A 56577-nucleotide genomic window follows, 5' to 3' on the forward strand; every position below is an offset into this window, starting at 1 on the left:
GCTTCGGCTTCGGCTTCGGCTTCGGCTTCGGCTTCGGCTTCGGCTTCGGCTTCGGCTTCGGCTTCGGCTTCGGCTTCGGCTTCGGCTTCGGCTTCGGAAGTCAGGTCTTCGCCAGAGGCGTCTTGGTCAAGCGGTGCATCATCCAAAGGCTCAGCCATTTCGATAACACTTTCGTCCACCAGATCGTCCGATTTCGGGGTTTCCGCCGGTTTCTGATCGGTTTTCTTTTTGCCCGCCACCGTCACATTCCCCTTATCGATTCTAAAATCACCAGAACTACAGACTGGTCCAAGTTAATCTGCACCCGGCTCGCCCTCAACCCGCATCGCGTGTTTCACAAGCTTTTTAACGGCTTTACGCATATGCTTGGGTGTGGGTTCTTTGGCAATCTTCAATCGCTGGAACCCCAAGGTTTTAAGGGGCTCTGCGGTCGCCTCGCTGATTGCAGCCAGCCACAAAGGAGCAGTTCCGACCCAAACATCGGCAAATTGTCGCGCGGTCCGAGGCGAAAACAAAGGCGCGATGACCGGCCTTTCACCGATTGAGGCTGCTGCGGCCTCATCGCTCAGCGGCAACAAAAGCTGCTGATAGACGGGCTGTTCTTGGGTGGTCAGGCCCAGTGCCGTCAACCGATCGGCCACGTTGCCCCGGCTATGTTCCCCACGTAGATGTAACAATGGGCTTGTCGGTCGGACACGCAACAGCGTCGCCACCAGCTCCTCGGCGGTGGCCCCCATCATCTGCGCGTCCCATCCGGCACCCTTTGCGGTGCCGGTGGTCGTAGGGCCCACGCAGAAGGCCGGCAGATCGCGCCTGACCCCTAAGGAGACCGCCGCGTTCACCGCATTGGTCGAGGAAAAAACCAACCCCTGGATATCGTCGGTCTGCACCTGAACGGGCAGCGGCTTAATTTCAAGAATAGGGGAATAAATGACCTCGACCCGTGATCTGGTGCGGGTTGGCAGCTGCGCCACAAACCTCTCCGAGGCAGCACGCGGGCGGGTCATCAACAAATACAACGATCTGCGCCTTTGGCCATGGGATTGTTTGCATCCGCGCAGGGTGATACCCCGCATGCCAATTATGATGCAACGGAACGGGCCAATGGTGCAAACACTAACCATCCTTGGGTTAGAAAGCAGCTGTGATGACACAGCCGCAGCCGTGGTGCGGCAAACCGATGGTACACCGGCTGAAATCTTGTCTTCGGTCGTGCATGGTCAAACCGATTTGCACAGCGCTTATGGCGGTGTCGTGCCCGAGATTGCGGCGCGCGCTCATGCTGAGAAGCTGGATATCTGCGTGATGCAGGCGCTGGATGAAGCCGCATTGGCCCTTAGCGATATTGATGCCATCGCCGTGACCGCCGGGCCTGGGTTGATCGGCGGTGTCATGTCGGGCGTGATGTGCGCCAAGGGGATCAGCGCCGCGACCGGGCTGCCGCTGATCGGCGTCAACCATCTGGCGGGCCACGCCCTGACACCGCGCCTGACTGACGGGGTATCATTTCCCTATCTGATGTTGCTGGTCTCGGGCGGTCACTGCCAATACCTGATCGCGCATGGGCCCGAGGATTTCACACGTCTGGGGGGCACAATCGATGACGCGCCAGGGGAAGCCTTCGACAAAACCGCACGGTTGCTGGGCTTGCCCCAACCCGGTGGCCCTTCGGTTGAGGCCGAGGCTCGGTCAGGCGATCCCAAGCGGTTCCGGTTTCCGCGCCCGCTGCTGGATCGACCCGGCTGTGATCTGTCCTTTTCCGGTTTGAAAACAGCCCTGATGCGCATGCGGGATCAGATCGTAGCCGAGAAAGGGGGGCTGACCCGTCAGGACCGCGCCGACCTTTGCGCCGGATTTCAACAAGCAGTCGTGGACACGCTGGCTGAAAAAACACGCCGCGCCATTGGACTGTATCTTGAACATACCCCCGCAGAGCCGGTGATCGCTGTGGCGGGCGGGGTTGCTGCTAACTCCTCTATTCGTGCAGCATTAGAGTCTGTTTCCGATGAAATGGGTGCCAGGTTTACTGCCCCTCCCTTGGCCCTTTGCACCGACAACGCAGCCATGATTGCCTATGCCGGATTGGAACGCTTTCGCGCCGGTGCGCGGGACGGTCTGGACCTGACAGCCCGCCCGCGCTGGCCCCTGGATCAAACTAGCCCGGCCATGTTGGGCAGCGGCAAGAAAGGGGCGAAGGCATGAGTGTTTCTGTTCTGGGTTCCGGCGCATTTGGAACCGCCTTGGCCATATCGCTAGCGGGTAACGGGCCAGTGACCTTGTGGTCCCGCGACGCGGCGCAGGCGAGAGCGATGCAAGAAACGGCCGAAAACACGCAACGCCTGCCCGGCGTGACTTTGCCGCCCCAGATTAGCGTGACAACGCAAATCGATCAGGCATGTCAAACCAATGTGCTGCTGGTCTCGGTGCCAATGCAACAGCTGCGTACGGCCTTGGAGCAGTACAAATCGGCCGTGGCAGGCAAAACGCTGGTTGCCTGCTGCAAAGGGATTGAACTGTCCACCGGTCTTGGTCCGGTGGCGGTGATCCGCGAAACCGTCCCGGACGCGCAACCTGCGCTGCTAACCGGGCCCAGTTTTGCGGACGACATCGCACGCGGTTTGCCAACTGCGCTTACACTGGCCTGCGCGGATGCGGATTTAGGCAAAGACCTGCAAGCCCGGCTAACCACCACCAACCTGCGCCTGTATCGTACAACTGATACCACTGGCGCCGAACTGGGTGGAGCACTGAAAAACGTTATGGCGATTGGATGCGGAGCCGCCATCGGCGCGGGTTTGGGTGACAGCGCACGGGCTGCCCTGATTACGCGCGGCTTTGCCGAGATGCAGCGTTTTGCCACCCAGCGCGGTGCGCAGGCAGAGACATTGATGGGTTTGTCCGGGCTGGGGGATCTGGTCCTGACCTGCTCGTCCGAATTGTCCCGAAACTATCGTTTTGGCCAAAGTTTGGGTCTAAATCAGCCTTTTGATACAGGCACCACAGTTGAAGGTGTCGCTACTGCACGTGCCGTGGCTGCGATTGCCAATGCCGAAGGGCTTGATATGCCCATCAGCACAACGGTGGCGGAACTCAGCGACGGTGCCTACAGTGTTGCACAAGCGATTCAGTCATTGCTGGGTCGACCCCTGAAGGAGGAATAGAATGCTCATCGCCCTGATCGCCAAAGACAAAGACGGCGCCCTGCAAACGCGGCTGGACAACCGATCGGCCCACCTTGCCTATATCGAGGAAACCGGCGTTGTCTCACAGGCCGGTCCTCTGTTGGACGGGGACGCCATGATCGGATCGCTGATCATTCTGGATGTCGAAGACCTCGCCGCCGCGCGGGCTTGGGCAGATAATGACCCTTATGCCAAAGCTGGGCTGTTTGCCTCGGTCGAGTTGATCCCCTGGAAACGGGTGATTGGCTGATGGCATATTGGCTGTTCAAATCGGAACCTTCGACCTGGAGCTGGGACCAGCAGGTCGCCAAGGGCGATGCGGGCGAAGAATGGGATGGCGTGCGCAACTATCAGGCGCGCAATTTCATGCGGCAGATGGCCGTCGGTGATCGCGGGTTCTTCTATCATTCGCAGAAAGACAAGGCGATTGTTGGGATCGTCGAGGTCTGCGCCGAGGCCCATCCAGACAGCACCACCGATGACGCGCGCTGGGAATGCGTAGACATCAAAGCAGTGCGCCCGTTTTCGCAGGCGGTTACATTAGATCAGATCAAAGCTGATGAACGATTGGCAGAGATGGTGTTGGTACGAAACTCACGCCTGTCCGTTCAACCCGTCAGCGATGCCGAATGGGATGTGATCTGCGCATTGGGGAATACGCTGGCGGATTAGGGATAGATAAAAGGGAAGGTCCTGAACGATGCAGAACCTTCCCTACCCCGCGTGCTCCCTACTCACCACACGCATCTGGAAATATCTGGTTCTGACCGTCCTGGTCACTGAGCTATCTATAGACCGGTCAAGACCCCGGTTTCAAACGGCAAGTCCTTAAACTCTGTCTCAAATGCAAAACGCCCGCCTTGGGGACAGGCAGGCGTTTGTATCTTTGGCTGGATCGGATCAGCCGTAAACGGATTCTTTTCCGAAATGCTTGGTCAGCATGTAGTAGACAACAGCGCGGTATTTGTTGCGTTCGGACATGCCATAGGTTTCCAGGGCTTTGTTGATCGCCTCCATCAGTTCCGGACCATCGGACAGACCCAGCTTTTTGATCAGGAAGTTGTTTTTGACAGTCTCAATTTCACCGTCTTGGCTGGCGGCAACAGTCGATGCATCCGCATCATAAATCGCAGGGCCACAACCGATTGTGACCTTGGTCAGCAGGTCCATATCCGGATCCATGCCACATTTGTTCTTCAGGTCATCGGCATATTTGGCGATCAAGTCGTCGCGTTTTCCCATTAAACAGTCTCCCTATCAGCAGTCCTGGCTGCGGTTACTCAAATCCTTGAAACAGGTGCGGGAAGGTTAATCACAAGTGTTTTCAACACAAAGGGAAAAATTCCAAGCTTTCCCCCTAAGCGGAGAGACGCTTTCGCGAAGCCGAACGAAACGCTTGATCCGCTAAGTCAGAAAAAGCCCGAACCTTGCGGCCGGGCGTGTTACTGCCTGCGTGAACGAATGAAATCGGAGCCGCGGGAGATTTCAGTAACCCCGGCAAAACTTCAACCAGCGCACCCTCTTCCAATTCCCGCTGAACGGCCAACCGTGATTTGACCGCAAGACCCAAGCCCTGCACAGCGGCATCTGTCAGCATATCTGAATTCGACACCGCAATGCGCCGGGCTACAGATAGCTGTCCCTCATAGGTGTCGAAACGGGTTTGCCAAGGCAAACAAGCCCAGCGCATTTGACGTAAATCCTCGACAGATGTTGGGGTGCCATGACGGACAAAAAATTCTGGGGAAGCGCAGATTATTCGGTCATTTTCGCATAGCTTGCGCGCCCTCAGGTTACTGTCGGACAGTTTTCCGACACGAATGGCGCAATCTATGCCTTCATCCACCAATGATACATAGCGGTCCACTGCCAGAAACTCGATCGTCAGGTCGGGATGCTCGGTCTGGAACCCGTCTAACAAAGGCATGATAAAGCGGGATAAAATCCACGGGGATAGGGTTACACGCAGGTGCCCGCGAAGGGCGCCTTTGCCACTCCCGGCCTCCAGCTCGGCCTCGCGCAGATCCGACAGGAGGGGTTCGATCCGGTCCAGAAAAATCAACCCCTCGTTGGTTAGCTGAACCCTGCGACTGTTGCGGTGAAAGAGTTTGAGGTTCAGAACCTCCTCCAGCTTCGCAATTCTGTGGCTGACAGTCGCCGCTGAGATACCCAGCGCCTGCGCCGCTGACCCAACGCCACCGGTTTTGGCGACCGAGACGAAAGTCAGCAGATCATTCACATGGTACATTCGAAATTTCCAAACGCTGGTTTCATAATTCAGGCAGTTATCTAAGAAAAAATCAAATGATATCTGCTCTGTCACGATCAGAGGAGGTCCCGATGAAATCACTTTATGCGGCGGTCTGCGCGATGACGCTGGCAACTCCGACCCTAGCGAACGGGCTGGAGACGTATCTGGAATTCGACAAATCGATCCCACCCGGAAATCTGGCCATCGGGCCGGATGGGCGGATGTTCATGTCGGTGCATGAATTCTACGGGCCTGAACTGCGTATTGTCGAAGTGATGCCCGATGGGTCGACCAAACCCTACCCGACAGAAACATGGGCCCGCGCACCACAGGATGATGCGGACGGGCTGAACGGCGTTCTGGGTCTGCGGGCAGATCGGGAGGGTATTCTTTGGATGCTGGATGGTCAGGGCGAGAACCAGACCGGTCGGATCGTGGGATGGGATACCAATACCGAAAACTTGCATGCGATCCATTACATCGGTGCGCCAGTGGCGCGGCCTACCTCGTTCCTGAACGATCTGGCCGTGGATCGGGATCATGAGGCGATCTATATCTCGGACACGGGCGACGGCCAGAACTCGGCCATTATCGTGGTCGATCTGGAAACCGGTCGCGCGCGACGCGTGCTTGAAGGATCAAAATACACGATCCCAGAAGATACACCGATGGTGATCGACGGGCGTGAGATCACGCTGGGAGGCAACCCTGCAAAAATAGGCATCAACCCGATCACGGTCGATCCGACCAATACATGGGTTTATTTCGCCCCGATGACTGCAAGCGCCATGTATCGCATCCGCACCACCGACCTGTTAGATAAAAGCTTGTCCGATGCTGACCTGGAAGCGCGGGTGGAACGCTATGGAGACAAGCCGATCTCGGATGGGTCCACTGTGGACACGGGCGGCAATGTCTACATCACAGCAATGACCGACAACGCGCTGGGCGTGACGAAACCCGACGGCAGCTATGAGGTGCTGTACCAGTCAGACGACGAATTGCCCTGGCCCGACGGGTTCTCGATCGGAGCGGATGGCTATGTCTATGCCACCATCAACGAACTGCACCGCTCGCCCGTCTTGAACAGGGGCGAGGATGCCTCGCAAGGTATCTACAAGATCGTTCGGTTCAAAGCGTTGGCTGACGCTGTCAGTGGGCGCTGATCACGCTCTAACCCAGCAAGGCCTCGGCAAGCTATCGGCAAAATCCCCAGCCGGGGCCCTGCAGATGAAAATGATCCGCATGCAGGCGGTTGTATTCTGGGCCCAGAACCACGCGGAACCAATCACAGGCCCCCTGCCCGATCTGTCTTAGAAACGCGGCCTCTGGCCCAGCGGCACTCCAATCTGACAACAGCGAAAGCGTCCGCCCATCGGCCAGTTCGACCCCTACGATATCAATCGAGTCGGCGGTGGCATGGCTGCTCCATCGGCTGGATTGACCTTGCGCAGTGCGCATACGGCGGCAGTTGTAACTGCCAGCGTGGCGCAGCCTTTGTACACCCGTGCCCAGGAAATCACGCGCCGCAGGCTGTACGACATGGTGTTCCCACATCGCCAATCGAAGGGTTGTCCGGCAACTGGCCTCAACCGCGTCGATCCGCGAGGTCACCAGCTGTGACAACAGCCCCCGCCCGGTGATCCCGCAGTTTTGATCGACCACCAGATCATCCATCGCCTCAAATCGGGCGCCTGCATCCGACAGCGCGGACCTGCACCGCATCTCATTCGCAAGGGCGCGGTTCAGTTGGTATTTGGTAACTGGTGTGACCGGAGCCTTTACCCTGAGATCGCGCAAAGGGTTCCAATGTGACGGCACGGGCGTTTTGGGATGCGCCAACAGGGCCCATCCACCGCCACCCAAAAGGGTTGCAACGACGGCTATTCTAAAAACGAAAGACGCCGCCAGATACAAGTATCGGCGGCGTCCAGAATTCTGTGTCATCGTCAGACGACAATCAGTAGCGGTAGTGTTCCGGCTTGTAAGGACCTTCCGGTTTCACGCCGATATAGGCCGCTTGCTCATTGTCCATCTTGGTCAGCTTCACGCCGATGCGATCCAGATGCAGGCGGGCGACTTTCTCGTCCAGATGCTTGGGCAGGATGTAGACATCGTTTTCGTACTCATCACCCTTGGTGAATAGTTCGATCTGCGCCAGAACTTGGTTGGTGAAGGACGCCGACATGACAAACGAAGGGTGGCCGGTGGCGTTACCAAGGTTCAGCAGACGACCTTCGGACAGCAAGATGATGCGGTTGCCCGAAGGCATCTCGATCATGTCCACTTGTTCCTTGATGTTGGTCCATTTGTGGTTCTTAAGGCTGGCCACCTGGATTTCGTTGTCGAAGTGACCGATGTTGCCAACGATGGCCATGTCCTTCATCGCACGCATATGCTCGATACGGATCACGTCCTTATTGCCAGTGGTGGTAATGAACACATCTGCAGTTTCGACTTCGTCTTCCAGAAGAGTCACTTCGTAACCATCCATTGCAGCCTGCAGGGCGCAAATCGGGTCAACTTCGGTGACTTTAACGCGGGCACCCGCGCCGGACAGTGACGCAGCCGAGCCTTTGCCCACGTCGCCATACCCGCAAACCACGGCAACTTTACCGGCCAGCATGGTGTCGGTGGCGCGGCGGATGCCGTCAACCAGCGATTCCTTACAGCCATATTTGTTGTCGAACTTCGACTTGGTCACCGAATCGTTCACGTTGATCGCCGGGAACGGGAGGTGTCCTTCTTTGACCAGCTGATACAGACGGTTCACACCTGTGGTGGTTTCCTCGGATACGCCTTTGATCTGGTCGCGCATCTTGGTGAACCAGCCCGGGCTTGCCGCCATACGCTTCGCAATCTGCTTCTTGATCACCTCTTCCTCTTCCGAACCCGGAACCGGAATGATGTCCTCACCCGCTTCTGCACGAGCGCCCAGCAGGATGTAGAGCGTCGCATCGCCGCCATCATCCAGGATCATGTTCGGGCCATCTTGGAACAGGAAGGATTTGTCGAGATAGTCCCAGTGCTCTTCCAGGGTCTGACCTTTGATTGCAAAGACCGGAATGCCCGCCTCGGCAATCGCAGCGGCTGCATGGTCCTGGGTTGAGAAGATGTTGCACGACGCCCAGCGCACATCAGCGCCCAGGGCAACCAGCGTTTCAATCAGAACCCCGGTCTGGATGGTCATGTGCAGCGAACCCACGATCCGCGCGCCTTTCAGAGGCTTGCTTTCACCATACTCGGCACGCAGGGACATCAGCCCCGGCATTTCGGTTTCGGCGATGTCCAGTTCCTTGCGGCCAAACCCGGCAAGCGAAATGTCTTTAACGATATAGTCCCCGGCCATCTGGCGCTCCATTTTTCCGGTCAATCACACTGTGGCTGCCCCTAGCATCCCTTGGGGCAGGTGGCAATGTAGATGTCCGAAAACGGGATGTTACGCCACTGATACTAGCTTGGCGTGCCGTCAACTTTGACTTTCGGGATCGCTTCGAAAAAATCGGTGCCAACGGCGACAATACAGGAAATGCCGTTCGCCTGGGTCACCAAAACGGTGTAACTGCCCGTTTCCTTTGAGGTCCAGACCTCCATGACCGACTGCGCGCCGCGTGTTTTCTGCAAACCACCAAAGGCCAGCTCTTCCGAGTAGCTTTTCTGCAGCTTAGCAATCACATGCGCGCGCTCTGCACAGGTTTGGGCAAAGGCGGGCGGGGCTGTGGCGGCCATGCCAAAGGTCAGGGTAAGGGCGAATAAACGCTTAAACATAGCAAACTCCTTTCGTTTCGCGTTTCGCTGTGTGAGAGGAGCACACCGGGAGAAGCATGCGCCCCCCTCGGTTTTTATGTCGGGATCGCATCGTTTCATTTCAAAGCACGAATGCTCAAGAAAACGTTGGCAGCTGGTGATCCTGACAGGTACATCATAGCAGAAAATCGTGATTTTAATGTGTCCCACTTCACAAGGCATGGCAGAATGGCAACACAACCTCGCGCTTGGCAACGGATGCTATCGGGTCGCAGGCTGGACCTGCTGGATCCGACCCCGGTGGATATCGAGATTGAAGATATCGCCCATGGGCTGGCATTTGTTGCGCGATGGAACGGGCAAACACACGGTGATTTTGCCTATTCCGTGGCCGAACATTCCCTTTTGGTTGAAGAGCTCTATGGCCGCATCGCGCCCGATACCCCGGCGAAATGGAAGCTCGCCGCACTGCTACACGACGCGCCGGAATATGTGATTGGTGATATGATCTCGCCCGTCAAATCCGCCGTCGGCGCGGGCTACGGCGCGCTGGATGACCGTCTGATGGCAGCGATCCACATCCGGTTCGGGCTACCCGCCGAGGTTCCAAAGACGATAAAACGACAGATCAAGAAGGCCGACAAGATCAGTGCGTGGATGGAAGCGACGCAGATCGCAGGATTTTCCGAATCTGAAGCGACGAAGTTCTTTGGGCGACCGGATAAAGCCATTATGGACGGTTTGAAGATTACACTGCGCCCACCGGTTGAGGTGCGACTGGCATATACTCAGCGGCATCAACAGCTGCTGAGCAATCTTTGAACGCAGCGTTCGAACTAATCCACCCGCTGTTCAACCCTCTGAATGATGCGTCCTTCAGACTCATGGGCAGACCATCGGACAGGTGTGGCGGTCACACTTGTGAGTGTCGTTTTGCCTCCGGCCTTTTGAACTTCCGCCTGCAGTATCACACTACTTGCGATATCTTCATGGGCGAACCCCCACAGCAAGCTGCCCAGCGAATAGGCAATAGGTACTGTCTTGTCTGTGTCGGACTTTAGCCGATAAAGCTGAATTGGCTGAGGCACATGCGGGTGGTGACAGACGATGATATCTGCTCCAAATTCCGCCAGCTCTTCCGCTGCTTCTTGTTGTGCCCGTCGCGGGAACAGCTCGAATTCGTGACCCCAATGAAGAACCGCAATGATCAAATCGCATTCGGCGGCCTTTGCGTTTGATATCTGCGTTTTCAGCAGCTCGACATCGGGCGGCTGATGCTTGGAGGTCAGCTTGGCCAGATTGACATAATAGCCGTGTCCATCAGGCAGAGTTTGACCATTGGTTCCAAACGCGCAGGACGCAAAACCGATCTTGATCCCGTTTCGTTCGATGATGTTAGCCGCGTCAGGGTCAGCCGGGGCTTCACTCACTCCAATCGGCAGGATGTTCCGCTTGGCCAGTGTGGCCAGTGTCGTTTCCACGCCTTCGATGCCCATATCGAAGATATGATTGTTTGCCAGATTCAAGACATCAATCGCCCGACCCTGATGGCTGGTCAATGCATCGAACTGATCTTCTGACGCACATTCAACAGGAGGGCCGGCATCGCCGATTACTTCATCCACCAGAGGTTGGGTTGTAACAGGCGATTCATAGTTGGCGATGACGATATCGTTTTTGAACAACAAGTCTTCGATCTGTGCATAAACCTGATCCTGCGCGGGCTCAGCCCGATGCGTGCGCAGGATATCCCCGGCAAAACCCAGCGTGAGAGTCTCGACCTTTTCACCCTGTGCCCGCGGCGCAAGCTGAGCATGCTTTACTTTCATAAACTCAGACGTTTGCAGCTCGGGTTCGGGGAATTGCACTGGATTTTTACTTTTGTAGACCCAGTACAGATTATCCAACAAATTCATCTCCGAGACTTCGCCCGCCGCCCCCTTGCGCGGGCGCGCCCAAAACCCAAATATTTCAGCCGATTTTGTCACCAGCGCGACAATCCCTTTCAAAACGGGATTCGAGATTTTCAGCGCCTCATACGGCGTGTTTGGCAATAGGGACACTGGGGTTTCTCACTTATCATTTCCGAACCTTTAGTACGCATGCAGATCACCAACATGCATAGGTCCTCGCGGTAGCATAAATAGGGTTAACAAAACGATACTCAGAATAATATGACGCTGTAAATCCGTCGCAAAACTAGGCCAAAAACGCGACCAGAACGGGCGCGCGGTCAATGTTCAAAGGTTGACAGGAGGGGGTCAACCAGACGACAGCCTGGCCATGTGAACCCGTCAGCGCGGGCTGCGCTTGGCCAAAATGCGCTGCAATGTCCGGCGGTGCATGTTCAGACGCCGCGCAGTTTCAGACACGTTGCGATCACACAGCTCATAGACTCTCTGGATATGCTCCCATCGCACGCGATCTGCGCTCATGGGGTTTTCCGGCGGCGGAGGCAGCTCGTCGCCCTTGGCCAACAACGCGTTGGTAATGTCTGTGGCATCCGCGGGTTTGGAAAGGTAGTCTGTCGCCCCGATCTTGACCGCAGCCACTGCGGTGGCAATCGCACCATAGCCCGTCAGAACCACTACCCGACTATCGGGACGTTTTTCGCGCAGCACTTCGACAACATCGAGCCCATTGCCATCCTCAAGCCTGAGATCGACAACCGCATAGGCAGGTGGACGGGCAGTGGAAATGGCGCGACCGGCGGCAACGGAACCGGCGGTTTCAACCTCGAACCCGCGCTTTTCCATGGCCTTTGCCAGACGCCTCAGAAACGGCTCATCATCATCCACCAGAAGCAAGGTTTTGTCCGGGCCGATATCAAGCTGAGAAGAGTCTGCCATTCTTGGGTCTTTCGGTTATTTCATGCCTTTGGCTTGAACATGAGTAATAGCAGCGCCGCACTAAAGGTCAAACCGGCTTGTCCTCAGGATGCCTGATCGAGAAAGCAACCAATCTTGTCGGCCATTTGTTCGGCCGTGTCGTCGCGTTTGAAAAACTCCAGAAATCCATCCTCGGGTGTGACCAGATAAGTAAAGGTCGAATGGTCAACAAGATAGTATTCGTCGCTTTTATCGTGGGCCTTGTAGTAAGTCTTGTAGGCCTGGCTGGCTGCTTTGACCTGTTCGGGCGATCCGGTCAGGGCAATCAACCGCTCGTGCAGGTTGAATGCATAGTCGGCCACCACTTCGGGCGTATCCCGATCCGGATCGATGGAGATGAACACGGGCGTCACCGATTGCCCGCGCTCGGCCAGAATGTCCACCGCATCGGCATTGCGGGACATATCGAAAGGACAGACATCGGGGCAAAAGGTATAGCCAAAATAGACCAGCGTTGGCTCGGTAATCACATCCGCGTCAGTGACCGTCTCGCCCTTACCGTTGACCAGTTCGAACGGTCCACCAATCGCAGCGGTCCCGCCTGCGATCTGGCTGGACCGGCATTGGGCGTATTTGTCATCCGACCCTGATCCTTGTGTCAAAAGCCACATCGCCCCAAGGCCAACAGCCAGGACAACAGTTGCGAGAATTGCATAGAGGCGGGTCATGACAAATATCCATACGCAAGGGATTGTTGATCGTTTCGGCCGGGACACCTATCAAGATGAACAGCTGATGCAACAGGACATAATCGACCCATGGCAGATTCCAATCAGACGTTTTGGCGCGGCCAGGAGCGCAGCAGCTGGATCCGGCTGCGCACACTAATCCTGTTGCGCTGGGTGGCCATCGTCGGCCAGATCACCGCCATCACGGTTGCCCAGCAAACCTATCATGTGCAGCTTGAACTCGGGCTTTGCTATCTGGCCGTTGGAGTTTCGGTCCTCGGCAACCTGACGGCGATCTTCCTGTTTCCGCAGAACAAACGCCTGTCCGAGTTCGAAAACTTCCTGATGGTGCTGTTTGACCTGCTGCAACTGGCGTTTCTGCTGTATCTGACCGGTGGTTTGAACAACCCGTTCACCCTGCTGCTGTTGGGGCCCGTCACGATATCGGCCAATGTTATGAGCACGCGCTCTACCCTGATCGTTGGCGGTGTGGCCATCATCCTTGCCACCCTACTGGCTGAATTTCACCTGCCCTTGCGCACCGATATCGGGTTCATTCTGCGCATCCCCGATATTCTTCTGTTCGGCAACTGGGCGGCTATCATCATTGCGATCGTCTTCATCGGGGCCTATTCGCATCGTGTCAGTTCCGAAGTGCAATCCATGTCCGAGGCGCTGTCTGCCGCGCATATGGCCCTGGCGCGTGAACAAAAACTGACCGATCTGGGCGGAGTTGTCGCCGCCGCCGCGCATGAACTGGGGACGCCGCTGGCCACGATCAAACTGACCAGCTCGGAACTGATCGAAGAGCTGGAAGATCGCCCCGATCTGAAAGATGACGCCGCCCTGATCCGCGAGCAAGCGGATCGCTGCCGCGATATCCTGCGTGATATGGGGCGGGCAGGTAAGGACGATTTGCATTTGCGCCAGGCCCCGATCTCGACCGTTATCCACGAGGCCGCGGAACCGCATATCGAACGCGGCAAGCTGGTGCATTTCATCGAAGGCCCGGCGCTGGATGGGGATGTGCAGCAGCCCTCGATCCTGCGAAAGCCCGAAATCATTCACGGGCTGCGCAACCTGATCCAGAACGCGGTGGATTTTTCGCGCGCCAATGTCTGGGTCGAGGCGCATTGGACCACGGATCAGATCACCGTCAGCATCATGGATGACGGGCGTGGATATCCCTCGCACCTGATGGGCCGGATCGGTGATCCGTTCATGCGCCGAAGGCGGGCCGAGACAGACCAACGCGCGCGCCCCGAATACGAAGGGATGGGGTTGGGCCTGTTTATCGCCAAAACCCTACTGGAACGCAGTGGAGCCGAGCTTGAATTTGCCAATGGCTCAGACCCCTATCAGCATTTGTCAGATAATCCGGCACATCGGGGGGCCATCGTGCGCGTTTCATGGCCACGCAAAATGATTGACGCGCAAAAAGGCGACACGCCAGTGCCATCCGGCAGCAACCAGCGCATTCGGGCGTGAGTTAACAGTGCGTTAACCAATCGGAGCAATAGTCTGATCCCAGCACGTAATCTGACATGGGGTTTCCTATGGCTGACTGGATCATCCTGGCCTCAATCAGTTTGGTTTCATGTTGTCTGGCCGTTCAATGGCTACTGCCGCGGCGCTCGCGGCGGGATGACAGCTATGGACTGTTTTCAAACGCGTCCTTGTTTGACGCCGTCTTCCTGTTCGATGGGGCTCGGTTGATCAGCCATTCGGACATTGCTCTGGCCGGATTTGACGATGTCAAAAACTGGAGCGGTCTGCGCCGCCTGTTGCAAAGGGATTTTCCCACCTTCCCTGAAACGCCTGACTTGGTGCGCGATCAAGGCAATCTGGTTGTCTCGGCCATCGACTGCACGGTCGAGCGTGAGGTTCTGTGCGAATGGATCGACGGAATTGTCCGGGTGCAACTGCACGAACCAACCCGACCAACCGAAACACATATGCGCAACCCCAACGACCCGACCCGTCATGCGATGGATCAGGCCCCATATCCGGTCTGGTTGCTGGATCACAATGGGCATGTCAGGTGGTGCAACACCGCCTATATTGCTGTCGCGCGCAAGGCACGTGGCCCGGACGTGGACCTGACCGCGCCCCTGTTTTCCAACGCGGACGACAAACCGGGGCCCAGTGGCAAAGCCCGTGTCGCGGTCAAGGTTGATGATTGCGACAGTCAGCTTTGGTTCGATTTGACTCAGGTTGAGGACGAACAAGGGTGCCTGTGCTACGCGGTCGACATCAACGCCATTGTCGAGGCTGAAACCGCCCAGCGCAAATTCGTTCAAACGATGACAAAAACCTTTGCGCAGCTGTCAATTGGTCTGGCCATCTTCGACCGCAACCGCCAACTGGCCCTGTTCAATCCGGCACTGATCGATCTGACGACGTTACCGCCTGACTTTCTCAGCTGTCGCCCCAGCCTCTCCAGCTTTTTTGACATGCTGCGCGAACAACACATGATGCCAGAGCCAAAGAACTACCGCTCGTGGCGCAATCAGATGAACGATCTGCTCGAAGCGGCAGAGGACGGAAACTACCAGGAAACCTGGTCTTTGCCCTCAGGGTCGGTCTATTCGGTCAGCGGACGGCCACACCCCGATGGCGCGGTGGCCTTTTTGTTCGAAGACATCACCGCCGAGATCACGTTGACCCGCCGTTTCCGGTCAGAAATGGACCTGATGCAATCCATCTTTGACAAGCTGGCAGATGCGATCGCGGTGTTTGCCGATGACGGCACGTTGGCCTTTACAAACTACGCTTATCAACAGCTATGGGGCGATCCGGCGGATGCGGGATTTCAGGTGGAAACAGCCATGGATGTCACCCGGAAATGGCAGGAGCACTGTGTCGCAACACCTGTTTTGGGTGAGATTCGCGATTTCATCGAAATGCGGGATAACCGGGCCGAGTGGACGGCCGAGATTGGCATGCGCGACGGCACGAAATTGGACTGTACCGTAACCCCAATGCAGAACGGAGCGACCATTGTCCGATTTGGTCATGAGGCTCTGATCAGCAGGCGGCCTTCAATCGAACAAATCAGCGCCTGAACCGGGTTGCAGCCACCCGGGCGTGGGGCCATTGTGGCGGCATGACGATACCGCCCCATTCCATGACCCTGGTTTCACCAGAAAACACGCTTGCTTTGGCGGCCCGATTGGGGACGGAACTGGCCGCTGGCGATGTTCTACTACTGGAAGGTCCGATTGGCAGTGGCAAGACCCATTTCGCACGCAGCCTGATCCAATCTCTGATGCAGGTGCCCGAGGACGTGCCTTCACCTACATTCACGCTGGTGCAGGCCTATGACACTGCGGCAGGCGAAATATGGCACTGCGATCTCTACCGGATCAGCACGGTCGATGAGGTTGAGGAACTGGGCCTGATCGATGCCTTTGATGGGGCAATCTGCCTTGTCGAATGGCCCGATAAGCTAGGTCCTTTAGCTCCACAATCCGCGCTGACCATGACCTTTGAGACAGATCCGAATGAAACCGAAACACGGCATCTGACACTTACGTGGTCTGACCCGAAATGGACGCATAAGCTGGAGGCGATCACATGACAAACCGTGCCATATTGGCCGAGGCCCTGATCGCGCAGACGCCATGGGCTGGTGCCCAACGCGCGCACCTGGCAGGGGATGCCTCGAACCGACAATATGAACGGCTGACCGACCCGGCGACCGGTCGGACTGCCGTTCTGATGGATGCACCACCTGAGAAAGGTGAGGATGTCGACGCTTTTGTGCGTGTCGCCAACTATCTGCGCTCGGCCGGGTTGAATGCGCCAGAGATCTACGCGGAAGATTCCGAGTTCGGCTTTCTGCTGCTAGAGGATTTTGGCGACGATCTGTTTGCGCGTGTTCTGGATCATGATCCGAATAAAGAGCGACAGCTTTATGAGGCCGCGACCGATGTTCTGGTTCATTTGCATCAGGCGCCACTACTCTCGTTACCGTCGTATGACCCTGCCCTGATGACCGACCTTTCGGCCCTGTCGTTCACCAAATATGCCCAAGGCATTCAGGGCAGTTATGACCAAGCAGCGATGGACCGGTTTCAAACCCGGTTTTCTGACCTGTTGCATCAAGAAACTTCGGGTCAGAAAGTTGTTATCCAGCGGGATTATCATGCCGAGAATCTGGTCTGGTTGCCGGACCGGGACGGCGTGCAACGTGTCGGATTGCTGGACTTTCAACTCGCGATGCTGGGGCACCCGGCCTATGATCTGGTGTCGCTGTTGCAGGATGTGCGCCGCTCGGTTTCCGCAGGAACCGAAATGCAGATGATCAATCGCTACATCGCCGCCTCTGGTGCAAACGATCACGACTTTAGAACTGCCTATGCGGTGCTTGGAGCACAGCGAAATCTGCGCATTTTGGGCGGTTTCTCTCGTCTGGCCGTGGATTACGGCAAGCCGAAATACATCGACCTGATCCCGGCCACCTGGTCTCATCTGATGCGCGATCTGGAACACCCTGCCCTGATCCCGGTGGCCCAATTGCTGCGAGACGCCTTGCCCGAACCCACGCCCGACAATCTGGCCAAGCTGAGGGCCGCATGACCGACACTCCAACCGCTGTCATGATGTTTGCTGCCGGGTTTGGCACCCGGATGGGCGCGCTGACGAAGGACCGCCCCAAACCGCTGATCGAAGTGGCTGGCCGCGCCTTGATCGATCACGCGCTGGATCATGTTGAAGCGCTGGGCCCGAAGCGGATTGTGACCAATCTGCACTACCGCGCCGATCAACTGGACGCGCACCTGACACCCAAGGGTGTGCTCCTGTCGCGGGAAGAGCCCGAGATATTGGAGACCGGCGGCGGGTTACGTGCCGCCTTGCCCCTGCTGCGCTCGAACCCGGTTTTCACGATGAACACAGATGCCATCTGGGCCGGTCCGAACCCTTTGACATTGCTGCAACAAGCGTGGGATCCCGAGCGCATGGATGCGCTGCTGATGTGTATCCCGATTGGACGCACGATTGGTCACGGCGGTGACGGGGATTTCACCGCCGATGCAGACGGTCGGATCACACGCGGGCCAGGGCTGGTCTATGGCGGGGCGCAGATCATCAAGACCGATGGGTTGCAGGATTTCGCTGAACCTGCCTTTTCGCTGAACCTGCTTTGGAACCGGATGCACGCGCAAGGCCGCCTGTTTGCGGTCGAGTATCCCGGCCGCTGGTGCGACGTTGGGCGACCCGAAGGGATCGCGCTGGCCGAGGGGCTGCTGGCCGATGTTTGACGCCAGCCCCCTGCCCCGTGTCTTTGCCGTTCCACCCGGCGCGGATTTTCCCAAAGCGCTGGTTGACGGGCTACGCCAACGCAGCGCTGGCCCGCCCGAGGCGCTGGCCCGGTTGCAACTGGTGGTCAATACCCGCCGGATGGCACGCCGCGTGCGGGACCTGTTCGATCAGGGGCCGCCTTGCCTGCTGCCCCGGCTGTCTTTGGTCACAGATCTAGGCGAAAGCGCTGATCTGGCACAAATTCCACCCGCCATCCCGCCGCTGCGACGGCGGCTGGAACTGACACATCTGGTCGCCAAACTGCTGGATCAACAACCGGATCTGGCAGCGCGGGCTTCGCTGTTCGATCTGTCCGACAGCCTGGCCGCATTGATTGATGAGATGCAGGGCGAAGGCGTGCATCCCGATGCGATACGTCAGCTGGATGTCAGTGATTTGTCCGGGCATTGGGCGCGCGCACAGGCCTTTATCGGGATCGCCGATCACTTTGTTGATGCGGGCGATCGGGCGATGGACGCGCAAGCCCGGCAACGCCGGGTGGTTGAGGCGCTGATCGCGCGATGGGCAGAGGCCCCTCCTCAGCACCCGGTCATTCTGGCGGGCTCAACCGGGTCGCGGGGCACCACTTTGATGCTGATGCAAGCCATCGCGCGACTGCCGCAGGGGGCACTGATCCTGCCGGGGTTTGATTTCGACCAGCCGCGAGCGGTCTGGGATCGGTTGGATGAGGCGCTGATTTCGGAAGACCATCCGCAGTTCCGGTTCCGAAAGTTGATGCGAGAGCTGGGCTTGACCCCAGATCAAGTCCAGTCTTGGACAGGATGCGAGCCCCCCTCACCCGCGCGTAACAGATTGGTATCATTGGCGTTACGCCCGGCACCCATCACTGATGCGTGGATGTCCGAAGGGCCACAACTGACAGATCTGGATCAGGCAACCAAAGACCTGACATTGGTCGAGGCGGATTCACCCCGATCCGAAGCACTGGCCATCGCGTTGCGCCTGCGTGAGGCCGCCGAAACTGGCCAGACAGCAGCGCTGATCACCCCCGACAGGATGCTGACCCGGCAAGTCAGCGCAGCGCTGGACCGGTGGAACATTTTGCCCGATGACAGCGCGGGTCTGCCCTTGCAGTTGTCACCTCCGGGTCGGTTCCTGCGCCATGTTGCGGGCCTGTTTGCCCGGCGACTGGACGGTGAGGCGCTGTTGACCCTTCTGAAACACCCCCTCTGCCATGATGGCGCAGATCGGGGTGCCCATCTGCTACAGACCCGCGATCTGGAACTAGACCTGCGGCGCCATGGGCCCCCGTTTCCGGATCATGCCAGCCTAACGGCTTCGGCCATCCGCACCGAAGCATCTGCAGACTGGATTGGCTGGGTTGCTCAGCATTTCTGTGATCAGCAGATTTCAGGCACGCATCCGCTTTCCGATTGGGTCAGGCGGCTACGGGATCTGGCCGAGGCGATCTCGGCTGGTTCTGCCGGAGAACAAGGTACGCTCTGGGACAAAAACGCAGGCCAAAAGGCGCTGGACGTCCTGACCGCCCTGCAAGATGAGGCGCAGCATGGCGGCCCGATGACCGCACATGATTTCGCCGACCTTTTGGGGGCTTTGCTGGCCGGGGAAGAGGTGCGCGACCGCGACGCACCGCATCCCCATATCATGATCTGGGGAACGCTTGAGGCGCGGGTGCAAGGGGCTGATCTGCTGATTCTGGGCGGCCTGAACGAAGGCAGCTGGCCCGAGGCCCCGGCTCCAGACCCCTGGCTGAACCGTCAGATGCGCGATAAGGCAGGCCTGTTGCTGCCAGAACGTCGGATCGGCCTTTCGGCGCATGATTTTCAACAGGCCATCGGCGCGCCCGAAGTTTGGCTGACCCGCGCAACCCGCTCGGATGATGCAGAAACCGTTCCGTCCCGCTGGTTGAACCGCCTGACCAATCTGCTGAATGGCCTGCCAGATCAGAGGGGCCAAGCGGCACTGTCTGACATGAAGGGGCGGGGGAAAATCTACCTGAGTTGGGCCAAGACACTGGAACACGCGCCCAGGATCGACCCTGCACACCGGCCATCGCCGCGCCCTCCGGTTGCTGCGCGACCACGCCGGTTGTCGGTGACCGAGATCAAGCGGCTGATCCGCGACCCTTACGCAATCTACGCCAAACATGTGCTGCGCCTAAGGCCGCTTGACCCTTTGGTGCAAGCGCCAGATGCCCTGCTGCGGGGGATCGTTGTGCATGAAATCCTTGAGCATTTTGTCAAGGAAAGCGTGTTGGACACCGCCTTGCTGACACGCGAGAATTTCCTGAAACGCGCCCATGATTTGCTGGAAAAGCACGTCGCATGGCCCACCGCCCGCAAGCTTTGGCTGGCGCGGTTGCACCGAATTGCCGACGATTTTCTGCGTGCCGAGACCGCCCGACGCGGTGATGGCGGACCGGTAGCATTTGAAGCGGTAATGAAACTGGCGCTGACTCCACTAGATTTCACCATTGCCGGGCGCGCCGATCGGATTGATCGCAACAGCCGGGGTGTATTGCGGATCATCGACTACAAAACCGGTATGCCGCCGAGCGAAAGCCAACAGGCCAAATTCGACAAACAATTGCTGATCGAAGCGGCGATGGCCGAACAAGGTGCCATTGAAGGGATCGACCCAACAGACGTGGCCCAGGCGATCTTTATCGGCATGGGTGGCAGCTACAAAGAGGTCGCAGCCCCCCTAGTCAAAGAACCGACCGAGAAGGTCCTCACCGAGCTAAAACAGCTCATTTCCGCCTATTTAGAGCCTGATCAAGGGTTTTCATCTCGCCGGATGCTGCACAAGGACACCGATATTGGCGACTATGATCATCTGGCGCGGTTCGGTGAATGGGACCGTTCTGCCGAAACCCGGCCAGAGGACCTGACATGACCGCGCGCAACGATGCGACCGAGCGGCAAGTACAGGCCGCGCGCCCCGACGCCTCGACCTGGTTGGCCGCCAATGCGGGCTCGGGCAAGACACGGGTTCTGACCGACCGCGTGGCACGGCTTTTGCTGGATGGAGTGCAGCCGCAGCATATTCTATGCCTGACCTACACCAAGGCTGCGGCCAGCGAGATGCAAAACCGGTTGTTCAAACGCCTCGGCGAATGGGCAATGCTGGACAACCGCAGCCTTGAAGGCGAACTGGTCGATTTGGGAGTAACAGGGGCGATTGATCCGGATCGGCTGGCGCAGGCGCGGACCCTGTTTGCCCGTGCGATCGAAACGCCGGGTGGGCTGAAAATTCAGACGATCCATTCATTTTGCGCCTCACTTTTACGTCGTTTTCCGTTGGAAGCGGGCGTCAGCCCGCAATTTGCGGAAATGGAAGACCGCGCCGCAGCCTTGTTGCGTGAGGAAATCATCGAAGATTTCGCCGGGAGCCCTCAGGCGTCTCTGATCGAAGACGTCGCGCGGTTCATCACCGATACCGGATTTGACAGGCTGACAGCGGCAGTGACCCAAAGGCGGAGCTTGTTTGATCAGCCTTTGCAATGGCCTGACCTTTTGGGTCGCTTTGGTCTGCCGAATGGGTTTGATGAAAATAGCCTGCTGTCCCAGGTATTTATGGGCGGTGAGGTTGAGTTGATTCAATCGCTCCTGCCTGCGCTAATGGAAAGCGGCGGCAACAATGCCAAGGCAGCAACAAGGCTGGCCGGATTCACCGAGGCGCGATTGACGCAACTGCCGGTGCTCGAAGGGGTTTTGCTGACGGGTAGGGCTGCAAAAGACCCGTTTTCTGCCAAGATCGGCGCTTTCCCGACGAAAGCGCTACGCGAAGGCGCTCTAGCCGACCAAATGCCCCAGCTTGAGGCGCTGATGTTGCGGGTCGAAGCCACACGGGAACAACGCCTGGCGCTGGTTGCCGCGCAGAAAACCACCGTTCTGCATCGCTTTGCCGCCGCCTTCCTGCCGGAATACGAGCGCCGCAAACAACTGCGCGGCTGGCTGGATTTTGACGATCTGATCCTGCGCGCGCGGCAGGTGCTAAACGACCCCGCAGTGGCAGAATGGGTGCTGTATCGTCTGGATGGCGGCATCGATCATATACTGGTGGACGAGGCGCAAGACACCAGCCCGGATCAATGGGATGTGATCGAAAAACTGGCACAGGAATTCACCAGCGGGGAAGGGGCCCGGTCGGGGGTCGAGCGCACGATTTTCGTGGTTGGCGACAAGAAGCAATCGATCTATTCGTTCCAGGGCGCAGACCCGCAAGCCTTTGATCGAATGCGGGCAGAGTTTGGGCGGAAACTGGCGGAATCAGGCTCTAAATTGGAAAATTCTGAGCTTGCTTATTCCTTTCGTTCCTCAAGCGCGATCCTTTCTTTAGTCAATATTCTGTTTGAAGAGCACGCTGAAGCGGGTTTTCAGGACGAGGCGCTTCACGTTGCTTTCAAAGAAAGCCTGCCAGGGCGTGTCGATCTTTGGCCAGCAATTGAGAAGGTTGAGGATGATGAAGACGGCGACTGGACCGACCCGGTAGATCGGCCCGGATCGCGCCATCACACGGTTCTTCTCGCCGACCAGATTGCATCATCGATCCAGGAAATGATCGATGGCGATGTAACGATCCCCGAGGACGGTCAGGAGCCCGGCACTTTCGTGCGCCGCAAAATACAGCCGGGTGATTTTCTTATCCTTGTTCAGCGCCGCTCGGACCTGTTTGCCGAGATCATACGCGCATGTAAGGCCAAAAGGTTGCCCATCGCAGGGGCGGATCGATTGAAAGTGGGCGCAGAACTGGCGGTCAAAGACCTTGCGGCATTGCTGAGCTTTCTCGCCACGCCTGAGGATAGCCTGGCGCTGGCCACTGTTTTAAAATCCCCGCTGTTCGGCTGGACCGAACAGGCTTTGTTTGATCTGGCCCATCGACGGCAGGAAGCCTATCTTTGGGCCGCGCTGCGTAACCGGGCGGAAGAATTCCCTGAAACGCTCGCCATGCTCAACGATTTGCGCAGCCAAATCGACTTTCTGCGCCCCTACGACCTGATCGAGCGCATTCTGACCCGCCACGACGGGCGGCGAAAGCTGCTCGGGCGGCTTGGGGCAGAAGCCGAGGATGGGATCAATGCCCTGCTATCGCAGGCCTTGGCCTATGAACGCACCGATATTCCCAGCCTGACCGGCTTTCTGGTCTGGATGCAGACCGATGATCTGGAAATCAAACGACAGATGGGTGGTGTGGGCAACATGATCCGAGTCATGACGGTGCATGGCTCAAAAGGGTTGGAGGCTCCCATTGTGATCCTGCCCGACACCGGAAAACGCCAGGCCCCGCGCGATGCTGAGATCATGGTCGCAGATGGGACTCCGTTGTGGAAAGTTCCGGCGGATGCCTCACCCAAACTGATTTCCCTGGCGCGTGACGAGGCGCGCAGCCGGGAAGAAAATGAGCGGTTGCGGCTGCTCTATGTGGCTCTAACACGGGCCGAGAAGTGGTTGATCGTGGCGGCTGCGGGCGATGTCGGCAAGGATGGGTCCAGCTGGTATCAGATGGTTGAGGCGGCGATGGCGCGGGCAGGGGCAACACAACTGGACGGAACAAATACGCAGCGATTGGCGCATGGCGATTGGGATGCCTTGCCCCTTATCGCGCATTCGGAACCGCAGGACGAAAGCCTCAATCTGCCCGATTTCTACACACATCCGGCGCAAGATGCGCCTTTGACCCAAGACACCCTCAGCCCATCCGATCTGGGCGGGGCCAAGGCGCTTCCTGGTGACGCGGGTCAGGATGAAGAGGCCGCAAAGCTGCGCGGCACCCGACTGCACTTGCTGCTGGAGCATTTGCCCGGCATGGCGCAGGATAGCTGGCCCAAGCTTTGCGCCCGCGTTCTGCCCGATATGCATGACGGGGAACGAAATGAGCTGCTGGCCGAAGCCACAGCAGTTCTGACGGCCACACACCTGGAACCAATATTCGCCCCCGATGCTCTGGCAGAGGTTCCCGTGTCTGCCAACCTAAACGGACAGCGCATGCGTGGGGTTATCGACCGGTTGATCGTGACCGACACCGAAGTACATGTTATTGATTTCAAATCAAATGCTACGGTTCCCACAAACGCCGAAGCCTGCCCCGAAGGCCTGCTGCGTCAGATGGGGGCTTATGCGCAAGCGCTGACACAGATTTATCCTGACAAGACCATCCGCACCGCGATCCTTTGGACGCGCAGTGCTGAACTGATGTGGCTGCCACACGATCTTGTGACGGACGCACTGGCCCGCACCCAGATATCTTGACCTTCCCTACGGCGGCACCTACGTTCTGATCCCAAGTTTACCCCATTCAGGAGACAGAATATGTCGACCGTTGCCGTTACCGACGACACCTTTGACGCCGAAGTCAAGAATTCGGCCGTTCCCGTAGTTGTGGATTTCTGGGCCGAATGGTGCGGCCCCTGTAAACAGATCGGCCCCGCGCTGGAAGAACTGGCCGCCGAGTATGGCGACAAGGTGAAAATCGCCAAGGTCGATGTGGATAGCAACCCGAACGCCGCCGCCGCCATGGGCGTGCGTGGCATCCCAGCGCTGTTCATCTTCAAGGACGGCCAGGTCGTCTCGAACCGGGCAGGCGCGGCGCCGAAGGCCGCTCTGCAAAGCTGGATCGACGAATCCATCTGATCTGTCTGAGATCAGAGAAAGACCAAAGGCGCCTGTACCCGGGCGCCTTTTTTGTTGAAAGATCGGAGGGGGCAGATGGCCAAAACACGGGTATTGGTGGAATTCGGAATGGGAACGTCCCTGCGCCGGGAGGATTACACCGAAGCCGCGCGACGGGCGATCAAGGACGCGCTGTGGCACAACTCGATCAACATGGCCGAGCTGTTTGGCTTTCCCAAAGAGGCGATGATCATCGATGTCGAAATCGGAGTTCAGCAGCCCGAACTGGTGGATATCGACCAGCTGTTGGCTGTGTTCCCCTATGGCACCCCCAGCATCTCAGTCGCCAAGGGTGGGCTTGATATCGAAAAGCCCGACCGGCAGGGCCGAACAGTGATCGCCAATGCTGCATTGGCGGTTTCGTTTGATATGGAGGTCGCGCAATGACCGAGCAACGTATCATTCTTGAAATGGGAATGGGAAATGACCTTTACGGCCAAGACTACACCAAAGCTGCACGTCGAGCCGTACAGGATGCGTTGCATCATTCCTCGATTACACTGTTTTCTACCCTCGGCATCGACCACGCCGAGATGCGGGTGCAGGTGACGATCGGTGTACAGTGCCCCGATCAGGTGGATTGCGATCTGATTGCCGCCGACCTGCCGCGCGGGCGGGCCGAGGTGCGCGCGGTTCTGGGTGGACAAGATGTAGAGGATAAGGTGGCAGGCACGCGGCACGTGGTTGCCACTGCCGCGATTGAGGCTTTTTTGCCATCTCAGCTAGGGAAATACGTCCAAGACTGACAAAGAAAAAGCCGCTCGGGGATCCGGGCGGCTGTTCCGATTTGGTGATCCGGTCGAAGGATCAGAGCTTCGCGATATCCGCGCGAACCAAGCCGATGTCTTCCAGCTGAGCGTCGGTCAGCTGTGACAGAAGCTTGCGGGTTTTGCGGCTCTCGTTCCATTCAACAACGGTTTCAAAAGCGTTCGAGAACGCGTCCACTACGTGCAGGATGGTAGCTGCTCCGAGCGGCGCATGAATATTTGCAGTGGTTGCCATGTGCGCAGTCCTTGGATTTGAAACAGCCGACCCGTTGTCGGTTGTAAGCCTCATGTAGGATGCGAGACCCGGACTCACAATTGCTCGTTTGACAGTCCCGATCTGCATCTATTGCATATCTTTTACGCAGTTTTAGAACGGGTTGCGCCGATCCTGCGCCCGGCCCATATATAGCGACAAGTAGAACGGAGGCTTTCATGGCAGACAGCGATTTCCCCGGTTGGCACGGAACGACCATTATTGGCGTCAAAAAAGGTGGGCAGGTTGTCATCGCCGGGGACGGGCAGGTCAGCCTGGGCCAGACCGTGATCAAAGGCACCGCCCGCAAGGTGCGCCGTCTGTCGCCTGGTGGGTTTGAGGTGGTTGCTGGTTTTGCGGGATCGACTGCCGATGCCTTCACACTGCTGGAACGGCTGGAAGCCAAGCTTGAAGCCACGCCCGGCCAACTGGCCCGCGCCTCTGTGGAACTGGCCAAGGACTGGCGCACCGACAAGTACCTGCAAAAGCTTGAGGCGATGCTGATTGTCACCGATGGCAAGGACCTGTTGGTGATCACCGGGGCAGGGGATGTGCTGGAACCCGAGCACAACGTGGCTGCCATCGGATCGGGCGGGAACTTCGCCCTCGCCGCAGCCCGCGCGATGATGGACAGCGACAAAGAGGCCGAGCAGGTGGCGCGCGAAGCGATGGCGATTGCCGCGGATATCTGCGTTTATACCAACGGCAATCTGACTATCGAGACAATCTCAAGCTAACAGCGCCTTAATCTCTTTCCCTTTCCAGCGGCGGTGCATCCCGATCAGACCAAAGATCGCGGCCACAACGACGATGTAGTAGGGCACGCGGATATCGATGCTCATCAAACCGCCGCCGATCAGGGACATGATGCCGCCCGCCAGGCAGAAGACTGCGGTGGTCACGCCCATAACCCAGCCCTGATCCGTCTCGCTGACAGATGATGAAAACAGGCCCAGCAGGGTCGGGTAGGCGACACCGAACAGGAAGTAGAAGAAGAACACCGGCACGAAGCTGAGTACCCCGCTGGGGCTGAAGGCGAATGTCAGCCCGCAGATCACCATGACGATCAGCGCAGAGTATATGATCTGATGCTTGCTGAATCTCTCTTGTGCAGGCTTGACAAGGAATGTGCTTGAAAAAGCCAGCGCAAAGCCAATGACCACCATCGCCATGCTGCCGCCTATCACACCATAGCCGAAACGGCTGGTCAGGAAGTTGTCAACAAAGACATAGAAGGTCACGTTGGCGATCATGAAGAAGGAATAGACCGGCAGGATTTTCAGAACCATCGGGTGGCCGCGCACGGCGATCAGGCTGTCAGTGATATCGCGCGGGCGAAAGACAAAAGGCTCGCGTTCGGTGCGGGTGTCCTTGAAATATGTCATTACAAGGAAAATCGCGATCAGCACCAAAACAAACGCTCCATAAAACGGGGTTTTCAGCGTCGCGTAGCTGCCCAGCAGGGCGGCATCTGACAGGACCGCTCCGATAATCGGGCCGCCCACAAGGCCAAAGCTGACGCCCGTCACGATATACCCCATGTTTCGGTCACGGTCCGCAGCATCTGTACTGCCGTCGATCATTGCTGCCTGCGCGATGGGCTGGTTGCCTGCCGTGAACCCTGTGATCGACCGCCCGACAATCAGCATGATCAGACTGTTCATATAGAGCGCTGCGATGGTCAGAGCATAGCCCACCAGCGCCCCGCCTAAACAAACCAACAAAGCATTCTTGCGCCCGATGGAATCTGAGACTTTCGAGACATAGACCACACCAAGAAACCAGGACAGGAAGAAGCACCCAATCACGAGACCATAGTAGAAATGCCGCTGTCCCTCTGGTGTGCTGTCGGGCAGGAAGCCCGATTTCGTTTCCATGATCAGCGAGTTGATTATCGGAAAAACAAGGCCTTGTCCGATCAGGTCTACAAACACCACAAATAACAGGGTGATCTTGGCGATTTTCGTCATCTCTGCGCTCCTGACCCGCAAGGCATTGAAATCACTGTAACAGAGCGGGCGCGCTTCACCTATAGAAAGCATTGCAAACCGGGTGGTGCGTTGCTAACCAACGCTGCCAATACAGCCACTTGGTTGTTTTCATGCCGCACATGATTACCTAAGCCCAAGTTTGACCCGCCGACTGAAAGGACTGCGCCTTGACCGACCTGACCCCGCGCGAGATTGTCTCGGAACTGGACCGTTTCATCATTGGTCAGAAAGATGCGAAGCGCGCCGTTGCCGTGGCGTTGCGCAACCGCTGGCGGCGCAAGCAGTTGTCTGATGACATCCGCGATGAGGTCTATCCAAAAAACATCCTGATGATTGGCCCCACGGGTGTGGGCAAAACCGAGATCAGCCGCCGCCTGGCCAAACTGGCGCGCGCACCTTTTATCAAGGTCGAGGCCACCAAGTTTACCGAGGTCGGTTACGTGGGCCGTGATGTTGAGCAGATCGTGCGTGATCTGGCCGACGCCGCCATCGTTCAAACCCGTGAATACATGCGCGAGGATGTCAAAGCGCGCGCGCATCAGGCCGCCGAGGATCGTGTGATCGAGGCGATTGCAGGCGAAGACGCCCGCGAGGGCACACGCGAGATGTTTCGCAAAAAGCTGAAAGCGGGTGATCTGGATGATACAGAGATCGAGCTGGAGCTATCGGAAACCGCAAACCCGATGCCGATGTTCGACATTCCCGGTCAACCGGGTGGCCAGATGGGGATGATGAATCTGGGCGATATTTTCGGCAAAGCCTTTGGTGGCCGCACCGTCAAGAAACGCATGACCGTTGCCGAAAGCTATGACGCCCTGATCGGAGAAGAGGCCGACAAGCTGCTGGATGATGAAACCGTCAACCGCATCGCGCTGGAATCCGTCGAACAAAACGGCATCGTCTTTCTGGATGAAATCGACAAAGTCTGCGCCCGGTCAGACGCGCGCGGCGGCGATGTCAGCCGCGAAGGGGTGCAGCGCGACTTGCTGCCTCTGATCGAAGGCACGACGGTCAGCACCAAACATGGCCCCGTGAAAACCGACCATATCCTGTTCATCGCATCTGGTGCCTTCCACATCGCCAAGCCGTCGGACCTATTGCCCGAACTGCAGGGCCGCCTGCCGATCCGTGTAGAACTGCGCGCCCTGACCGAAGAAGATTTCGTGCGCATCCTGACCGAAACTGACAACGCCCTGACCCGTCAGTACACCGCCCTGATGGGCACCGAAGAGGTCACGGTCAGCTTTACCGAAGATGGCATTGCGGCGCTGGCTCGGATTGCGGCGGATGTAAACCAAAGTGTCGAAAACATTGGTGCGCGGCGGCTCTACACCGTGATGGAACGGGTGTTTGAGGAACTGTCCTTTACCGCGCCCGACAAGGCCGGGTCTGAAATCACGGTCAATGCCGCCTTCGTCGAAGAAAACCTGGGCGAGCTGACCAAATCCACCGACCTGAGCCGTTACGTTCTGTAACAGATTCAGCTGGATTTTGCCGCCGCAGATTCCCCGTGTCACTGGACGCGGGGGCAGAAATCGATAGCTTAGCGCAAAGCATTTCCGAAGGTCTTGTGCATTGCGCTATGTGGTCATTCTGTTTCTGATTTTCTCGGTTGGGGCCTGTGTCGACAGAACCGTCACGGAAACTGTGCCCTCGGCATTGTCTATTGGCACACCCAAGACCGTATTCGCCAGCACGTCGCGCGCAAAAGAGCCTGATGGATCCTATGGGTTCCGCCGCGGCGACAGCCTGCGCTTTCTTGAAACCACTGTTTCAATCCCTCCAACCCATACGCCCGGGACGCTTAAGTTTTCATACGCGAATGCAAACCCGAAGAAAGAGTTTGTGCTGGCCAAAGTGACCGAACTGGATGGTCCGAACGGGTTGAAAGAACGCCTGCATGGTCAGGATGACGTGACGGTCTTCGTCCATGGCTACAACTCGACCCAGACCGAGACCCTGTTCCGGGCGGCGCAGCTGTCGAATGATATCGGTATACCCGGCTCGATCCTGGTTTATTCATGGCCCAGCCGCGCAACGGGTTTTGGCTATGCCTATGATCTGGATAGCATGCTGTTCGCGCGCGATGGGCTGGAACAAACCGTTCTCAGTTTGAAATCTATGGGCATGAAACGCGTTGTTCTGGTCGCGCATTCCATGGGCGGCGCGCTGTCGATGGAGATGATGCGACAGGCTGAGTTGAAAGAACCTGGCTGGGCCAAAAGAAATCTGGAAGGCGTTGTTCTGATCTCGCCCGATCTGGATGTTGATCTGTTTCGATCTCAGATGGCCCGGATTGCAAACCCGCCTGACCCATTCATCGTGATGGTGTCGCAGAAGGACAAGATACTCAATATCTCGGCTCGCCTGCGCGGAACCGCAGAAGGTGAGCGTTTGGGGAACATCAGTTCGATCGATGCGCTGGAAGAGTTTCCGATCAACGTGATCGACACAACTGCGTTCAACAGCGATGCGCAATCCTCGCATTTCGTGGCAGCCACTTCGCCAGCGCTTTTGGCGATTCTCGGCTCGGTCCGGCGCGTCAGCGGCACGTTCGGGCCGGATGACAGGCGCAGCCGGGGCATCAACACTCTGGTGCCTGAAGATCAACGCAACCCCGATGGCGCAACCGAGATTGTGCTGACCGAAACCGGACAGGCAGAGGTGACAACGCCGTGACGCGGTTCAACCTGCGTCAGTTCCTTTATGACAATGCAACCTGGCTTGGCGCTGGTCTTTTACTGACCTTCTTGTCGAGCTTTGGGCAGACATTCTTCATCTCGGTCTTTGCCGGCGAAATCCGCGCAGCCTATGGGCTGAGCCATGGGGCCTGGGGCGGGCTTTACTCACTGGGCACCTTGGTGGCGGCAGGGGTGATGATCTGGGCCGGTGGCCTGACAGATGTGTTCCGCGTCCGCGTTCTGGGACCCGTCGTCCTTGCGGGGCTTGCCCTTGCGGCACTTGCGCTGGCTTGGAACACCTGGGTCGCCCTTTTGCCGGTGATCATCTTTCTGCTGCGGCTGTTCGGGCAGGGGATGAGCACTCATCTGGCACAGGTCGCCATGGCACGCTGGTTTACCGCATCACGTGGCAAAGCCCTGTCCATCGCCTCGCTGGGCTATTCCATCGGTGAGGCTCTGCTGCCCCTCAGCTTTGTTGCTGCAATGGCCTTTGTGGATTGGCGCTGGCTTTGGGTTTTGGTGGCAGGCTTGATCCTGCTGGGTATTCCGCTTCTGATCCGTCTACTGCGTCAGGAACGAACACCTCAGAGCCTTGCGGATGAATATGCGTCAACGGGAATGCAGGGCCGTCACTGGACCCGTCGTGAGGCGCTTTTGCATCCGCTGTTCTGGTGCATGGCGCCAGCCATCCTGGGGCCATCCGCGTTCATCACGGCCTTTTTCTTCCATCAGGTCCACTTGGCCGAGGTCAAAGACTGGGCGCATATCCAACTGGTAGCTTTGTTCCCGATCTTTACCGTCATTTCGATCTTCTCAATGTTTGCGGCGGGATGGGCACTGGACAAATGGGGCACCGCCCGGATCATGCCATTCTATCAGATACCAATGGCGATGGGCTTTGGCGTCATGGCCTTTGCAGACACCATCGGCATCGCTTTGATTGGCTTGATCTTCATGGGCATCACTGGCGGAGCCCATAACACATTGCCCAGCGCGTTTTGGGCCGAGTTCTACGGCACCCGACATATCGGGGCCATCAAAGCCTTGGCGACGGCATTGATGGTGCTGGGTTCAGCCATCGGTCCGGTTCTGACCGGCGTTCTGATCGACCTTGGTGTCCCGCTCAGCCTGCAATTCCTGTGGATCGCAGCGTTTTTCCTGCTGGTCTGCGCATTAATCGGGTTCGGTATCCGGCGCGCAAGAACTGATTACTAACGTGTGCGTCTTAGGTAGACGTAGTAAGCCCCGTCTCCACCATGGCTGATATGGGCCGGGGTCACTTGCATCACCGCCTGCGCCAGCGGCGGTAGGGACAGCCAATGCGGCACCTGATTGCGCAGCACGCCGCGCGGGGTCGGGATAGGGCCGGGTTCGTCCCGATCCTTACCTTTGCCGGTAATCACCAGCACCAGCCGCTTGCCTTGGGCCTGAGCCGTCAGAACAAAACGCACCAGCGCCGGATGTGCTGTTTCAGTCCGCATCCCATGCAAGTCCAGCTTGCCCTCGGGCTTTAGCTTGCCGCGCTTCATCCGACCAAACGCCTTGGTGTCCATCTGTACCGGCGCAGCGCGCAACGTTTCCGTAATCGACGGCTTCAAACTATTGCCGGATGGTTTGCCTTGACGAGTCTGGCCCAGTTCAAAGGCTTCGATCCGGGGTTTCGGCAATTTCTTGGGCGTCGGCTTCGGCAGGGTTGTCGGATGCACGGTCTGAGGCATCTCGGGATGCAACCGTTCAGCCTGTTTAGTGACCTTGCGCCAAAGCTCGATCTCGTCACTTGTCAGTTTGCGCCGGGTCATCAGAATTCATCCGGCAACAGGGCGTAAGCACGTTGAATTGGCAACAACAGGATCATCCGGCCCGGATCCTTCAACCTGCCAGCAGCTTGTCCGGCCTCGTCACCAGTTCCAAAAAAGATATCAGCCCGCTGCGCACCTTTGATGGCTGATCCGGTATCCTGCGCAATCATCAATCGGCGCAGAGGGTTTGCGCCATCTTTCTCAACCCAGACCGGTGCGCCCAGCGGTGTATATGCCGGATCGGCGGCAATACTGCGCATAGTGGTCACAGACCGGTTCATCGCACCCAACGGCCCCAATTCGGGCGCAACGCGGCTCACTTCGCGGAAGAAGACGTAGGAAGGGTTGTGAAACAGCAACTCGGCCCCGACCTGCGGGTTTTTTCGCACCCAAGCGCGGATCATCTGCGCGCTGACTTCGTGCGAACCCAGAATCCCGCGCCGGATCAGTTCAACGCCTATCGACCGATAAGGGTGCCCATTGGCACCACCATAGCCGACGCGCAACGCGCCACCATCGGGCAGCTTTACCCGGCCCGAGCCCTGAATCTGCAGAAAGAACAGTTCGACCGGATCATCGACCCAAGCGATCTCCAGGCCACGGCCTTGCATCACATCACTGGTCAGGATTTCCCGACGGCTCAGCCATGGTCCATCAGCTCGGGCCTCGGGCGGCATTTTGTAGATCGGATATTTGAAGCGTTCTGTGCGAACCCTCGAACCATCGAGTTCTGGCTCAAAATACCCGGTGAACAGCGCGTCCTCACCGTCCTCAACCAGAACCGGGCGAAAGAACAGTTCAAAGAAAGCGCGTGCGGCATCCGCGTCATAGCTGCGCGCAACACCGCAAAGCGCGCGCCAATCCGGATGTCCGAGATCACCGCAGGTGTTCAGAAAAACGGAAAGGGCCGCGCCGTGATCATCCTCGGCCCAGCCCTGCAAGTCATCAAATGACAGAATGGATCGCGTCACCTCTGCTCCGGTGGCGCTGGCGGTGGTCATTGCACCCACCAGGAAAAGCGACCGGAGCGTTGCAATCATGCGTCCGTGGCAACAAGCAGCCAGTTTGGATCGTCCTTGCCCATCACGCGGGCAAAGGTCCAGCTGTCCTTTTGGCGTTTCACGGTGTTCGGATTGCCTTCGATGATGTCACCACCACGATCCCGCACGACCGAGGTCAGCTCACCCACGAACTTCATGGTGATCTCGGCCTCATTGGTGTTCTTGTCGAACTTCACATCCGTCAGGGTAGTTTCCCGTACGCCGATGAATTCTGCCTCGATCGTTAGGCCCTTGTCTTCGCGATCGGCAACAACCGAAACAAACGTGTCAAACACCTCTTCCGACAGGAAAGGCTGGATTTCATCCAGATTGCCCTTTTCAAAGCCCATCACGATCATCTCGTAGGCACCGCGTGCACCCTGAACAAACTCGCTGACGGAAAAGCTGGGCTCAATCCGCTTCATCGCGGCCAGAGTTTGCGCCTGATCGCTGTCTTCAGGCACATGGTCGGTGATGTCATGATCGGGTCCGCCCTCGATCACCTCAAAATCACGGTGCGACGAGCCTGTATCGGGCTGATGCGGGACAGGTGGCTTTTCAAAACCCTCACGCGAACCCAATACGCTTTTCAAGCGCAGGATAAGGAAAACGGCAATTCCGGCCAGGACCAGCAACTGGATCATGGGTTCGTTCATTTCATCCTCTTCTCAGAGCCAAGACTTTGTGTACACGGCCTCTTGCCACTATGTAGGTGACAGTGCGAGGCAAGTCCACAGCCCGGCCATATGGAAAGGATAGCGCAAATGTACCTGTTCTTGGCATTTTTGTTGGTGCCGATCATCGAAATCGCCCTGTTTATTCAAGTGGGTGGTCTGATCGGCCTGTGGCCAACGCTGGGAATCGTGGTTTTCACAGCGGTTTTGGGCACTGTTTTGGTGCGGACACAAGGTCGCATGGCGCTGGGACAGTTGCAGCAATCCTTTGCCAAACTGGATGACCCGACCGAACCGCTGGCCCATGGCGCGATGATCCTGCTGTCGGGCGCGTTGCTTCTGACGCCCGGCTTTTTCACCGATGCTATTGGATTTGCACTGCTTATCCCGGGTGTCCGGGTCGCGGTGTTCCGCTACCTGAAGTCCAAAGTCAAAGTCACCCAATTCCAGATGGGGTCCGGGGCGGGCTTTCATACCCAACGTCGCCCTTTTGATCAGGGTGATGTGATTGACGGAGAATTTACCGAGGTGCGTCCCCGGAAAGACCCATCAAAACCATCGAAATGGGTCGAAGGCCCCCGCGAGCATTGAGGTGCCGCGCCCAAGTTGATAAGCAGTGGCGAATTTCATTTTTGGAGTAGATCCATGGCCGAAGAAAACGCTGCAGAAAACACTGCGGCACAAACTGCCCCTCAGGTGCAAATGCGTGTTCTGGGACAGTTCATCCGCGATATGTCCTTTGAAAACGTGATGGCTCAAAAAGGCGTGTCGGGTGATGTACAGCCCGAAATTCAGGTTCAGGTGAACCTGGATGCCAAGAAGCGTCCGAACGAGCATCAGTTCGAGGTGTCGATCAAACTGAACCTGACGTCCAAAGCCAAAGGCATGGATGACGTCCTGTTCCTGTGCGAGCTTGACTATTGCGGCCTGTTCCACGTGGAGGGCGTGCCCGAAGATCAGATGCACCCGTTCCTGATGATCGAATGTCCCCGGATGCTGTTCCCATTCCTGCGCCGCATCGTCAGCGATGTTACCCGTGACGGAGGCTTCCCGCCAGTGAACCTGGACAATATCGATTTCGTCGCGCTGTATCGCAACGAGTTGATGCGCCGCCAGGCAGCTCAGGCGGAAAAGACCGACGCCTAAGGTTCTGACCCGTGCCTGAATGGATCAGGCGCGGGTCCACAGGGCGCTTTCGCCCAATTTCTCGACAAATGCCTCATGCGCTGCGCGTTCTTCATCGGTGATCCGAGAGGACAGAGGCGTTGCGCGTGGGCTTGGCCGCCAATCAACTGCTCCACCCGGACCCGAGGCAGCAGAGGTGGACAGGCCGAAATCTGGCTGACGGCCGCCGATCAGTTCCAGATAGACCTCGGCCAAAATCTCCGAGTCGAGCAACGCCCCGTGAAGCACCCGGTTCGAATTGTCGATGTTGAACCGTCGGCATAGCGCATCCAAAGACGCAGGCGAGCCGGGAAAGCGTTTGCGCGCGATGGCCAACGTATCAATCGCTTGATCCATCGGAAGGGGGGCCATACCCATCCATTTCAGTTCCGCGTTCAGGAATTTCATGTCGAACGAAGCGTTGTGGATCACCAGCTTTGCGTCACCGACAAAATCGCGAAACCCCTGACCGACCTTGGCGAAAACCGGCTTGTCTTTCAGTGTAACTTCACCCTTTTCAGCCGGGCGCGGAGTTTCCAGCAGGTCGGGGCCAATCCCATGCACACCAAACGCCTCTTCCGGCATGGACCGTTCGGGGTTGATATAGACATGATAGGTCTCACCCGTGGCGACATGGTTCCACAATTCAACCGCACCGATTTCCACGATCCGATCCCCGCTTTCGGGATCGAACCCAGTGGTTTCGGTATCAAGCACAATCTCACGCATTTACCATCCCCGCCCGTATCTGCCTGACCACATCCTGCACTTGCGCGCGGGCGTGGTCCAGAGTGTCGGTCACGATCACATAATCCGACCGCGCGCATTTTTCGTCATTTGGCATTTGCTTCGCACGGATCTGTTCGAACTGCGCCTCGGTCATCGTTCCGCGCGCCGTCACACGGCGCTTTTGTCCTTCGGGCGGAATGGAAACACAGGCAACCGCGTCCATGGCCGCATTACCGCCGGTTTCGAATAGCAGAGGAATGTCAAAGACCAGAATATCCGCTGTTGCGTTTTCGCGGAATGCGGCACGGTCTGCCGCGACCAGAGGGTGGACAATGGCCTCAATGGCTTTCAACGCAGAGCTATCCCGTGAAATGATCTGTTTCAATGCCTCCCGGCTCACCGCTCCGTCGATGATGGCGTCAGGAAAGACCGCGCCCATCGGCTCAACCGCTGCGCCTTCGGGCGCATACAACCGATGAACAGCCGCATCCGCATCCCACAGCGCGCAACCTTCGTCGACAAACATCTGCGCCGTTGTGCTTTTACCCATACCAATCGAGCCGGTCAGGCCAAGCGCGAAACTCATGCCAAAGCCGCCGCACGGGTGTCGGCGTCGACCTCTGGGCGAACGCCGAACCAGCGCTCGAACCCCGGAACTGCTTGATGCAGCAACATCCCAAGGCCATCGACCGTGGTGCACCCGGCCTCTTCCGCCATTTTCAGAAGGTTGGTTTTCAGCGGCGCGTAAACCAGATCGGTCACCACCGCACCGGGCTGCAACCCATCCAATGGCACCCGCAGTTCCGGTTGGCCCTGCATGCCCAGAGACGTTGTGTTCACCACAAGTTCTGCATTTTCAACGGCATTTCCGGCCTGAACCCAATCGACCACGGTAATGCGCTGACCAAATTCTTCTTTCAGATGGTCCGCCCGCGCACGGGTGCGGTTGGTCAGCAGAATTTCGGGCACGCCCGCATCCGCCAACGCTTGCAACACTGCCCGTGCCGCGCCGCCTGCGCCGAACACAACCGCCGGGCCATCCTTAGCATTCCAATCCGGCGCGCCGTTGCGAAGGTTTTCTATAAATCCGTAGCCGTCGGTGTTGTCTGCATGAATAGAACCATCTTCGCGGAACACCAGCGTATTCGCGGCCCCGATCACCGTTGCCCGGTCAGAGACATGATCGGCAATCCGCAAAGCGGCTTCTTTATGAGGCACCGTCACGTTCGCGCCGACAAACCCGGCCTTGGGCAGTGTGCGCAGCACAATCTCCAGATCCGCCGGGGCCACATCCATTGGAATATAGTGCCCCGGCAGCCCATAAGTTTTTAGCCAATGTCCATGCAGTTTGGGCGACCGAGAATGCCCGATCGGATGCCCAATCACCCCGGCCAAGGGAACCCGATAGTCCGTCATTGATCGATCACCCCTTTGACAGCCATATAGTTGAGCAGCTCCAACAGGGGCATACCCAAAACGTTAAAATAGTCGCCGTCAATGGTCGCAAACAGGCGTACACCTTCTTCTTCCAGTTTATAGGCCCCAACCGCATGGCGAATACTGTCCCAGTTCCGGTCAACATAATCTCGCAGATAAGCGTCCGAGCTCATCCGCATCCGCAGACGGACCTGACCCACATGCCGCCAGATCGGCTCACCATCTTGATAGATCACCGCAGCGGACAATAGCATGTGTCGCTTTCCGCGCATGCCTTTGAGTTGCTTCAACGCGTCCTCGGGTGTTTTCGGTTTCGACAGCAACTGCCCCTCAAAATCCAACACCTGATCACACCCCAGCACCATCGCGCCCGGAGATTTGTCACTGATCTTACGCGCTTTCATTTCCGCGAGCGCATCCGCGATATCACGCGGCGCGGCATCTTCGGCCAAAAGCGCGCGTTTCATGGTATCCTCGTCCACACGCGCCACTTGAACAGTAAAAGGCACGCCTGCATTTTCCAGCAGCTGCGCGCGAATGCTTGAGCCCGAGGCCAGGATGATGGGGACAGACATGTGGACAACCCCGTGTGCAAATCGTTGAGCGGTCTTGGACGCTTTGTATGGTTTTCCGATTGACACGCAAGCCCGGGAATAACCCGCGAAACTTCCCTGAGTCGCTCAAACACTGTCCAGCCGGGACAAGGATAAGTCTAGATCACAGGATAACTCTATCCCCCATAGATATTCCGTCAGTTATCCCCAGTTTTCAAAGAACATTAAAGATATAAGTATTTGTTATATATATATGATATTTATGAAATTCACAAAATACGCCTACGCTTCGGCAAACTTGCCCACCTGGGGAAAACTGAAGGGTAAAAAAGTAATCCACGGAAATTACCTACACTACAAAACCATCATCCTTTCTTCTTTCCTATTTTTTTATTAGGGAAAGGGTCGAACAACGTTCGGAGCCAAAATGACTGATCTTCTTTTCACGATCTACCCGTGGGTGAAGGCGCTTCATATTATGGCCGTGATCTCTTGGATGGCCGGCTTGTTCTATTTACCCCGACTGTTCGTCTATCACGTAGAAAAAGCGCAGACGGTCGATGGCGCGCCAGAGATTTTCTTTGAAATGGAAGAAAAGCTACTTCGGGTGATCATGGGACCAGCCAGTATCGTGGCTTGGGTCTGTGGGCTGATCATGGTGTTCACACCAGGCATCGTCAGTTGGGATTTTGTCTGGCCTTGGACCAAAGGGGCGGCTGTGATCGGGATGACTTGGTTTCATCATTGGCTCATGGCCCGCCGAAAGGACTTCGTTGCAGGCCGAAATACGCTCACTGGGCGCCAGTATCGCATGATGAATGAGGTTCCGACCGTTTTGATGGTGATCATCGTCCTATCGGTTGTTTTGAAGTTCTGACGGCCTGTTTGACTCTTTCCAACTAAGCGCTTATCTACACCGCAACACGCCCGTCCGGGCGGCGTATTTTCCGTACTGAAATTCCACTTCGTGCCGCAATCTGCGGTGAAGGTATGTATCATGACAACTGAATCCCTGAATCTGGCCGACCTGAAAGCCAAAAGCCCCAAAGACCTTCTGGCGATGGCCGAAGAGCTGGAGATCGAAAACGCCTCGACCATGCGTAAAGGCGAGATGATGTTCCAGATCCTGCGCGAACGTGCGGATGAGGGCTGGACCGTTGGCGGTGACGGCGTGTTGGAGGTCCTGCAAGATGGTTTCGGTTTCCTGCGCTCGCCCGAGGCGAACTATCTGCCGGGCCCTGACGACATCTATGTCTCACCCGACATGATCCGTCTGCATTCGCTGCGCACTGGTGACACCGTCGAAGGTGAGATTAAGGCGCCGGATGATAATGAGCGTTACTTTGCGCTGACCAAGGTCACCAAGATCAACTTTGAAGATCCCGAGAAGGCCAAGCACAAGATCCTGTTCGATAACCTGACACCGCTTTACCCGGATGAGCGCCTAAAAATGGAGATCGAGGATCCCACCATCAAAGACAAGTCGGCTCGTGTGATCGATTTGGTCTCGCCCATCGGTAAAGGTCAGCGGTCGCTGATCGTTGCGCCTCCGCGGACCGGTAAGACGGTGATCCTGCAGAACATTGCGCATTCGATCGAACAGAACCACCCCGAGTGTTACCTGATCGTCCTGCTGATCGACGAACGCCCGGAAGAGGTGACGGACATGCAGCGCTCGGTGAAGGGTGAGGTTGTGTCTTCGACCTTTGATGAACCGGCAACGCGCCACGTTGCCGTGTCGGAGATGGTGATCGAAAAAGCCAAGCGTTTGGTCGAACATAAACGAGATGTTGTTATCCTTCTCGATTCGATCACAAGACTTGGTAGGGCCTTTAACACCGTGGTCCCATCCTCCGGTAAAGTTCTGACCGGTGGTGTGGACGCAAACGCCCTGCAACGGCCCAAGCGCTTCTTTGGTGCTGCGCGGAACATTGAAGAGGGCGGCTCGCTGACCATCATCGCGACTGCTCTGATCGATACCGGCAGCCGGATGGACGAGGTGATCTTCGAAGAATTCAAAGGAACCGGTAACTCGGAGATTGTTCTGGATCGTAAGATTGCCGACAAGCGCGTGTTCCCGGCCATCGATATTCTCAAATCCGGCACCCGGAAAGAGGACCTTTTGGTCGACAAGGGTGATCTGGCCAAAACCTTCGTTCTGCGCCGTATCCTCAACCCGATGGGCACCACCGACGCAATCGAGTTCCTGTTATCCAAGTTGAAACAGACGAAGACAAACGGCGAGTTCTTCGATTCGATGAATACCTGACACAGGTCTTATTTGACGCGAGGCCTTCGAATGGACACGATATTCGCCTTGGCCAGCGCGCAGGGCAAAGCCGGGGTGGCGGTCATTCGCCTCTCGGGTCCTGATGCACATCGCGCTGCGGCCGAGATGTCGGGCGGTGCCCTGTCACCGCGGGGTATGGCCTTTCGCACCTTGCGTGATCCCGGCGGTTCTCGGTTAGATGATGGTTTGGTCCTGACCTTCCAGGCGCCGGCTAGTTTTACCGGCGAAGACGTTGCCGAACTGCAAATTCACGGCAGTACAGCTACCGTGAATGCTGTGATGAGATGCATGTCTGATGTCGATGGGGTCCGTCCGGCTGACCCCGGAGAATTCACCCGCCGGGCGTTGGAAAACGGCAAGATGGACCTGACACAAGTCGAAGGCCTTGCCGATCTGATCGACGCTGAAACCGAAGCACAGCGACAGCAAGCTCAAACCATACTAGCAGGGGAGTTGGGGCAGCTTGCCGAACGTTGGCGGCGCGACCTGATCCGAGCAGCTTCGTTGTTGGAAGCTGTGATTGACTTCGCTGATGAGGAGGTTCCAACCGACGTTACTCCTGAAGTTCGGCAGTTGGTTTCAGGTGTTATCGATGACCTTCAGCGGGAAGCTGATGGTGTTCAGATTGCTGAACGTATTCGAACCGGATTTGAAGTGGCAATCATTGGGCTGCCGAATGCAGGTAAATCAACCCTGCTAAACGCGCTTGCGGGGCGTGAGGCAGCGATCACTTCGGAATATGCGGGAACCACGCGGGACGTGATTGAGGTACGCATGGACCTCTCGGGGTTGCCTGTAACGCTGTTGGATACCGCAGGTTTGCGGGAAACCGAAGACCATGTTGAAAACCTTGGCATCGAACGGGCGCGCAAACGTGCAGAAACTGCTGACCTGCGTGTTTTTCTCTCTGACGATCCCTCGGAACTTGGCGTATCGTTTCAAGAAGGGGACATCTTTGTTCGACCGAAATCAGATCTTAGACCAGATGTCGACAATGGAGTTTCCGGGAAAACCGGCCAGGGAATTGACCTGTTGATTAACAATATATCGCGTGTACTGAATTATCGTACCACTAGCCATGGTATAGCTACACGGGAGCGGCACAGGGTTGCGCTGATTGCTGCAAAGCGTGCTTTGGACAGTGCAATGTCGGTTCTGGAATCTGGTCCGGACCTGTATGATATCGCAGCAGAGGAAATGCGTACTGCGATCCGTGCACTTGAATCTTTGGTGGGCAGAATAGGTGTCGAAGATCTACTGGATGAAATCTTCTCAAGTTTCTGCCTTGGGAAATAAGGAGTGTTTCACGTGAAACATTCAGGTTTTGATGTCGTCGTTATCGGCGCGGGGCACGCGGGAACGGAAGCTGCCCATGCGGCTGCACGTATGGGCGCGTCGACCGCGCTTGTGACACTGTCAGCAAGCGATATCGGTGTGATGTCCTGTAACCCTGCGATTGGCGGCTTGGGTAAAGGCCATCTGGTACGAGAGATAGATGCGCTGGATGGGGTCATGGGTCGCGTCGCAGATCGCGCAGGTATTCAGTTTCGGCTGCTTAACCGCCGCAAAGGCCCAGCCGTTCAAGGACCCAGAACGCAAGCTGACCGAGCACTGTATCGCGCGGCGATGCAAGCAGAAACGGATCAGCAAGAGAATTTGACCGTTCTGGTTGGTGAGGTTATCGATTTCAAAATGGAGGGGGACCGCGTTGCAGGTGTAGTCCTTGGCGACGGATCGGAGGTTTCAGCACGCGCGGTTATTCTGACTTCGGGCACTTTTTTGCGTGGCGTGATCCATATCGGCGATGTGTCGCGACCGGGTGGTCGCATGGGCGATCGACCATCTACGAAGCTGGCCGAGAGATTGGACAGCTACGAGCTGCCCATTGGCAGGTTGAAAACTGGCACGCCGCCCAGGCTTGATGGACGGACGATCGATTGGTCGGATTTGGAGAGGCAAGATGGGGATGATGAGCCAACGTTGTTCTCGTTCTTATCGACATCTGTAGTCGCGCCCCAAATCTCATGCGGTATCACCCATACAAATTCCCATACACATGAGATTATTGAGAATAATCTCAGCAAGTCGGCAATGTATGGCGGGCATATCGATGGTGTTGGTCCAAGATACTGCCCATCCATCGAGGACAAAATTGTTCGGTTTGCTGACAAAGCCTCACACCAGATTTTCCTGGAGCCTGAAGGTGTAGATGATCACACCATCTACCCCAATGGCATCTCGACCTCATTGCCGCAGGATGTTCAGCAGGATTATGTTAGGTCCATCAAGGGGCTTGAGCAGGCCGAAATTCTGCAGCCTGGGTATGCCATCGAATATGACTATGTGGACCCCAGAATCCTGACTGCCTCGCTGTCAATTCCTTCAGTGCCGGGCCTATATCTTGCGGGTCAGATAAATGGGACCACAGGATATGAGGAGGCGGCGGCCCAAGGTATGGTCGCTGGCCTGAATGCCGCGCTGGAGGTGCAGGGGAAAGAACCTGTGCATTTCACTCGAGCGGATAGCTACATCGGCGTTATGATCGATGATCTAACGACTCGGGGTGTCGCTGAACCTTATCGTATGTTCACCTCAAGGGCTGAGTTCAGATTGTCACTGAGGGCGGATAACGCAGATCAACGCTTGACACCCGTCGGGCTTCAGCTCGGCTGTGTTGGTGAAAACAGGCGCGCGCATTTTGAAAGTAAGATGTCGAAGCTGGAGAGTGCAAAAGCGATACTTACTAATCGCACCTACACCCCGAAAGAGATCAAAGCGGCTGGCATCAATGTAAATCAGGACGGAAACCGCCGTGATGGCCTTGCGATCCTTGCGTTTCCAGATGTGTCTTTTGAAGACATAATCCCCTTAGTCCCCGATCTGGATGATACCGCACCGGAAATTCGCCGGCAAATCTCGCGAGATGCGCTCTACGCCAACTACATAGCTCGGCAGCAGCGCGATGTGGAGGCGATGAAGCGTGATGAAGCTTATGTAATCCCACAGAGTTTTGACTATAGTACGCTCGATGGATTGTCTGCAGAGATGAAGCAGAAGCTTTCTGCCGCACGCCCAGCCAACATCGCACAAGCCAGCCGGGTTGAAGGTGTGACACCTGCTGCGCTGACACTTGTTCTGGCAAAGCTTCGTCGTGACGAAAGGTTGCGGCAGGCATGACATCTGAATTGCCGGAATTCAGCACATTAAATGTTTCACGTGAAACACTCGACCGACTCACAACATATGTCGAGTTGGTCGAGCGTTGGAACCCCAAGATCAATTTGGTTTCCCGCAAGAGCCTGGAGGATATCTGGAACCGGCACATCCTGGACTCGGTGCAGGTGTTCCGTTGCGCGATGTCCTTTCGAACATGGGCCGATCTTGGAAGCGGCGGAGGATTTCCTGGTATGGTCTGCGCGATTATGGCTGCGGAAGAGGCACCACAGGTGCGTTTTCAGTTTGTCGAAAGCGATCAGCGCAAATCGGTCTTTCTGCGCAATGTCGCGCGGGAATGCGGTGTTCATTGTGAGGTGATCTCAAAGCGGATCGAGGCAGTTGACCCGCTGGGCGTGGATATCCTATCGGCGCGGGCCTTGGCTGATCTCAAGACGCTTTTGTCATTTTGTGACAGGCACTTAAGCGAATCAGGCCTAGCCCTGTTGCCGAAAGGCGCAAATTGGAAAAAAGAGATGGACGAGGCGCGCGAGGAATGGAAATTCGACGCGGAGCCGATTACAAGTTTAACTGAACCTCAGGCCGTTATCCTTAAGATCAAAGGAGTATCACGTGGTTGATCTGTCTCGTCCTTCCGGGCCCCGGATAATCGCGGTTGCCAATCAGAAGGGTGGCGTTGGAAAGACTACGACGGCAATAAACCTTGCGGCTGGGCTGGCCGAGGCTGGATGCCGAGTTTTGGTGGTTGATCTTGATCCGCAGGGCAACGCATCGACCGGGCTGGGGGTTGAGGACCGGGATTGGACGACTTACGACCTGATTCTTGACGACGCACCGCTGGAGGCAGTTGTTCAGGAAACCGAGATCGGAGGTCTGTTCGTCATACCTGCGACAGTGGACCTAAGCTCGGCTGATATCGAGCTGATTTCAAATGAAAAACGCAGCTATTTATTGCACGACGCCCTAAGACAGACGTCAATCGATGAATTTGATCTGGATTTTGTTCTGATTGATTGTCCGCCTTCGCTGAATTTGCTGACTGTAAACGCAATGGTTGCTGCACATTCGGTATTGGTACCACTGCAAAGTGAGTTTTTTGCGCTGGAAGGCCTCTCGCAGCTTATGCTGACGATCAGAGAGGTTCGACAGACCGCGAATCCGGACCTGAGAATCGAAGGTGTTGTGTTGACCATGTATGACAACCGCAACAACTTGTCCCGTCAGGTCGAAAAAGACGCGCGTGACAATCTGGGTGAGATGGTTTTTAAGACCAAGATACCAAGAAATGTGCGGGTCAGTGAGGCACCATCCTTTGCGTTGCCGGTTCTGCAGTATGACTCGGGATCGCTTGGGGCGATGGCCTATCGGCACCTGGCGCGCGAAGTCATGCACAAGAATAACAAAGTCGCCGCATAAGCGATAAGTCAGGAGGGCGACGTGAGCGCCAAGAAAACAAAATCGAGGGGCCTTGGGCGCGGTCTATCTGCGTTGATGGCGGATGTGACACAGGACGGCGATGGGCGCACCCCGGCAGAGCTGCGCCGCCCGGACATGACTGTTCCGATTGAAAAGCTGAAAGCCAACCCCGACCAGCCGCGCCGTACATTTATGCCCGAACAGCTGAACGAGCTTGCGGCCTCTGTAAAGGAAAAGGGCATCATTCAGCCTTTGATCGTGCGGTCGATTGGAGACGGGGCATATGAGATTGTTGCGGGCGAACGTCGCTGGCGTGCGGCGCAAATGGCGCAACTACATGATATTCCAGTTATAATTCGTGATTTTGACGATACCGAAGTGCTGGAAGTTGCGATTATTGAAAACATTCAACGTGCTGATCTGAACGCCGTTGAAGAGGCTGCTGGATACAAGCAGTTGATGGATCGGTTTGGTCATACGCAGGAAAAAATGGCCGAGGCTTTGGGTAAAAGCCGCAGCCATATCGCAAACCTGCTGCGCCTTTTGTCTTTGCCGATGGATGTTCAGACGCTGGTGATCGAAGGCAAGCTGTCAGCAGGTCACGCGCGGGCGCTTATTACAGCAGAAAACCCATCTGAATTGGCAAAACTGGTTGTTAAAGATGGCTTGTCGGTTCGAGCGACCGAAGCGCTGGTGAAAAAGCAACAGCAGGGGAATACTCCCCGGACAGCGCCTCAGTCCCGCAATCTGAATGCGGGCAAGGATGCAGATACACGTGCGCTGGAAAAGGATCTTTCGGCTATTTTGGCAATGAAGGTGGTGATCAACCACAAGCCGGGCACTGAAAGCGGTCAGGTCGTACTGACCTATGAAAACCTGGATCAGCTCGACGATCTCTGCGCGAAACTTAGCCGTTAGGCCGTGTCCAGATAAAGGTCAGCACAGCGCTCAGGACTATGGCTTGAATGATCAGGACATAGGGTGGGGCGGATAGAATTAAAGAAATGCCAAAGACGGCGGCGACAGAAACAGTTGCCGCTTTTTTTGCTGCTGGACGAATAGCGCCGGAGCGCTGCCAATCTTCGATCATGGGCCCGAACAGGCGATGCGTCAGAAGCCAGTTGTGGAGGCGAGATGAGGATTTGGCGAAGAAAAATGCTGCCAGCAGAAGAAACGGAACCGTGGGCAATAGGGGAAGGATAACGCCAAGCATTGCCAGTGCAACACAGAGCAATCCGAATGTGGCCCAAAGATACCGCATGCACCTAGCTCAATAGCTCTCGGATGACGGCGTTCAGAACGGCGCGCCCGTCTTTGGTTGCAGACACGCGGTTCCCATGCTGTGAGATCATGCCAATCTGCGTCAGGTGATCCAGTTTGGATTGCTCCGGCGGCTTACCAGTTAATGCGCTATACCGATCTATATCTAGTCCTTCGGCAATTCGAAGACCCATCATAAGGTATTCATTTGCTTGATCTTGCAGGGGTAAGGCGGTGCGGCTTTTCTCTCCTGACCCGTTTTGTGCCGCGGTCAGCCATCCGTTGGGTGACAGATAAGTTTCGGTCGCTAGTTTCTGCCCGGAGACCGTGATCCTGCCATGCGCACCGGGGCCGATTCCGACATAGTCGCCATATCGCCAATAGATCAGGTTGTGCAGTGACTCAGCGCCGGGTTTTGCGTGGTTTGATACTTCGTAGGCGGGCAGGCCATGTGCGTCGCAAATCTCCTGTGTGGCAAGATACATATCTGCCGCGCTGTCATCTTCGGGCAGACCACGCAGCTTGCCGACCGCGTATCGGTCGCCAAAGGCGGTGCCGTCCTCAATTGTCAGCTGATACAGAGACATGTGGTCGACAGCCATCGATAGGGCCTCGGCCAGTTCGGATTTCCAGGCGTCCAAAGTTTGGTGTTGTCTGGCATAGATCAGATCAAAACTGACGCGATCAAAGCAAGTGCGAGCGATATCGAACGCGGCGCGTGCCTCGGCGACTGTGTGGATGCGGCCCAATCGGCGCAAATCATCGTCGTTCAGTGCCTGAACGCCCATGGATATTCGATTCACCCCAGCGTCGCGATATGCTGAAAACCGGCCCGCTTCGACAGAGCCAGGGTTGGCTTCGAGCGTGATCTCCATGTCGTTGGCTGGGCGCCAGAGAGTGCGGGCTTCGTCGATCACGGCGGCGACGGTGTCAGTGGCCATCAGTGAGGGCGTGCCACCACCGAAGAAGATTGTGTTCAGCACCCGATCAGGTGTTTCAGCGGCTGAACGCTGTAGCTCGCTCAGATAGCTCTCAAGCCATTGTTTTTGATCGATTTTACGGGAAACATGACTGTTGAAATCGCAATAGGGGCATTTGGCCTCACAAAAGGGCCAATGCACATACAGGCCAAAGCCCCCGTTGCGCCAATCATCCGCCAAAGCAGCCTTTCACGAACATCTCCACCGCGCGGCCGCGGTGGCTGATCTTGTTCTTTTCCCAGCGATCCATTTCCGCAAAGGTAATGTCGTGGCCTTCGGGGACAAACATCGGGTCATACCCAAACCCGTCCTTGCCCCGGACCGGCCAGACCAGATGACCGGGCGCGACGCCTTCGAACACTTCATCATGCCCGTCGGGCCAGGCCAGAACCAGCGTGCAACGGAACTGAGCCAGGCGGGGATGCGCGGCGTTTTTGGCTTCCAGCTCGCTATGCGCGCGAGTCATCGCCATCACGAAATCGCGGCCATTGCCGGTTTCGGCCCAATCGGCGGTATAGACTCCGGGCGCTCCGTTCAGCGCGTCGATGGTGATCCCGGAATCGTCCGACAGGGCAGGCAGACCGGTGGCCTTTGCGGCGGCATGGGCCTTGATCCGGGCGTTGCCGACAAAAGTATCTTCGGTCTCTTCCGGTTCAGGTAGTTCCATCTCAGTCGCACCAACCACGGTCACTCCAAAAGGTTCAAGCAGATGTGCCATCTCCTCGAGCTTGCCCTTGTTGTGGGTTGCGACCAGTAACCTGTCCCCATCGAACTTACGGGTCATGCGGTGGCGGCCTTTTGCGCTGCGGCCAGTTCACCCACGCCTTTTTCCGCCAGATCCATCAGCTGATCCATTTGCGTGCGGCTAAAGACAGACCCTTCGGCGCTCATCTGCACTTCGATCAATTTGCCCGATCCGGTCATGATGAAATTACCATCAACGCCCGCCTCGCTGTCTTCCGGATAATCCAGATCCAGCACCGGTTGGCCTGCATAGATACCACAAGACACGGCAGCGACGGGATCGACCAGAGGGTCGGAAATAACGTCGCCTGCTTTCATCAGTTTGTTGACTGCCAGACGCAGAGCAACCCAGCCCCCGGTGATCGAGGCGCAGCGGGTGCCGCCATCGGCCTGAATCACATCGCAATCCACGGTGATCTGACGTTCACCCAAGGCAACCCGATCCACACCGGCGCGCAGGGCGCGGCCGATCAGGCGTTGGATTTCCACAGTGCGCCCACCCTGCTTGCCACTGGCTGCCTCGCGACGCATCCGGGTGTTGGTCGCGCGGGGAAGCATGCCGTATTCAGCAGTGACCCAGCCCAGGCCCGAACCTTTGATGAAGGGTGGCACGCGGTCCTCAATGGTGGCAGTGCACAGCACATGGGTGTCGCCCATCTTGATCAGGCAAGACCCTTCGGCATGTTTGGTGAAACCCGTCTCGATTGAAACGGCGCGCATTTCGTTTAGATCACGTCCTGAGGGTCGCATGGGAATTCCTTTGTTTGCTGGATTGGGGATACCGCCGTGCAGCGTTACGATGCAACCCCGATTGACCTTTCTTGTGCCTGCTATTTAATGGCTGTCCAGCAAGGGTGCGCGGATGAGCGAAGCGAGCAAAATTCTGAGCGAGATGAACGACCGGTCGCGTGAGGTGTTCCGGCTGATCGTCGAAAGCTATCTGGACAGCGGTGAGCCAGTCGGCAGCCGCACCCTAACACGCACCCTTTCGGAAAAAGTCAGCGCGGCGACCGTGCGCAATGTGATGCAGGATCTGGAGTTTCTGGGCCTGCTGGACAGCCCGCATGTCAGCGCGGGACGCATTCCAACGCAGCAAGGGCTGCGAATGTTTGTGGATGGGTTGCTGGAGGTTGGTGATCTGGGCGCTGATGACCGTCAGAAACTGGATGAGACTTTAGGCTCTAACGCGGGTGATGTCGGCGGGATGCTTGACCGCGTAGGATCGGCTTTGTCACATGTGACACATGGAGCGTCACTGGTTTTGACGCCCAAACATGAATCCGAGATCAAGCATATCGAGTTTGTCTCACTTGCCCATGATCGCGCGTTGGTGGTTCTGGTCTTTGCCGATGGTCATGTCGAAAACAGGCTGTTCACGCCGCCGCCGGGACAGACGCCAAGCTCAATGCGGGAGGCGGCGAACTTCCTGAATGCACTGATCGAGGGGCGTACGCTCAGCGAAGTACGACGGCAGATGCAAAGCCAGATCGATGCGCGAAGGCAAGAAATTGATGTTTTGGCGCGCGCGATGGTCGAAAGCGGAATAGCGGCCTGGGATGGTGACGGGGCTGACTCGGCTCGTTTGATCGTGCGCGGGAGAGCGAATCTGTTGGGCGAATCTGGTCAGGAAGAAGAGCTAGAGCGTATTCGATCCCTGTTTGACGATCTGGAGCGCAAGCGTGACATCGCGGAATTCCTTGAATTGGCGGAAGAAGGCGAGGGCGTTCGCATTTTTATTGGCTCTGAGAACAAACTTTTCTCACTTTCGGGTTCCTCTTTGGTGGTGTCTCCATATATGAACGCTGATCGTAAGATAATTGGTGCGGTTGGGGTCATCGGGCCCACACGTCTGAATTACGGGCGGATCGTGCCGATCGTGGATTATACGGCGCAACTGGTCGGCAAGTTGATATCCGACCGGAGCTAGAGGTTAAGAGATGGCAGAGCCCAAGAACGAAGATTTTCTGGACGATATCGCAACGGCCGAGGCGGAAGAGCTGGCCGAGGAGCTGATGGATATCAGCGAAGAGGCGTTGGAAGTCGACGCGCTGCGCGCCGAGCGGGACGATTACAAAGACAAGTTCATGCGCGCGCTGGCCGATGCCGAGAATGCGCGCAAACGCGGCGACAAGGCCCGCCGGGACGCGGAGCAGTATGGCGGATCAAAGCTGGCCCGCGACATGCTGCCAGTTTACGACAACATGAAACGCGCGCTTGAGGCCGCGACCGATGAGCAGAAAGAGGTTGCTGGCCCTCTGTTGGAAGGTGTTGAACTGACCATGCGGGCATTGAAAGACGTTTTCCAGAAGCACGGGATTGAGGTGATCACGCCTGAAGTTGGTGATCGGTTCGATCCTAATGTGCATGAGGCGATGTTTGAAGCGCCGGTGCCGGGAACGCGCGCGGGGGACATCATTCAGGTTTCGGCTGAAGGGTTTATGTTGCACGATCGTTTGCTGCGCCCGGCGCAGGTTGGGGTGTCGTCGACACCTGCGAGCTGATTGGCCTCTGCGAGGCCAAGCCTCCGGCGGAGGTATTTTTGACCAGAAGAAGGGGCGGTCAGGATTTGGCCGCCTCTTTCAATTTGTAGATCAGGTCGAGTGCTTCGCGGGGGGTCAGCTCGTCTGGCAGGATGTCGTTCAGCATGTCCGCGACCGGTGAGGCTTTCGGTGCAAGCGGCGGCGGTGGTGGAGCGGCTGAGAAGAGCGGTAGGTCGTCGATCAGGGATTTTTGCTTGCCGCCTTCACGCTCGGTTTTTTCCAGTTGATCCAACACGATGCGGGCACGCTCGACGACTGAGGCAGGCAGGCCCGCCAGCTGGGCGACTTGCACGCCATACGACCGGTCGGCCGCGCCTTTGTGGACCTCGTGCAGGAAGATGACCTCACCTTCCCATTCTTTTACGGCGACGGTGGCGTTGTCGACGCCTTTGAGCTTTCCGGCAAGTGCGGTGAGTTCGTGGTAGTGCGTGGCGAACAAGGCGCGGCATTGGTTGGCGGCGTGCAGATGCTCCAGCGTGGCCCAAGCGATGGAGAGGCCGTCATAGGTGGCGGTTCCGCGGCCGATTTCATCCAGAATGACCAGTGCGCGGTCATCGGCCTGGTTCAGAATGGCGGCAGTTTCGACCATTTCGACCATGAAGGTCGAGCGGCCTCGGGCCAGATCGTCAGAGGCTCCGACGCGGCTGAAAAGCTGGCTGACAAGGCCGATATGGGCTTGTTCAGCAGGGACGTAGCTGCCCATTTGGGCGAGTAGGGCGATCAGGGCGTTCTGGCGGAGGAAGGTTGATTTACCGGCCATGTTGGGACCGGTCAGCAGCCAAATTGCGGCCCCGTCTTCGGCACTGAGATCGCAGTCATTGGCGACGAAGGCGTCGCCGCTTTTCTGGCGCAACGCGTGTTCGACCACCGGGTGGCGTCCGCCCTGAACCTCAAAGGCGCGGGAGGTGTCGACCTGTGGGCGACACCAATTCTCACCACGCGCAAGATCGGCAAGCGCTGTTGTCAGATCCAGCTCGGCCAGCCCTCGAGCGGCTTGGTTGAGGCGGGCGGCAAGGGCCAGAATTTCGTCAGAAAGCCTGTTATAGAGCCGTTTTTCGATCTCGAGCGCCAAGTTTCCAGCATTCAAGATACGGGTTTCGATTTCCGAGAGTTCGACGGTCGTGAACCGCACTTGATTGGCGGTGGTTTGGCGATGGATATAGGTCTCGGAGAACGGCGGGTTCAGCATCTTCTCAGCATGCGTAGCCGTGGTTTCGATGAAATAGCCCAACACGTTGTTGTGCTTGATCTTCAGCGAAGTGATGCCTGTGTGTTCCGCATATTTCTGCTGAAACCCAGCGATGACAGATCGGCCTTCGTCGCGCAGGGTGCGCGCTTCGTCCAGTTCGGGGTCAAAGCCGGGGGCGATGAAACCTCCGTCGCGGGCCAGCAGGGGTGGTTCGGCCACCAAAGCCTCATCCAGCAAGTTCAGAAGGTCGTCGAAGCCGACAAGGTTTTGCAAAGCGGTTGCTAGCAGGACCGGCAGATCCTGCCCTTCGCAGATGCCAGCAATTGCGGAGGCTTGGGTCAGGCCGTTGCGGATAGCGGCCAGATCGCGGGGCCCGCCACGTTCAAGCGACAGGCGAGACAGGGCGCGGTCCAGATCGGGGGTTTTGCGCAGGGCCTCGCGCAGGTCCGAGGCGATCAGGCTGTCCTCGGCGGCAAAGCTGACAGCGTCGAGACGGGCATGGATCACATCCAAATTGCGGGACGGGCTTGAGAGGCGTTGTTCCAGCAACCGTGCCCCGCCCGGTGTGACGGTGCGGTCGACCACTGACAATAACGATCCGGCACGACCGCCCGACAGGGATCGGGTCAGCTCCAGATTGCGGCGCGTGGCGGCATCGATCTGTACCACGCGGTCTTCGGATTCCTTCATTGGTGTTTGCAGCAGAGGCAGTTTGCCCTTCTGCGTGATCTCAAGATAGTCGATCAGGGCACCCATGGCCGAAATCTCGGCCCGGCCAAAGGACCCGAATGCCTCCAGCGCGCCCACGTGAAACAGCCCGCAGATGCGTTTTTCCGCCGCGGTACTGTCGAAACTGGCCCGTCCGACTGGTGTCAGTGAAATCCCAAGGTCGCGGACGGTTTCGTTCAGCGATTGCTCCATCCCGTCGGCAACGATCAACTCGGATGGGGCCAGCCGGGCCAGCTCGGGGCTGAGCCGCACGGGTGTCAAAGGCATCACGTGAAACGCCCCGGTCGAGATATCGGCCCAGGCCAGCGCGGCCTCATCCCGAACCTCGGCATATGTGGCCAGAAAGTTGTGGCGGCGGGCTTCCAGCAGGGCATCTTCGGTCAGCGTTCCGGGCGTCACCAGACGCACGACATCGCGCTTTACAACTGATTTAGAGCCTCTTTTCTTCGCTTCCGCCGGGCTTTCCATTTGTTCGCAGACGGCCACGCGGAACCCTTTGCGGATGAGGGTCAGCAGGTAGCCTTCAGCCGCATGAACCGGGACACCGCACATCGGGATATCGTCGCCATTGTGTTTGCCGCGCTTGGTCAGGGCGATGTCCAGCGCTTCGGCGGCGTTGACGGCATCCTCAAAGAACATCTCGTAGAAATCGCCCATACGGTAGAACAGCAGTGCGTCGGCATGGGTCTCTTTGATCTCAAGGTACTGAGCCATCATTGGCGTGACTGTGGACAAAAGTGGCCCCCTTCTGGCGTGTTCCGGACGCGACCTTACAAACCCCGCATCTTCTGTAAAAGCCGAAAACTCATTCCCGTTGAGGCGCGCGCCTGCCTGCGCTATGAGGCATGAGCCCCGAAGTCATGGAAACGACGTTCAAAATGCCCAAAGCGAAGATCACCAAAGAAGAGGCGCTGGCCTTTCACCTGGACCCGACCCCCGGCAAGTGGGAGGTGCAGGCCACCGTTCCCATGACCACTCAGCGCGATCTGTCGCTGGCTTACAGCCCCGGTGTGGCCGTTCCATGTGAAGCCATCGCCGAAGCGCCCGAAACCGCTTATGACTATACCAATAAGGGCAACCTGGTCGCTGTGATCTCGAACGGGACGGCGGTTTTGGGTCTTGGGAACCTTGGCGCGCTGGGCTCGAAACCGGTGATGGAGGGGAAATCTGTCCTGTTCAAACGGTTCGCCGATGTGAACTCGATCGATATCGAACTGGACACCGAAGACCCGGATGAGTTCTGCCGCGCAGTGCGTCTGATGGGGCCGACCTTTGGTGGTATCAACCTCGAAGACATCAAGGCGCCTGAATGTTTCATCATCGAACAGCGCCTGAAGGAGGAGATGGACATCCCCGTCTTCCACGATGATCAGCATGGTACAGCGGTGATCTGTGCGGCGGGTCTGATCAACGCGCTGCATATTTCGGGCAAGAAGATCGAAGACGTTAAGATTGTTCTGAACGGTGCGGGGGCTGCGGGGATTGCCTGTATCGAGCTGCTCAAGTCGATGGGCGCGCGGCATGAGAACTGCATCGTTTGTGACACAAAGGGCGTGATCTATCAGGGCCGGACCGAAGGGATGAACCAGTGGAAATCGGCCCATGCGATCTCGACCGATCTGCGGTCGCTGGAAGATGCCATGAAGGGTGCGGATGTGTTCCTGGGCGTTTCGGTCAAGGGCGCCGTGACGCAGGATATGGTTGCCAGCATGGCCGATAATCCGGTGATTTTTGCGATGGCGAACCCGGATCCTGAGATCACGCCGGAAGAGGCGCATGAGGTTCGCGTTGACGCGATCGTTGCCACCGGCCGCAGCGACTATCCGAACCAGGTGAACAACGTTCTAGGCTTCCCCTACCTGTTCCGCGGTGCGCTGGATATCCATGCGCGCGCCATCAATGACGAGATGAAGATCGCCTGTGCCCATGCTTTGGCCCGTCTGGCGCGTGAGGATGTGCCGGATGAGGTCGCCATGGCCTATGGCAAATCGCTGACCTTTGGCCGCGACTACATCATCCCGACGCCGTTTGACCCGCGCCTGATCCACCGTATCCCACCCGCCGTGGCGAAGGCTGGTATGGACACAGGCGCGGCCCGCCGTCCGATCATCGACATGGACGCTTATGAGCTGAGCCTCAAATCCCGCATGGACCCGACCGCCAGCATCCTGCGCGGGCTGAACGCCCGTGCGCGTCAGGCACAAAGCCGGATGATCTTTGCCGAGGGCGACGATCCACGCGTGCTGCGCGCGGCGGTGATGTATCAGCGTTCTGGCTTCGGCAAGGCGATGGTGGTTGGACGCCAAGACGATGTGAAGCAAAAGCTGGAAACAGCTGGACTGGGCGACGCGGTGCGCGAGCTTGAAGTTGTCAACGCGGCCAATACCACCCATTTGGACAGCTACAAGAACTTCCTGTATCAACGCCTTCAACGCAAAGGCTTTGATCACAAGGATATCCATCGTCTGGCGGCGCGGGACCGCCACGTGTTTTCATCTCTTATGCTGGCCCATGGACATGGCGACGGTCTGGTGACGGGCGCCACTCGAAAATCGGCACATGTGCTGGATCGCATAAACCATGTGTTTGACGCCGATGCGCAACATGGCGCCGCGGGTGTAACCGCGCTCTTGCACAAGGGGCGGATTGTTCTGATCGGTGATACGTTGGTTCATGAATGGCCGGACGAAAACGATCTGGCCAATATCGCCGAGCGCGCCGCAGCCGTGGCCCGCCATATGGGGCTAGAGCCTCGGGTGGCTTTTGTCAGTTTCTCAACCTTTGGCTACCCGGTCTCGGAACGGGCCGAGAAAATGCATGTGGCCCCCGCAGTACTTGATCAACGCGGCGTGGATTTCGAATACGAAGGTGAAATGACCGTCGATGTCGCGCTGAATGTGGACCAGCAGGAGGCCTATCCGTTTCAGCGCCTCACCGGCCCGGCCAACATTCTGATCGTGCCTGCGCGCCATTCGGCCAGCATTTCAACCAAGTTGATGCAGGAAATGGGCGGGGCCACTGTGATCGGCCCGATCTTGTCCGGCATCGGAAAGCAAATACAGATTTGCTCGACCGTGTCGACGGCAAACGATATCCTGAACATGGCCATTCTGGCCTCGTGTGAGATTGGGTAAATCCTGAAAAATGAGTCACTTACGGATTCATCTATGGATTCCATGAGTTTAAGGGAAATAGCGTTTGCGTATCCGGCTATATTTGGATAATTTGAACAGAGTGAGGGTCGCCTAGTAGACGACCCTCTCTAGTTAGCTCGATACTAACTTATAGCGGCAGTTTTAACTGCCGTGGCTTTGGCCAGCGGCGGGTGTGTGCGCGAACACACTCCTGCCTGCCAAAGCGATTGCGAAGATATTGCTTTACCGCAACTCGCATCGCATTCACCTCCTTGCTTGAAATCCAAGTTTGTCTTGGCCCACATTGAAAGCTGATGCTTTCGAATTCTGTTCTTGTGAGCACAAGATTTTGGAGGGTGCATAGAGGCCTACACAATATCACGTAGCTACCCATAGCCGGTCAACGGCATTTTTTTGCCACATTTGGATTCTTTGGTCTTGACCGCATTCCCCTGGGTTCAGCAAATGTTCTTTCTCTGATTCGAAAGGAAGGGTAAGCCATGACGATCTGGAACCTTGGCTCGATCAACGCGGATATGGTCTATGCCTTGCCGCATCTGCCTGCGCCGGGGGAAACTCTGGCGGCAAGCGGGCTCGAGAAGTTTCTGGGTGGCAAGGGCGCCAATATGTCGGTGGCTGCCGCGCGGGCGGGATCACGCGTCAGCCATATCGGAGCGGTCGGTGCGGATGGGCGCTGGGCACAGGAGCGGTTGACGGAATATGGCGTCGACACGCGGTTCATAGCTGAGGTCAGCAGCCCAACGGGTCATGCCATCATTGCGGTCGACGCGCAGGGTGAGAACCTGATCATTCTGTATCCGGGCGCCAATCACGCGCTTGAAGGCGGGCAGATCGGGCAGGCGCTTGCGTCTGCCAACGCCGGCGATCTGCTTGTTTTTCAGAATGAAACCAACGCACAGGTCGAAGCCGCCCGCATGGCGCGCGAGCTTGGTCTGACCGTCTGCTATGCAGCGGCCCCGTTCGAGGCCGAGGCGGTTCAGGCCGTGCTGCCGTATCTGGATTTCCTGATCCTGAATGAGGTTGAAGCTGAACAGCTGAAACAGGAAACAGGTCTAAGTGCGGCCGAACTGCCTGTGCGACATGTGATCGTGACGCTTGGGTCCAAGGGCGTGCGGTATCTACAGCAAGGCTGCGATCCGGTCGACTTTGCTGCGCATAAGGTACAGGCCGTGGATACGACCGGGGCAGGCGACACTTTTACCGGCTATGTGCTGGCGGGGATGGATCGGGGTATGCCGATGGAGCAGGCCATTCTGCAAGCCAACCGCGCCGCTGCGCTGATGGTGACACGGCACGGCACGGCAGATGTTATTCCGGA

At 57.2% G+C, this 56577-nt stretch carries 56 protein-coding genes and 1 pseudogene (1 of these 57 only partly in view); 33 read left to right on the forward strand and 24 right to left on the reverse strand.

The window, feature by feature from the left end; translation table 11 throughout:
• Positions 1 to 239, reverse strand: a pseudogene (locus ACR0EL_RS15225) (hypothetical protein); the annotation flags it as partial.
• Positions 240 to 293: 54 nt separating this feature from the next.
• Positions 294 to 974, reverse strand: coding sequence for a uroporphyrinogen-III synthase (locus tag ACR0EL_RS15230; protein WP_480500802.1), 681 nt, complete (start codon positions 972 to 974; stop codon positions 294 to 296).
• A gap of 130 nt (positions 975 to 1104) precedes the next feature.
• Between ACR0EL_RS15230 and tsaD the strand changes: the two genes are divergently transcribed.
• From tsaD to ACR0EL_RS15250, 4 genes are read left to right on the forward strand one after another with little or no spacing between them, the layout of a single operon-like run.
• Positions 1105 to 2202: a tRNA (adenosine(37)-N6)-threonylcarbamoyltransferase complex transferase subunit TsaD gene (tsaD, locus tag ACR0EL_RS15235; protein ID WP_480500962.1), complete on the forward strand. Its 1098-nt coding sequence runs from the start codon at positions 1105 to 1107 to the stop codon at positions 2200 to 2202.
• A complete protein-coding gene (locus ACR0EL_RS15240; protein WP_480500804.1) occupies positions 2199 to 3161 on the forward strand; it encodes an NAD(P)H-dependent glycerol-3-phosphate dehydrogenase in 963 nt (320 codons plus the stop codon). The genes tsaD and ACR0EL_RS15240 overlap by 4 nt, the downstream gene beginning before the upstream one ends.
• Position 3162: 1 nt before the next feature.
• Positions 3163 to 3432, forward strand: a complete 270-nt coding sequence (locus ACR0EL_RS15245; RefSeq protein ID WP_480500805.1) for a YciI family protein — start codon at positions 3163 to 3165, stop codon at positions 3430 to 3432.
• Positions 3432 to 3854, forward strand: coding sequence for an EVE domain-containing protein (locus ACR0EL_RS15250; protein WP_480500806.1), 423 nt, complete (start codon positions 3432 to 3434; stop codon positions 3852 to 3854). Before ACR0EL_RS15245 ends, ACR0EL_RS15250 begins: the two co-directional genes overlap by 1 nt.
• A 228-nt stretch (positions 3855 to 4082) precedes the next feature.
• On the opposite strand, the gene ACR0EL_RS15255 is transcribed toward ACR0EL_RS15250, so the two are convergent.
• Together ACR0EL_RS15255 and ACR0EL_RS15260 are read right to left on the reverse strand one after the other, a co-directional pair.
• On the reverse strand, positions 4083 to 4424 hold the full coding sequence (locus ACR0EL_RS15255; RefSeq protein WP_170534337.1) for a DUF2853 family protein: 342 nt from the start codon (positions 4422 to 4424) through the stop codon (positions 4083 to 4085).
• A 115-nt stretch (positions 4425 to 4539) separates the two neighbouring features.
• Positions 4540 to 5430: a LysR family transcriptional regulator gene (locus tag ACR0EL_RS15260; RefSeq protein ID WP_480500807.1), complete on the reverse strand. Its 891-nt coding sequence runs from the start codon at positions 5428 to 5430 to the stop codon at positions 4540 to 4542.
• Between the two features lie 92 nt (positions 5431 to 5522).
• Here ACR0EL_RS15260 and ACR0EL_RS15265 point away from each other — a divergent pair, with 92 nt between their 5' ends.
• Positions 5523 to 6599, forward strand: a complete 1077-nt coding sequence (locus ACR0EL_RS15265; protein WP_480500809.1) for an L-dopachrome tautomerase-related protein — start codon at positions 5523 to 5525, stop codon at positions 6597 to 6599.
• 31 nt (positions 6600 to 6630) lie between these two features.
• Here ACR0EL_RS15265 and ACR0EL_RS15270 read toward each other — a convergent pair whose 3' ends face one another.
• The 3 genes from ACR0EL_RS15270 to ACR0EL_RS15280 all read right to left on the reverse strand — a co-directional run bounded on the left by ACR0EL_RS15270 (position 6631) and on the right by ACR0EL_RS15280 (position 9201).
• Positions 6631 to 7380: an extensin-like domain-containing protein gene (locus tag ACR0EL_RS15270; protein ID WP_480500810.1), complete on the reverse strand. Its 750-nt coding sequence runs from the start codon at positions 7378 to 7380 to the stop codon at positions 6631 to 6633.
• 13 nt (positions 7381 to 7393) lie between these two features.
• The gene (ahcY, locus tag ACR0EL_RS15275) at positions 7394 to 8782 is read right to left on the reverse strand and encodes an adenosylhomocysteinase (protein WP_480500811.1); all 1389 of its coding nucleotides are present in this window, start codon (positions 8780 to 8782) and stop codon (positions 7394 to 7396) included.
• Between the two features lie 104 nt (positions 8783 to 8886).
• Positions 8887 to 9201, reverse strand: coding sequence for a hypothetical protein (locus tag ACR0EL_RS15280; protein WP_480500812.1), 315 nt, complete (start codon positions 9199 to 9201; stop codon positions 8887 to 8889).
• Positions 9202 to 9408: 207 nt separating this feature from the next.
• Here ACR0EL_RS15280 and ACR0EL_RS15285 point away from each other — a divergent pair, with 207 nt between their 5' ends.
• Positions 9409 to 10002 (forward strand): HD domain-containing protein, encoded by a 594-nt coding sequence (locus ACR0EL_RS15285; protein WP_480500813.1) that lies wholly within the window; start codon positions 9409 to 9411, stop codon positions 10000 to 10002.
• A 14-nt stretch (positions 10003 to 10016) separates the two neighbouring features.
• On the opposite strand, the gene ACR0EL_RS15290 is transcribed toward ACR0EL_RS15285, so the two are convergent.
• The 3 genes from ACR0EL_RS15290 to ACR0EL_RS15300 form a co-directional block, all read right to left on the reverse strand.
• Positions 10017 to 11243, reverse strand: a complete 1227-nt coding sequence (locus ACR0EL_RS15290) for a CapA family protein (RefSeq protein ID WP_480500814.1) — start codon at positions 11241 to 11243, stop codon at positions 10017 to 10019.
• 231 nt (positions 11244 to 11474) lie between these two features.
• A complete protein-coding gene (locus ACR0EL_RS15295; RefSeq protein ID WP_353008442.1) occupies positions 11475 to 12029 on the reverse strand; it encodes an ActR/PrrA/RegA family redox response regulator transcription factor in 555 nt (184 codons plus the stop codon).
• An 83-nt stretch (positions 12030 to 12112) separates the two neighbouring features.
• Positions 12113 to 12736, reverse strand: coding sequence for an SCO family protein (locus ACR0EL_RS15300; RefSeq protein ID WP_480500816.1), 624 nt, complete (start codon positions 12734 to 12736; stop codon positions 12113 to 12115).
• Between the two features lie 90 nt (positions 12737 to 12826).
• Here ACR0EL_RS15300 and regB point away from each other — a divergent pair, with 90 nt between their 5' ends.
• From regB to ACR0EL_RS15350, 10 genes are all read left to right on the forward strand, one after another.
• Complete coding sequence (gene regB / locus ACR0EL_RS15305; RefSeq protein WP_480500817.1) at positions 12827 to 14224, forward strand: sensor histidine kinase RegB; 1398 nt, start codon at positions 12827 to 12829, stop codon at positions 14222 to 14224.
• 68 nt (positions 14225 to 14292) lie between these two features.
• Positions 14293 to 15801 (forward strand): PAS-domain containing protein, encoded by a 1509-nt coding sequence (locus tag ACR0EL_RS15310; RefSeq protein WP_480500818.1) that lies wholly within the window; start codon positions 14293 to 14295, stop codon positions 15799 to 15801.
• Between the two features lie 41 nt (positions 15802 to 15842).
• A complete protein-coding gene (tsaE, locus tag ACR0EL_RS15315; protein ID WP_480500819.1) occupies positions 15843 to 16316 on the forward strand; it encodes a tRNA (adenosine(37)-N6)-threonylcarbamoyltransferase complex ATPase subunit type 1 TsaE in 474 nt (157 codons plus the stop codon).
• Complete coding sequence (locus ACR0EL_RS15320; RefSeq protein ID WP_480500820.1) at positions 16313 to 17317, forward strand: aminoglycoside phosphotransferase family protein; 1005 nt, start codon at positions 16313 to 16315, stop codon at positions 17315 to 17317. Before tsaE ends, ACR0EL_RS15320 begins: the two co-directional genes overlap by 4 nt.
• Positions 17314 to 18000, forward strand: coding sequence for a nucleotidyltransferase family protein (locus ACR0EL_RS15325; RefSeq protein ID WP_353008453.1), 687 nt, complete (start codon positions 17314 to 17316; stop codon positions 17998 to 18000). Before ACR0EL_RS15320 ends, ACR0EL_RS15325 begins: the two co-directional genes overlap by 4 nt.
• Positions 17993 to 20917 carry a double-strand break repair protein AddB gene (gene addB, locus ACR0EL_RS15330; RefSeq protein WP_480500821.1) on the forward strand — a complete coding sequence of 975 codons (2925 nt, stop codon included), beginning with the start codon at positions 17993 to 17995 and terminating at the stop codon, positions 20915 to 20917. Before ACR0EL_RS15325 ends, addB begins: the two co-directional genes overlap by 8 nt.
• On the forward strand, positions 20914 to 24273 hold the full coding sequence (addA, locus tag ACR0EL_RS15335; protein WP_480500822.1) for a double-strand break repair helicase AddA: 3360 nt from the start codon (positions 20914 to 20916) through the stop codon (positions 24271 to 24273). The genes addB and addA overlap by 4 nt, the downstream gene beginning before the upstream one ends.
• A gap of 60 nt (positions 24274 to 24333) precedes the next feature.
• Positions 24334 to 24654, forward strand: coding sequence for a thioredoxin (trxA, locus tag ACR0EL_RS15340; protein WP_170534304.1), 321 nt, complete (start codon positions 24334 to 24336; stop codon positions 24652 to 24654).
• A gap of 75 nt (positions 24655 to 24729) precedes the next feature.
• Positions 24730 to 25080 carry a Lin0512 family protein gene (locus tag ACR0EL_RS15345; protein WP_480500823.1) on the forward strand — a complete coding sequence of 117 codons (351 nt, stop codon included), beginning with the start codon at positions 24730 to 24732 and terminating at the stop codon, positions 25078 to 25080.
• Positions 25077 to 25439 carry a Lin0512 family protein gene (locus tag ACR0EL_RS15350; RefSeq protein ID WP_480500824.1) on the forward strand — a complete coding sequence of 121 codons (363 nt, stop codon included), beginning with the start codon at positions 25077 to 25079 and terminating at the stop codon, positions 25437 to 25439. The genes ACR0EL_RS15345 and ACR0EL_RS15350 overlap by 4 nt, the downstream gene beginning before the upstream one ends.
• Before the next feature lie 61 nt (positions 25440 to 25500).
• Here ACR0EL_RS15350 and ACR0EL_RS15355 read toward each other — a convergent pair whose 3' ends face one another.
• Positions 25501 to 25695: a DUF1127 domain-containing protein gene (locus ACR0EL_RS15355; RefSeq protein ID WP_170534298.1), complete on the reverse strand. Its 195-nt coding sequence runs from the start codon at positions 25693 to 25695 to the stop codon at positions 25501 to 25503.
• 197 nt (positions 25696 to 25892) lie between these two features.
• On the opposite strand from ACR0EL_RS15355, the gene hslV reads away from it, so the two are divergent.
• Positions 25893 to 26450, forward strand: a complete 558-nt coding sequence (gene hslV, locus ACR0EL_RS15360; protein WP_480500825.1) for an ATP-dependent protease subunit HslV — start codon at positions 25893 to 25895, stop codon at positions 26448 to 26450.
• On the opposite strand, the gene ACR0EL_RS15365 is transcribed toward hslV, so the two are convergent.
• Positions 26442 to 27683 carry an MFS transporter gene (locus tag ACR0EL_RS15365; protein WP_480500826.1) on the reverse strand — a complete coding sequence of 414 codons (1242 nt, stop codon included), beginning with the start codon at positions 27681 to 27683 and terminating at the stop codon, positions 26442 to 26444. The genes hslV and ACR0EL_RS15365 overlap by 9 nt on opposite strands.
• 188 nt (positions 27684 to 27871) lie before the next feature.
• On the opposite strand from ACR0EL_RS15365, the gene hslU reads away from it, so the two are divergent.
• The 3 genes from hslU to ACR0EL_RS15380 all read left to right on the forward strand — a co-directional run bounded on the left by hslU (position 27872) and on the right by ACR0EL_RS15380 (position 31600).
• Entirely contained in the window at positions 27872 to 29179 is a 1308-nt protein-coding gene (gene hslU, locus ACR0EL_RS15370) for an ATP-dependent protease ATPase subunit HslU (RefSeq protein ID WP_480500827.1), read from the forward strand.
• 100 nt (positions 29180 to 29279) lie between these two features.
• Positions 29280 to 30383 carry an alpha/beta hydrolase gene (locus ACR0EL_RS15375; protein WP_480500829.1) on the forward strand — a complete coding sequence of 368 codons (1104 nt, stop codon included), beginning with the start codon at positions 29280 to 29282 and terminating at the stop codon, positions 30381 to 30383.
• A complete protein-coding gene (locus ACR0EL_RS15380; protein ID WP_480500830.1) occupies positions 30380 to 31600 on the forward strand; it encodes an MFS transporter in 1221 nt (406 codons plus the stop codon). Before ACR0EL_RS15375 ends, ACR0EL_RS15380 begins: the two co-directional genes overlap by 4 nt.
• Here ACR0EL_RS15380 and ACR0EL_RS15385 read toward each other — a convergent pair.
• The 3 genes from ACR0EL_RS15385 to ACR0EL_RS15395 are packed head-to-tail and all read right to left on the reverse strand — an operon-like array spanning position 31597 to position 33880.
• Positions 31597 to 32184 carry a Smr/MutS family protein gene (locus tag ACR0EL_RS15385; protein WP_480500831.1) on the reverse strand — a complete coding sequence of 196 codons (588 nt, stop codon included), beginning with the start codon at positions 32182 to 32184 and terminating at the stop codon, positions 31597 to 31599. The two genes, ACR0EL_RS15380 and ACR0EL_RS15385, sit on opposite strands and share 4 nt — an antisense overlap.
• A complete protein-coding gene (gene mltA, locus ACR0EL_RS15390) occupies positions 32184 to 33224 on the reverse strand; it encodes a murein transglycosylase A (protein WP_480500833.1) in 1041 nt (346 codons plus the stop codon). Before mltA ends, ACR0EL_RS15385 begins: the two co-directional genes overlap by 1 nt.
• Entirely contained in the window at positions 33221 to 33880 is a 660-nt protein-coding gene (locus ACR0EL_RS15395; RefSeq protein WP_480500834.1) for a Tim44/TimA family putative adaptor protein, read from the reverse strand. Before ACR0EL_RS15395 ends, mltA begins: the two co-directional genes overlap by 4 nt.
• Positions 33881 to 33988: 108 nt before the next feature.
• Between ACR0EL_RS15395 and ACR0EL_RS15400 the strand changes: the two genes are divergently transcribed.
• Both ACR0EL_RS15400 and secB read left to right on the forward strand, forming a co-directional pair.
• Positions 33989 to 34489, forward strand: a complete 501-nt coding sequence (locus ACR0EL_RS15400) for an FxsA family protein (RefSeq protein WP_480500835.1) — start codon at positions 33989 to 33991, stop codon at positions 34487 to 34489.
• A 54-nt stretch (positions 34490 to 34543) separates the two neighbouring features.
• Positions 34544 to 35044, forward strand: coding sequence for a protein-export chaperone SecB (secB, locus tag ACR0EL_RS15405; protein WP_170534282.1), 501 nt, complete (start codon positions 34544 to 34546; stop codon positions 35042 to 35044).
• A 24-nt stretch (positions 35045 to 35068) separates the two neighbouring features.
• On the opposite strand, the gene dnaQ is transcribed toward secB, so the two are convergent.
• From dnaQ to ACR0EL_RS15425, 4 genes are read right to left on the reverse strand one after another with little or no spacing between them, the layout of a single operon-like run.
• Positions 35069 to 35791, reverse strand: coding sequence for a DNA polymerase III subunit epsilon (dnaQ, locus tag ACR0EL_RS15410; RefSeq protein WP_480500837.1), 723 nt, complete (start codon positions 35789 to 35791; stop codon positions 35069 to 35071).
• Positions 35784 to 36377: a dephospho-CoA kinase gene (gene coaE / locus ACR0EL_RS15415; protein WP_480500839.1), complete on the reverse strand. Its 594-nt coding sequence runs from the start codon at positions 36375 to 36377 to the stop codon at positions 35784 to 35786. The genes dnaQ and coaE overlap by 8 nt, the downstream gene beginning before the upstream one ends.
• Positions 36374 to 37207, reverse strand: a complete 834-nt coding sequence (locus ACR0EL_RS15420; RefSeq protein ID WP_480500841.1) for a shikimate dehydrogenase — start codon at positions 37205 to 37207, stop codon at positions 36374 to 36376. Before ACR0EL_RS15420 ends, coaE begins: the two co-directional genes overlap by 4 nt.
• Positions 37204 to 37803 (reverse strand): Maf family protein, encoded by a 600-nt coding sequence (locus ACR0EL_RS15425; RefSeq protein WP_480500842.1) that lies wholly within the window; start codon positions 37801 to 37803, stop codon positions 37204 to 37206. The genes ACR0EL_RS15420 and ACR0EL_RS15425 overlap by 4 nt, the downstream gene beginning before the upstream one ends.
• Before the next feature lie 406 nt (positions 37804 to 38209).
• Between ACR0EL_RS15425 and ACR0EL_RS15430 the strand changes: the two genes are divergently transcribed.
• From ACR0EL_RS15430 to ACR0EL_RS15460, 7 genes are all read left to right on the forward strand, one after another.
• Positions 38210 to 38659 carry a CopD family protein gene (locus tag ACR0EL_RS15430; RefSeq protein WP_480500844.1) on the forward strand — a complete coding sequence of 150 codons (450 nt, stop codon included), beginning with the start codon at positions 38210 to 38212 and terminating at the stop codon, positions 38657 to 38659.
• Positions 38660 to 38779: 120 nt separating this feature from the next.
• The gene (gene rho / locus ACR0EL_RS15435) at positions 38780 to 40051 is read left to right on the forward strand and encodes a transcription termination factor Rho (RefSeq protein WP_170656900.1); all 1272 of its coding nucleotides are present in this window, start codon (positions 38780 to 38782) and stop codon (positions 40049 to 40051) included.
• 30 nt (positions 40052 to 40081) lie between these two features.
• Entirely contained in the window at positions 40082 to 41368 is a 1287-nt protein-coding gene (gene mnmE, locus ACR0EL_RS15440) for a tRNA uridine-5-carboxymethylaminomethyl(34) synthesis GTPase MnmE (RefSeq protein WP_480500845.1), read from the forward strand.
• A 12-nt stretch (positions 41369 to 41380) separates the two neighbouring features.
• Complete coding sequence (gene mnmG, locus ACR0EL_RS15445; RefSeq protein ID WP_480500847.1) at positions 41381 to 43249, forward strand: tRNA uridine-5-carboxymethylaminomethyl(34) synthesis enzyme MnmG; 1869 nt, start codon at positions 41381 to 41383, stop codon at positions 43247 to 43249.
• Positions 43246 to 43866, forward strand: coding sequence for a 16S rRNA (guanine(527)-N(7))-methyltransferase RsmG (rsmG, locus tag ACR0EL_RS15450; protein ID WP_480500848.1), 621 nt, complete (start codon positions 43246 to 43248; stop codon positions 43864 to 43866). The genes mnmG and rsmG overlap by 4 nt, the downstream gene beginning before the upstream one ends.
• On the forward strand, positions 43859 to 44662 hold the full coding sequence (locus ACR0EL_RS15455; RefSeq protein ID WP_353008488.1) for a ParA family protein: 804 nt from the start codon (positions 43859 to 43861) through the stop codon (positions 44660 to 44662). Before rsmG ends, ACR0EL_RS15455 begins: the two co-directional genes overlap by 8 nt.
• A 21-nt stretch (positions 44663 to 44683) precedes the next feature.
• Entirely contained in the window at positions 44684 to 45580 is an 897-nt protein-coding gene (locus ACR0EL_RS15460; protein ID WP_480500849.1) for a ParB/RepB/Spo0J family partition protein, read from the forward strand.
• Here the strand turns inward: ACR0EL_RS15460 and ACR0EL_RS15465 are convergent.
• The 4 genes from ACR0EL_RS15465 to rph are packed head-to-tail and all read right to left on the reverse strand — an operon-like array spanning position 45570 to position 48396.
• Complete coding sequence (locus ACR0EL_RS15465) at positions 45570 to 45923, reverse strand: YbaN family protein (RefSeq protein WP_480500851.1); 354 nt, start codon at positions 45921 to 45923, stop codon at positions 45570 to 45572. The genes ACR0EL_RS15460 and ACR0EL_RS15465 overlap by 11 nt on opposite strands.
• Before the next feature lie 4 nt (positions 45924 to 45927).
• Positions 45928 to 47082 (reverse strand): radical SAM family heme chaperone HemW, encoded by a 1155-nt coding sequence (hemW, locus tag ACR0EL_RS15470; protein ID WP_480500853.1) that lies wholly within the window; start codon positions 47080 to 47082, stop codon positions 45928 to 45930.
• Positions 47072 to 47686 (reverse strand): RdgB/HAM1 family non-canonical purine NTP pyrophosphatase, encoded by a 615-nt coding sequence (rdgB, locus tag ACR0EL_RS15475; protein ID WP_480500854.1) that lies wholly within the window; start codon positions 47684 to 47686, stop codon positions 47072 to 47074. The genes hemW and rdgB overlap by 11 nt, the downstream gene beginning before the upstream one ends.
• Positions 47683 to 48396 carry a ribonuclease PH gene (gene rph / locus ACR0EL_RS15480; protein ID WP_480500855.1) on the reverse strand — a complete coding sequence of 238 codons (714 nt, stop codon included), beginning with the start codon at positions 48394 to 48396 and terminating at the stop codon, positions 47683 to 47685. Before rph ends, rdgB begins: the two co-directional genes overlap by 4 nt.
• Before the next feature lie 112 nt (positions 48397 to 48508).
• Here rph and hrcA point away from each other — a divergent pair, with 112 nt between their 5' ends.
• On the forward strand, positions 48509 to 49573 hold the full coding sequence (gene hrcA, locus ACR0EL_RS15485; RefSeq protein WP_480500856.1) for a heat-inducible transcriptional repressor HrcA: 1065 nt from the start codon (positions 48509 to 48511) through the stop codon (positions 49571 to 49573).
• A 10-nt stretch (positions 49574 to 49583) separates the two neighbouring features.
• The gene (locus tag ACR0EL_RS15490; protein ID WP_170534249.1) at positions 49584 to 50147 is read left to right on the forward strand and encodes a nucleotide exchange factor GrpE; all 564 of its coding nucleotides are present in this window, start codon (positions 49584 to 49586) and stop codon (positions 50145 to 50147) included.
• Positions 50148 to 50205: 58 nt separating this feature from the next.
• Here the strand turns inward: ACR0EL_RS15490 and mutS are convergent, their stop codons facing one another.
• Positions 50206 to 52821 (reverse strand): DNA mismatch repair protein MutS, encoded by a 2616-nt coding sequence (gene mutS, locus ACR0EL_RS15495; protein ID WP_480500965.1) that lies wholly within the window; start codon positions 52819 to 52821, stop codon positions 50206 to 50208.
• A gap of 161 nt (positions 52822 to 52982) precedes the next feature.
• Between mutS and ACR0EL_RS15500 the strand changes: the two genes are divergently transcribed.
• The gene (locus ACR0EL_RS15500) at positions 52983 to 55238 is read left to right on the forward strand and encodes an NADP-dependent malic enzyme (protein WP_480500967.1); all 2256 of its coding nucleotides are present in this window, start codon (positions 52983 to 52985) and stop codon (positions 55236 to 55238) included.
• A gap of 500 nt (positions 55239 to 55738) precedes the next feature.
• Positions 55739 to 56577: the 5' portion of a ribokinase gene (locus ACR0EL_RS15505; protein ID WP_480500857.1), read on the forward strand. The gene runs 34 nt beyond the window's last position; 839 of the gene's 873 nt are visible here — the first part of the coding sequence; the start codon lies at positions 55739 to 55741; the stop codon falls past the right edge of the window.

Source organism: Ruegeria sp. AH12 (genome assembly GCF_056541465.1).

Coding starts and splice junctions, on each gene's coding strand:
- tsaE (WP_480500819.1), top strand. CDS start 15,843: ATGACGATACCGCCCCATTCCATGACCCTGGTTTCACCAGAAAACACG.
- dnaQ (WP_480500837.1), bottom strand. CDS start 35,791: ATGCGTGAGATTGTGCTTGATACCGAAACCACTGGGTTCGATCCCGAA.
- rsmG (WP_480500848.1), top strand. CDS start 43,246: ATGACATCTGAATTGCCGGAATTCAGCACATTAAATGTTTCACGTGAA.
- addB (WP_480500821.1), top strand. CDS start 17,993: ATGTTTGACGCCAGCCCCCTGCCCCGTGTCTTTGCCGTTCCACCCGGC.
- ACR0EL_RS15430 (WP_480500844.1), top strand. CDS start 38,210: ATGACTGATCTTCTTTTCACGATCTACCCGTGGGTGAAGGCGCTTCAT.
- ACR0EL_RS15325 (WP_353008453.1), top strand. CDS start 17,314: ATGACCGACACTCCAACCGCTGTCATGATGTTTGCTGCCGGGTTTGGC.
- ACR0EL_RS15345 (WP_480500823.1), top strand. CDS start 24,730: ATGGCCAAAACACGGGTATTGGTGGAATTCGGAATGGGAACGTCCCTG.
- ACR0EL_RS15310 (WP_480500818.1), top strand. CDS start 14,293: ATGGCTGACTGGATCATCCTGGCCTCAATCAGTTTGGTTTCATGTTGT.
- ACR0EL_RS15300 (WP_480500816.1), bottom strand. CDS start 12,736: ATGACCCGCCTCTATGCAATTCTCGCAACTGTTGTCCTGGCTGTTGGC.
- ACR0EL_RS15465 (WP_480500851.1), bottom strand. CDS start 45,923: ATGCGGTATCTTTGGGCCACATTCGGATTGCTCTGTGTTGCACTGGCA.
- coaE (WP_480500839.1), bottom strand. CDS start 36,377: ATGAGTTTCGCGCTTGGCCTGACCGGCTCGATTGGTATGGGTAAAAGC.
- ACR0EL_RS15255 (WP_170534337.1), bottom strand. CDS start 4,424: ATGGGAAAACGCGACGACTTGATCGCCAAATATGCCGATGACCTGAAG.
- ACR0EL_RS15425 (WP_480500842.1), bottom strand. CDS start 37,803: ATGTCTGTCCCCATCATCCTGGCCTCGGGCTCAAGCATTCGCGCGCAG.
- ACR0EL_RS15500 (WP_480500967.1), top strand. CDS start 52,983: ATGCCCAAAGCGAAGATCACCAAAGAAGAGGCGCTGGCCTTTCACCTG.
- ACR0EL_RS15285 (WP_480500813.1), top strand. CDS start 9,409: ATGGCAACACAACCTCGCGCTTGGCAACGGATGCTATCGGGTCGCAGG.
- ACR0EL_RS15385 (WP_480500831.1), bottom strand. CDS start 32,184: ATGACCCGGCGCAAACTGACAAGTGACGAGATCGAGCTTTGGCGCAAG.
- secB (WP_170534282.1), top strand. CDS start 34,544: ATGGCCGAAGAAAACGCTGCAGAAAACACTGCGGCACAAACTGCCCCT.
- ACR0EL_RS15270 (WP_480500810.1), bottom strand. CDS start 7,380: ATGACACAGAATTCTGGACGCCGCCGATACTTGTATCTGGCGGCGTCT.
- ACR0EL_RS15245 (WP_480500805.1), top strand. CDS start 3,163: ATGCTCATCGCCCTGATCGCCAAAGACAAAGACGGCGCCCTGCAAACG.
- mutS (WP_480500965.1), bottom strand. CDS start 52,821: ATGATGGCTCAGTACCTTGAGATCAAAGAGACCCATGCCGACGCACTG.
- ACR0EL_RS15350 (WP_480500824.1), top strand. CDS start 25,077: ATGACCGAGCAACGTATCATTCTTGAAATGGGAATGGGAAATGACCTT.
- ACR0EL_RS15250 (WP_480500806.1), top strand. CDS start 3,432: ATGGCATATTGGCTGTTCAAATCGGAACCTTCGACCTGGAGCTGGGAC.
- ACR0EL_RS15280 (WP_480500812.1), bottom strand. CDS start 9,201: ATGTTTAAGCGTTTATTCGCCCTTACCCTGACCTTTGGCATGGCCGCC.
- ACR0EL_RS15295 (WP_353008442.1), bottom strand. CDS start 12,029: ATGGCAGACTCTTCTCAGCTTGATATCGGCCCGGACAAAACCTTGCTT.
- rdgB (WP_480500854.1), bottom strand. CDS start 47,686: ATGACCCGTAAGTTCGATGGGGACAGGTTACTGGTCGCAACCCACAAC.
- addA (WP_480500822.1), top strand. CDS start 20,914: ATGACCGCGCGCAACGATGCGACCGAGCGGCAAGTACAGGCCGCGCGC.
- ACR0EL_RS15265 (WP_480500809.1), top strand. CDS start 5,523: ATGAAATCACTTTATGCGGCGGTCTGCGCGATGACGCTGGCAACTCCG.
- ACR0EL_RS15260 (WP_480500807.1), bottom strand. CDS start 5,430: ATGTACCATGTGAATGATCTGCTGACTTTCGTCTCGGTCGCCAAAACC.
- ACR0EL_RS15395 (WP_480500834.1), bottom strand. CDS start 33,880: ATGAACGAACCCATGATCCAGTTGCTGGTCCTGGCCGGAATTGCCGTT.
- mltA (WP_480500833.1), bottom strand. CDS start 33,224: ATGATTGCAACGCTCCGGTCGCTTTTCCTGGTGGGTGCAATGACCACC.
- ahcY (WP_480500811.1), bottom strand. CDS start 8,782: ATGGCCGGGGACTATATCGTTAAAGACATTTCGCTTGCCGGGTTTGGC.
- rph (WP_480500855.1), bottom strand. CDS start 48,396: ATGCGACCCTCAGGACGTGATCTAAACGAAATGCGCGCCGTTTCAATC.
- ACR0EL_RS15355 (WP_170534298.1), bottom strand. CDS start 25,695: ATGGCAACCACTGCAAATATTCATGCGCCGCTCGGAGCAGCTACCATC.
- ACR0EL_RS15365 (WP_480500826.1), bottom strand. CDS start 27,683: ATGACGAAAATCGCCAAGATCACCCTGTTATTTGTGGTGTTTGTAGAC.
- hslV (WP_480500825.1), top strand. CDS start 25,893: ATGGCAGACAGCGATTTCCCCGGTTGGCACGGAACGACCATTATTGGC.
- ACR0EL_RS15320 (WP_480500820.1), top strand. CDS start 16,313: ATGACAAACCGTGCCATATTGGCCGAGGCCCTGATCGCGCAGACGCCA.
- regB (WP_480500817.1), top strand. CDS start 12,827: ATGGCAGATTCCAATCAGACGTTTTGGCGCGGCCAGGAGCGCAGCAGC.
- ACR0EL_RS15490 (WP_170534249.1), top strand. CDS start 49,584: ATGGCAGAGCCCAAGAACGAAGATTTTCTGGACGATATCGCAACGGCC.
- ACR0EL_RS15420 (WP_480500841.1), bottom strand. CDS start 37,207: ATGACGGACTATCGGGTTCCCTTGGCCGGGGTGATTGGGCATCCGATC.
- trxA (WP_170534304.1), top strand. CDS start 24,334: ATGTCGACCGTTGCCGTTACCGACGACACCTTTGACGCCGAAGTCAAG.
- mnmE (WP_480500845.1), top strand. CDS start 40,082: ATGGACACGATATTCGCCTTGGCCAGCGCGCAGGGCAAAGCCGGGGTG.
- hrcA (WP_480500856.1), top strand. CDS start 48,509: ATGAGCGAAGCGAGCAAAATTCTGAGCGAGATGAACGACCGGTCGCGT.
- tsaD (WP_480500962.1), top strand. CDS start 1,105: ATGGTGCAAACACTAACCATCCTTGGGTTAGAAAGCAGCTGTGATGAC.
- rho (WP_170656900.1), top strand. CDS start 38,780: ATGACAACTGAATCCCTGAATCTGGCCGACCTGAAAGCCAAAAGCCCC.
- ACR0EL_RS15400 (WP_480500835.1), top strand. CDS start 33,989: ATGTACCTGTTCTTGGCATTTTTGTTGGTGCCGATCATCGAAATCGCC.
- ACR0EL_RS15240 (WP_480500804.1), top strand. CDS start 2,199: ATGAGTGTTTCTGTTCTGGGTTCCGGCGCATTTGGAACCGCCTTGGCC.